Genomic DNA, 54,019 nt, shown 5'->3' with positions numbered 1-54,019 from the left:
CCTGTAAGCCAGGGTTCATCGCAGAACAGTGCGAACCAGTACCGTTTGAATGACCGGCTGAATGTTCGCTGTTCGTGGCGAATCAGGTCCCTCCTTCGCGCTCATCCGATGGATTCGCTCTGCGGCCGAGCCGGCTGAGGAGCAGGGTCTGCCGGTCGGCATCCGCGGGGACGGGTACAGCGGGTCCGCAGATACCGTCAATGTGCAGCGCGGCTCCGAAACTATCGGCACCTGCTTCGATGCGGTCCAACTCGGCCGGGGTGAGGACCTCGTCCCCGCCTGTGGCCCGGGCGATGTCCCAGCGGTGAACGAGCATGTCCCACACGTAGAACTGCTCCAGGGTTGCTCCGACGGTGGTGGGTCCGAAGAAGCCGTCATAGGCGGCACCAACCACCTCGTCGCTACTCATGAGGCTACGTACTCGTTCTGCGTGGTCTCGGAACCCGGTGGCAGGGTCGGTCAGGTCAGGGGCCGGCCCGAGGTCGTGCCCATGGTCCGTAAGCAGGCTCCGCTGAGTGTCGATCATGTGCGCGACAACATCACGCACGGTCCATTCCGTGCAGGGGGAAGGGGTGGCCCATGCTTCCGCCGGAACAGCGCTGAGAACAAGGGAAAGGGGACGGAGAGCGGACTCGTAGGCAGTTGAGGTGGTATTCATGTGCTCCATGCTGCCGGGTGCGGCATTCTTAGGTCTTGATGGAACCCGACACAGCTCCGCGTGCTCTGAACAAGATCGAACGAGCTCATCTCAAAGCGCCCGATGACGCGTCGCACGTGATGTACCGGTATCCGGCTCCGCCCGATTTGGCGGGCCTTGTGCAGCGGTTCTGGATACCGGTGTGGTCCGTTCCGGCCGGTGAGCAATCCATCCAGCGGGTCCTGCAGTATCCCGTGTCTCTGCTGGTGATCGCTTCAGACTACGCGCGTTTCTATGGTGTCACGACAGGGCTGTCGCAGACCGTACTGGCCGGGAACGGGTGGGCCGCCGGCGTCATGTGCACCCCCGCCGCCGGCTCGCTCATCGCGCAGGGCTCCATGGCTCCGTTCACCGACAGGCATGTTGACGTGTCCGATGTCCTCGGTCAGGCGGGCGCGGAGCTGACCGACCGGGTACGGGCAGCGATGCGTGATGACCCGCATCTGCCGAGTACTCACGAAACAGTAATGGACGCGTTCGCCGACGCCCTCCGGCCGCTGTTGCCCGTCGACCAGGAGGGTGAACTCGTCGACCGCGTGGTGGCTCTCGTCGAGGAACGCTCCGACCTGCTCACCGTCGCACAGCTGTGCGCCGAGACCGGGCTCTCCGAGCGCGCCCTGCAACGCCTGATCCACCGCCGACTCGGCTTGACCCCGAAGTGGCTCATCCAGCGGCGCCGCCTCCAGGAAGCCGCAGAGCGACTGCGCACCACGCTGGGAACCCTGGCCGGGACCGCCGCGATGCTGGGCTACGCCGATCAGGCCCACTTCACCCGCGACTTCTCCCGCGTCACCGGCACCACACCGAGCAAGTTCGCCGCCGAGTACCGAACGACGAGTACCGAACGACGAGTACCCGAATAACACTCTGATAGCCGAGGGCTTACGTACGCGCTTCGCTGGATCGGTGTGCTTGGTGCACCGTCTGTCGAGTGTGAGCTGTCATCTGTAGCGGACCCCGTCCCGAGCGGACAGAAGTGGAGCATAGATGGTGGCACTGACTATCGCTACAGAGATTCGGGCTCCACAAGCCACCAGTAGCGCTCAGCTGAGTCTGTGGCGGAAACGTTCATATTTGCCACTCTGGTCCGGGACGGTCAAGGTGTCCGAGACCGGCGAAGCCTGTTCCAGTCAGGTCATACGGGAATCGGCCTCGTCAGCGTCTATCTGAGCTGCCACTCCTCGCTCATGCCGGCGAAAGGTGTCCCAGCGGAGGACCGGCTGACGAACAGGCGACTTCGCCCTACCCGATACGATCCGAAGACGAACGGTGCAACCGACTTCGCCCCCGCCACCTTCCCCTCGTCAGGAGAACGCAATGTCCTCGTTCGGTGAGGTGCTCGCTCCGCGCCGGCTGGGCATCAGCTTCAGATGGCTGCTCGCGTCCACCTGGACGAGCAACATCGGCGACGGGATCGCCCTCTCGGCCGCTCCGCTGCTGATCGCGTCGGTGACGTCGTCGCCGCTCCTGGTCGCGTCCGGGGCCATGATGCAGATCCTGCCGTGGCTCCTGTTCGGACTCCTGGCGGGTTCGATCGCCGACCATCATGACCGGCGTCGACTCGTCATGCTGGCGAATGGGGTCCGGGCCGTCATCGTCCTCGGCCTCGTAACCGTTCTCGTGACGGGGCAAGTGAGCATCTGGGTGGTGCTCGTCTCGGCTTTCCTCTACGGAACGGCCGAGGTCTTCGCTGACACGGCCGGCAGCACGTTGCTTCCCATGACGGTGCCATCGGCCGATCTCGGAGTCGGCAATGCCCGCATGCAGGCTGGATACCTCGTGGCCAACCAACTCGTCGGCCCACCGCTGGGCGCTTTCCTTTTCGCTGTCGGCTCGTTCTGGCCGTTCACGGTGCAGATTCTCTGCGTGAGCCTCGCCGTCGTCCTCGTCTCGAGGATGGCGAGGACGCCTCCTCCGCAGCAGGACGTGACTGCCCTCGACGACGGCATCAGACCTCGGCCCATCCGGGAGGGTCTTTCCTGGCTGCGGGGCAACGCGCCCGTCCGGACGCTGATCCTCATCATCCTGATCTTCAACGTGACGTGGGCGGCCCCCTGGTACGTCCTCGTGCTCTACGCCACGGAGTACCTGGGTCTCAGCGCCGTTGGTTACGGCCTGCTCGCGACCTCCGCGGCTCTCGGCGGACTCGTGGGAATCAGCTGTTTCGGCTGGCTCGAACGAAGGTTCCGCCTGGCGACGATGATGCGGGTCTGCCTCAGCCTTGAGGTGGTAATGCACCTGAGCTTCGCTCTCACAACGTCGGCCGCGCTCGCCTTCGTCATCATGTTCGGGTTCGGTGTCTACGCCTTCATGTGGGGCACCATCTCGACAACGGTCCGGCAGCGCCTCGTTCCGCTGTCCCTGCAGGGGCGCATCGCGTCCGTCAACATGGTGGGCGTATTCGGTGGGCTCGTGATCGGGCAGCTACTCGGCGGGCTGATCGCCCAGGTGTGGGGGCTCACTGGGCCGTGGTGGTTTGCCTTCGCGGGCTCCGCCATCACCCTAGCCCTCCTGTGGAAGGCCATCTCAAACATCTCCGCAGCCCCGCCCGCCCTGGAGTCAGAGGCACCGGCCGGTTAGAGCCCGGGCTGCATTTCCAGCTTGTCGTTGTTGGGGATAGCACTCGAAGTCACCAACACCGATCAAGCCGTCGCTGTCTCACAGGAAGTCCGGCAACGAGGTCCTGGCGAACCCGACGGGAACCCGTTTCCGACCATGGATGCAAGGGTTCAAGGTCCCGCCGACTGGCAAGTCACGTTCTTCCAGGAGCTCGAAACGCTCGAGCAACGGACAGTCGGACGCCTTTTTCACCTACGACGAGCGTGCGCACGAAGGAATCACTCATCGGACCCGCTGACAGTGTCTTCGTCGCTCAGGCTACGAGGATACAGAACGGATGACCGGTTGGATCGGCGTAGATGTAGAAGGGCTCGTCCGGGTCGTCCATACGATCGAAGCGGAGCTCTGCTCCTGATGCCAGCGCCCTGGAGTGGTGATGCTCGAGTGTCGACCGGTCGGGAACGGTCAAATCGAGGTGCAGCTGCATCGGCACGTCAGGCGAGGGCCAGGTCGTTCCCTTCAGGTGATCGACCTGCTGAAAGGCGAGCTTGCGGTTGCCCTGTCCGTCAGTGAGAACGGGCCAGAAGGTGGCGAAGAGTTGGACGAACGACTCGCACCGCACGGGCGATGACCCGCACCTGTCCCACTTGTCGGAGAAAAAGATGTCCCGGCTCGTCACGGCCGATCTCTTCGTGAAGCATGAATCATGATGGCCTGTGACACCTGAAGCGACACTGATTAATCTCATCAGAATCCCCCGCGTCCGCGGGATCAGCTGCCGTCCATTACTCCAGTCGCGGGCGGTAAGGCTCAAGTAATCAGGCGGAGCGGACCCACTGGGCCGGGACTCGGAGACCTGGACGGAACCTACATAGGGAATGTCCGAGACGATCAGTCCGTAACATGCGGGATGGTCTCGACACTGTGGCGCTCCCCTGCGGTCGCCTGGCACTACCGGTGATCAGCGCTTCCTGAAAGCGTCCTTCACCTTCTCGACGGCCTGCCTCAGGTCGGCCCTGGCCTGGTCCCTTTTCCCTTCGGCCTTCAGCCGGTCGTCACCAATTGCCGTGCCCGTGGCTTCTTTGGCCTTGCCGGCCAGCTTTCTCGCCGCATTCCCCACCTTGTCACCGAAACCCATGGTGTTCCTCCTTCGAGGTGCAGGCCCGGCGGCTGCCGAGCATCCTCGTTCCATGCCAGGCAGCGTTCGGCGCGGGGACCAGCCTTCCCTTCCGTCCCGGTAGCCCGGACGTGGTCGTGGCCCGCCTTTGCGCATCAGGGTGTCGAGTCGACTCGGGTTTCCCCTTCCGTCTGCATTCCGAACATCGCACGGCGACATCGCCTTTGAGCTTCAGGAAGCGCTCCGCCTCGGTGCCCTCTGCGTATACGTAGTATCCGCGGCCTTCGCCTGGACCGCCGACAGCCCTATCGATGGAGACAATCACATCGGCACTGAGCCGGCCCGATGGTCTTGAACGTTGTATCCGCGCTCTTTCCTCGAGGCTGAAAGCCTGAATGCGTACTGGAATATCGACCATGGAGTCATCACTTTCATGGACTCGGGTCAAACAGGTTCGCCTCGCTACCAGGGGGTGCTGCGCTGGTTCAAAGGAAGTTCGGTGAGAACCTCTGGCGTTCAGGATGGACGTCAACTGGTGGACCATGTCACTCTCCGCCTCTCGCTAGGTGAGCGAGTCGATGGCGACGGTAATCGACAGAATGAGCGGGACGTCCTCACCCTGGGCGACGTTGATGCCATAGGAGTTACGCACGCGGAACCATTTTTTGGAGATCGTTGCAACTGTGCGGCCCTCGCGCTCGATCTGGTACTCGTGGGCGACGAAATTGCCGGATGCCCTCATGGAGACGCCGTCTCCCGCCTCGATGGAGAAACGAGCCCGAATTCCGATCAGCGCTTTGTACACCGTTGCGGCGGTATGGCCGTCGCGCTCGATAGTGACTTTGTCCCGGACCGAGAGCTTACGTTCCTGGATGCGCACGATCTCATGTCCAGAGGTGTCCTCCAGTACAAAGGTGTCCCGAACCCGGAGAGCCTTGCCATTGACCTTGTAGATCCGTTTACCCTGGTCGTCTTCGATCCAGTAATTATCCCCGATTGACGCCAGTTTCTCGCGCATTTGAAATCGCCTACCCACGAGTTCGTCAGGTCGGTTTCGTAATAGTCTCATTCCCTGACCGTAGGTCCGCTTCGCCGACCAGCACCTCACCTGAAACGGATGATCCCGGACAACGCCCCGACCAGGCAACCAGGCAAGCGGTATGGAAAGTGGTGGACTGATACAGCCTCCGATGACGCACGGGCTACCAGCGAGTCCTGGTCAACGGTGGGGAGGCCTGGATCGGGTACCAGCGTCTGGCATGCGGGTGACACGTACTCGCCAGTACACGACGAGGTCCCTACTATCAGGCATGGGTGTGGCTGGGGTCACATGGGTCAAGACCCATCCCGTTCCCGGGCCAACCGGACGCCGCGTGTGCTCCGGTCGCGATGACGAGCCCGAGCAGTTCTCCTGCCCGGGCGATTCCACAGGGGGTGGCCATGGCCGCGACGATCGAACTTTTCCATGACCGAGACAATGCATTCAGGTTCAGATTGAAGACACCGGACAGGACGGTCATCGCCGTCTCCAGACCGTTCCCGGACAAGGCGGCGGCCGTAGCGGGGATCCGTGCCCTCCGTGAATGCGCCGGAACCGGCCTGATCACGGACCTCTGCGTATCGAGGCCCCACACGGGCGGAACCTCGCGACGCCCCGGAAACCCCACCATCAGATAGCCCCTACCTGAGAGCGAGTACAACACGCACTACGTCTCGAAACCGTAGGTGTGCGAGCTGGTTGGAGGAGACACCTTCGATTGAGGCTCGCTTGGTTGCATGGTCAGGCCAAGGAGACTGGTAGGTCCTCGGAGTAGCGTGAGGCTATGGAATCGAAGGTTCGAGACCTCGGGCTCACGACCGGCATCAGGGTGCCTTGCCTGATTCAAGGCGATCCTGGCGCACGACCTGTGCTCCTGCTGCATGCATGGGGCGAGTCACGCGGATCCTTTGATCGGCTCCTGCCGCTCCTGACTGGCTTCAGGATCTTGGCCCCGGACCTTCGTGGGCAAGGCGGGGCCGACAAACCAACCTCCGGCTACTCCTTTTCAGACCAGACGCAGGATGTCGTCGCCATTCTCGACGCCTTGGGTATTGAGAAAGCATTCGTCGTGGGCTCATCCAGCGGCGGATATGTCGCCCAGCAAGTCGCAGTCACCACCCCCGACAGGGTTGCGGGTCTGGTGCTCGTCGGCGCGCCACTCAGTCTGCACGGGCGGGCACCCTTCGCCGATGACGTGGAACAGCTGTCCAACCCCATCGCTGAAAACTGGGTTCGGGACTTTCTATCCTGGTTCCCATTCCAGCGCGACGTTCCCACGTGGTTTATCGAGGACCGCATACGAGACGGCGTCACGATGTCGGTCCACGCTTGGAAGGGCATCATGCATGGGTACGGTGCGGCAATGCCGCCCACTGAAGCAGGACCTATCCGCTCTCCTACCCTGATCCTTTGGGGGGATCACGACCGTCTGCTGCCCTGGAAGGACCAACAGACGCTGGCGTCGCGGATCCGTGGTGCAGCTCTAAAGGTCTATCCCGACGTAGGGCACCTGGTTCTGTGGGAATGCCCGGAGCTTGTCGCCCGCGACGCCAAGGTGTTCTTCGATTCCCTTCCACTACCGGGCCACCCCGTTCTCTAAGCCGCTTAGCTGGCCCTCCACCTTGTATCTCTCGCAACCCATGGGTTACAAGACGACCAACTAAGACACCACTCCTCCCCCGCCACTGCTGCTCCTCGTATGTCTTGCTACCCCGTCTTCCAACTTCGGGCGCCAATAACCGACAGAAAGTCGGCTGCAAGACAGTTCGAGACCAGCCCGCATGAACAGATAGCTGTAGCGGATCCCTCAGGGAGATAGAGGCTTGCAGGGGCGCTGCCCTCCGTAAGCTCGAGGAAGACGCTAGGCAAGGGGGCAGCATGACTAGCGAGATTCAGAGTCGGCAGTGCGTCGACGGCGACTTGGCCGCTTTGGAAGCGACTGAACCGCCGGGAGCGAACATCAGCCGCAATCTGCTGGTACACCAAGCGGCCGGCACCCTTGTCTATGCAGCAGCTTGGCGCAAGCACCAGCCAGCCGGGACCGTCATGCTGGATCTGCTGGCCGATCACACTCCGGAGCTGAAGCACCTCTTTGTGCACGAGTCTGGTCAAGGCACCGGTATAGGGACAGCTCTTTGCATCTGGACCGAGGCTTACGCCGCAAAGGCCGGCTTCAACAAGCTACACCTCAGCGCTGGTATCGAGAATTGGGGTGCACGTCAGCTCTATGCGCGCTTGGGTGTCACTCCTACGGGACGAGCAACAACAACGATCTACCCATACGTCGATGACAACGGACAAGAGCAGTGGGCTACCGAGACCGACCACGTCTTTGAGAAGGCACTCATCGACTGAACTCCCTCGCGCCGCGCCGTGCCACGATGCTGTGCGGTCGAGGATCCCCTTGCGAGGTCACGCGTTGGGCCGGGTGTACTCCGCGCAACGGATCCAGTGATAAGTCAGATGTACCCATTGCATCTGTGCGGACCCCGTGCCACGCGCGTCGCCGCCGAGTCTTTTGTCGTAGCGGAAACCAACCCATGGTCTTGCCGTCATGGAAACCAATTCTCATGGCCCGTCCCGTGACGAAGCCCTGCATGCGCTGGCCGGTCCATCCGCAGACCGGGCCCGACTCGCCGAGGGCATCCGGGTCCCGTGGTCGCTTCTTGCGGGCTTCGGGGCGGTAGCTGCGTGGTGGGTCGGCGCGGCTGGTGGGACAGCCCCTGGTGAGGACTACGATCGGCCGGCGGTCGGTGGGCTCGCCCTGGCAGTCGCACTCGTCATCATCTATCTGATCCAGCGAGAGACCGGTGTCCGCTTCGCGAGCATGGGCTGGCAGGCCGGGATGGCTGTCACTGGGGTAGTGGCCGGCTGCCTGGTGCTGTTCAGCGTCTCTCTCGGCTTGGTGGCCTTCGGCCTGCATTGGGCTGTAATCGCCACAACTGTCCTGGCGTTCGGTCTCACGACGTGGCTGACCGGCGTGGCTTATCGTAGCGCCGCCCGAGATCTCCGTCATGCTTAAGGCGCACTTCGACGACGTCATTCACGCACCCCTGCGACTACGGATCTGCGGGCTGCTCCGCCCCGTGGACCGCCTCGACTTCGCAGTCCTCCGGACCGCCCTAGAAGTATCGGACGCGACCTTGTCCAAGCATTTGAGAACCCTGGCCGAAGCTGGCTATCTGGTCTCCGACAAGATGGCGTCAGCGGAGCGCGGTGATGCGCGACGCGTGATGTGGCTGTCCCTCTCCGGATCCGGCAGGGCGGCTTTGGACGGATACCTCCAGGCGCTTCGGGACATCGCCGGCACTCTCTGACCCACACGACCAGACGCTGTGCACCCATGGATCAGCACCGAGAACGTGCACACATCGATCACTGCACGGTTGGGCCGGCGATGATCGCTGCGTGCGGCCGTCGGCCGGTGGTCGTCCTGGTGTGGGTTTCAACGACCTCGAAGCCGGCCGAGGTCAGTTCTTCGCTGAGGTCACGTACCGGCCAGCGGTATGCCGGAGCCACGGCGTGAGCAAACTGCTCGATCACAGACCCCTCGAAGAACCCGATGAGGAGCGCGCCACCGGGATGCAGAGCACGGCTGAACTCCTGGAGGGCAATCCTGATCGTGGTTGGCTCGTGGTGGATGAGCGAGTACCAGGCCAGGATCCCGCCGACCGTTCCTGCTGCAACATCGAGGGTATTGAGACTGCCGACGTCGAACGGCACGCCTGGATAGGTGCGGCGTGCACGCTCGATGAACTCGGGCACAAGATCCACGCCGCGGGCATCAAGCCCCTGCTGGGCGAGGAGGTTCGTCCACTGGCCCGGACCGCAACCCGCGTCAATGACAGGGCCCTCGATACCCTCAGCCCAGGTGGAGACAAGCTGGCGGTCGGACGGGTGCACGGCGTCCATTGAGCCGAAACGCTCCCCGTATTCGCTCGCACGCCCCGAGTACGCGCCGCTGACCTCATCCATCATGTGAACGAGTCTAAGCAAGCACCGGATGGGCACCCGATGGCGAAGCGTTCACCGGGAGGATGCCAGGAGCGTTTCCGCCCAGTGCTCGTCGTGCCCCTCGGCGTACATCGAGCCCCACGGCTCACGGCCGAACCGGCGTGCCGACTCCGGGAAGCAATGCACGGCTTCGGCGCGCCGACCCAGTGCTGAGGACAGCGCTTCGCACAGACTCTCGTCGGCGTCCTACCCGTCGATGAACGCCGCGAGGTTCTGTGCTACTTCCAGCGGGACCTGCCGGGTGTCGGAGAGCGTGAACGCTTGAGCGGCGTTCGCCAGGTCCCAGAGCCGGGTGCTGGGCGCGGCTACATCCCAATCGATGAAGACCCAGCGATCACCGACGATGAAGTACTAGGGAGCGAGGCCGTCGTGGCAGCTGAGTTCCGCACCCGGTGCCGGGATAGCTGTCGTCCAACGCGCATCACCGGCTGGTGAATAGGTTTCGCTAGCATCGTGGACCCGCCGAACCATGGCCCCGACCCGGCGCAGTTCGTCGTACGTGAGGGGACCGGCGTCGAGGGCGAGTGGCCCCGGCACGAACTCGGCGACCTGCCGGCCCTGCTCGTCCGGGACGTCGACCCCGGCTCCCCGGATGGCAGCCATCAACTCAACGACGCTCGAGGTCGAGGACGTCCGTCCCTGAACAGACGAGACATGAAGCTGATCGACCACCCGCGCGGTCGCGAGGCGATGCCGAAGACCCTGCGGGTAGACAAAGCCCTGCCGTCTAGCGAGCCGATGCTGTGGAGTCCGGACCAGATGCTCGGCGCCATGGGCGACGATGAGGCTGACGACGACGACACGCGGCTGGACCTTTACAACGGCGCGGTGCATCGGATCGACATCGGGTTCTAGTCAGCGCGAAGGCCAGGCCCCCCTGATCACGGGGGGTCCTGGCCTCTACTTCTCGGCCCATCCAACAGAAGGGACGCTACCTCCCGCAATTATCACGACGAACAACCTGCACCCCCATGCGCCATGAAATCTTGTGTGGTTTCCGAACGACAGAATTTTCGGTGGTCAGATTTTCCGCATCGCAGCGCGGCAATATCGCGGAGTGGCAGAATCGTCGGCCCGCAGTGTGCCCCTACTGGCACCACAGTCGCGCTCACCACAAGGAACGCCTACACCGACTCCCGAAAGCTCCCGCCATTCCCTCGGAAACTGATCCACGTGCTGCAGCACGTGTGTTCCGGCCTGAGGAGCCCTTTCCAGGCATCAGTGGTGATGGGGTTACTGACAGCCTTTTAGGGCTTGTGGGTTGTCAGGCGGTGTTAGGCGGATCGGTCTGATGCGCAATGGGGGTTCGGTGGCGTGTTTCGGCTCGAAGTCCAAGGAAGGTACCGGTGATGATGAGGGCGGCCCCGATGATGCCAAGGAGTGCGAGGGTTTCCTGGCCGATGGTGATTCCGATGAGAACGGCCCAGATTGGTTCGGTTCCCATGAGGAGACTGGCCCGCGATGCTGATGTTTGTTGGATGGCCCAGGTCTGGACGAGGAAGGCGAAGACGCTGCACACCAGTCCGAGGTAGAGCACGCCGAGCCATTGACCAGTGTCGAAGCTCCGCACCGCCTGAAGAACGCCTCGGTAGTCGGCGAGGGTGTAGACGAGGGCACAGACCGCACTTTGGATCAGGGTCAGAGTCGGAGCACTGTAACCGCGCCCCCGGGTAAGTGCGGAGACCGCAGTGACGTGGACGGCGCGCATAACCGCTGCGGCGAGCACGAGCAGGTCTCCAAGCGTCGGTATGGCGAATCCATCACCGGAGACGAGCAGGCACACTCCTACGACCGCGATGACACCGGCGACGAACACAATGCGCGGCAGTCTTACCCGGAAGGCGATGCTCTCAGTGACGGGGGTGAAGACGATGACGAGGCTGATAATCAGTCCGGCGTTCGTGGCGCTGGTACCGGCGATCCCGTGGGTCTCAAGGATCAGGACCGCAGCCTGGGTGAAGCCTAGGACTACGCCGACCACAATCTCGCGACGGGTGGCCCGGCGACGGTTCCAGAGCAACCAGATCATCAGCAGCGCTAGCGTGGTGATCAGAAAACGCAGCGAGAGAATCACGGTGACGCCGACCGTATCGGTCAGTGTTTTCGCTGCCAGGTAGCTGCTGCCCCACACGAGAGCGACCAGAAGCAGGAGCAGATCCACCCTACGTGCAGCAAGAAGAGAGGCGAATGGACTTCGTCGCATACCGAGCGGGCGCGGTGCGGGAGTCAGCACTGGAAAAGACACCCCCTGAGTCTTACGGCTCCACACTGGTAAGACGAGAGGGTGCTTGGTGAACTATTGGTTTAGCATCTGCTTATGGATCTTCATCAGTTGCGGTTGCTTCGGGAGCTAGGCGAGCGAGGCAGCCTCGCCGCCGTCGCCCGTGCGCTCCATGTCTCTGCGTCAGCTGTGTCGCAGCAACTCACGGCGTTGCAGCGTCGGGTCGACGTTCCCCTGACAGAACGACGGGGACGGAACCTTGTCCTCACTGGCGCCGGTCAAGCCCTAGCTCGAGCTGCAGTGGATATCAGTGTCGCAATGAACTCCGCTGAGCAGGCCGTCAGCCGCTACCTCCAGGACCCCCATGCGACGGTGAGAATCGCCGCGTTCAACAGCGCCGGCCTGACCTACTTCGGACCCCTACTGCAAGCCCTGGCAGGTGAGGGATGCCCGCGGCTCATCTGCCACGACAGAGATGTGGGACAGGACGATTTCCCCGCCCTGACCGCCGACTACGACCTGGTCATCGCGCACCGCCTGGAGCATAGTTCGCCGTGGCCCGAGTCAGTCACCGCTTTGCCGCTAGTGCGCGAACCCCTGGACGTCGCCATGTCGGACCGACACCGGCTCGCCAACGCACCGAGCGTTGGTGTCACCGACCTCATCGAGGAACAATGGGTGTCTGTTCAAGACGGATTTCCGCTGGTGCCGGCTTTGCAGGCGATCGCGGTTCATGCCGGCCAATCCCTGAACGTCACCCACCGGATCAATGAGTTCTGCATCGCGGCTGCGATTGTATCCGCCGGCCCAGCCATCGCGCTGATGCCCCGCCATACCGCCTTCTCACCACCTGGCAGCGGAATCGTCCTCAAATCGATCGATGATCTACCGCTCGCCAGGCGCGTTGATATCCTCTGCCGACCAGAAGCCCTTCACCGAACAGCAGTCCAACACGTTGTCAGCACTCTCCAAGGAACTGTCATCCATACCGAGCCCCAGAGAAGGATCCTCTGCTGAGAGGCATTCGAACGGACCCTGGTTCGTTTCGGTGCTCGCTGACGGGGCGTCGACCGGGCATGCTCTCGGGCGGGTCATACGGGAATGGTGTCGGATAGACGCGAGTAGAATGAAGCGGCTTCTTCGAGCCTGGGCTTCCGTGTTCTGGTGAGGTACCGGCATACGGGCAGGATTGCGCAGAGATGTCGGCCATATGGCGACGCACGGAACCGAACCCTTTTCCCTCCGTCCGGGAAGGGCTCGTGCCGCGGTCGTGGTTGTCTACTCTCACTTGTATGGATGCTTTGTATCAACCGAGCGGGACGGGCTTCGATGCTCTGAACGAACTCGACCAGGTCGACTGGAGTCAACTGGAGCACGCCTACGGTAGGGGTCACGTTCCGCTGGGTAGCGCCTATGACGTGTCATTTGCCCTCACAGGCGACGTGCCACGATCATTGGCTGCGCTTCGGACCGATCCTTTCTTGGCACTCAGCGACGGGCTTTACTCGAACATTTGCCATCAGGGCACGGTGTACGAAGCAACAGTCCATGCAGTGCCGTTCATCGCCGCTGTTGCTGCCGGCGACGTTTCGCATGAGATCCGCATCCCTCTGCTAGCGCTTCTCGGCCATATTTCCGTTGGAGGGAGTTATATCACTCACCGCGGATCTCGCGGGGGCGCCCTCGGAGATCAGATAGGTGTCCTCGTCACTGAATCGATTGCCTCTTCAATGGCACGCCTCTCAACAATCCAGACGGCCAGACTTGTGGATCTGATTCAAGCGATACAGTCACTCCTCATTCATCCGACGGACGCGTGCCGGGATGCAGTCGAGTCCGCCGTCGACGTTGCAATCGCACCGCCGGCCACACCGCAGGGCAGACGTCCGTAATACTCGACATCGGTATGAGGTTTGCCGCGGCGGTCTAGTTTTTGGCGCCAGGGCATCAGGTCAGGACTTCGCCAGGGCGCGCACCGCGCGGTCGATGGCGGGACGTACATCGAGCTCGGGGTCAACGGTGAGTCGATGCAGGAGCAGTCCATCGCACAGTGCCATGAGCGCCCTCGTCGCCGGCACGGGGTCGGCGACACCGACGGCGATCACCATCCGCTCAGCCCACCGCTCGAACTCGCGCCGCTGCCGCCGCAACGGCTCACCAAGCTCGGGGTCCTGAGCGAGCTCGAGGAACAGGGCGTACCGCGCCCGGGTGCGCCCCGCATAGGGTCCGGTCTGCATTTCGGCCATCTCACATAAACCCTTGATCAGCCCGTCGACTTCGGAGATCACAGGCATCGCGGCCGGATCCAGATCGGCACGCTCACGCTCGGCGATCCAGTCCACCACTCCGGCAAGCAGAGCCCTGCGGGTACGGAACCAATTCGAGGTCGACCCCGACGGCAGGCCCGCCCGATCATCAACTCGCGCATGGCTCAACGCGCGCACCCCCTCTGCGCCAAGCAGTTCTACGGCCGCCTCGAGTGCACGCTCCCGGGTCACCGACGCCATGGACACCCCCTTCCACAGGGTCTACTATGAATATAGTATTTCACTGCACGAAAGAGGTCGTCATGGCCACGCCCGAGCCCAGCAGCACAGGTTCCATCGAAACTCCAACCTGGTCGCCGCCACTACCGGAGGCCCCCGGCTTCGAGCACCTCATCATTGAAACACCCGGCCTGCGGACCCACCTCGCCGCCATTGGCGAGGGCGAACCGGTCATGCTGTTGCACGGGTTTCCCCAGCACTGGTGGCAGTGGCACGCCATAGCTCCGGTCATCGCCGAACACGGCTACCGCGTCCTCTGCCCCGACCTGCGCGGGGCCGGCTGGACGATCGCCCAGAATCCGCGGGTCGAACGCAAGACCCGGCTCCGCGACCTACTCGCCATACTGGATGCCCTCCACATCGAGCGAACCCACCTCGTCGCCCACGACATGGGCGTCATCACGGCCTGGCAACTGACCTATGGCCACCCCGAGCGGGTGCGCACCGCCGTCCAGCTAGCCGTGCCGCCCGCCTTCATGAAGTTCAGCCCACGATCCCTCCCGGGCTTCCGGCACCTGCCCCAGTTCATCTGGCACCGCCCCGGTATCTCCCTGCGCGGGATCTTCTCCGAGGAGTACGTTGCCCACCCGATGCCAGAGCCGGTCATCGAAGCCCACCTCGCCCCGATGCGCCGCCCCGACATCGACGGCGCGGTGCGTCCACTCACCCGCCGCATGATCCTGCCCGAAGCCGCACGCCTCACCAGCGGTGTCTACAGCCGCCAGCGGCTCACGGTGCCGACCCTCGTCGTCTTCGGTCGCCGCGACCGACCCTGGACCGAGGAACTCATGGGACGTACCTGCCGCAATCCGCAGCGGTACGCAGACCGCGTCGAGTTCGCCTACGTCGACGACGCAGCGCATTTCATCACCGACGACGCCCCCGCCTCAGTCGCCGACCTCGCAATCGACTGGTTCGAACGAGCAGCCTGACACAGGACCCACCACTCACCTGTCAACCATTCTGAGAGAATGGGACGACTACCTACTGGCCGCCATAGCGCTCTTCCATGATCAGCCAAGGGATCCTTTGCTGAGAAGCGTCGCTGGGGGTGCCAGAGCACTTATGCAATCTCTGAACGCTTCGACCTTTTGGGAATCTACCCGCCTAGACTGATCCCAGCACGGGACAGGAGGCCCCGCATGGACGCCACCGAGGATATGGGTTGCGAGATACCGCCCATCCGCTTGGTCGCCGTGAACCCGGCCGGCAGTGAACCTGCTACCCGGATTCCGACGGATGGACCCCTCATGGACGTGCCTGATGAGGCGGGTATCGATACCAGTCCCTTCGTGGCCGATGAAACCGATGTGTCTGATTTCGAGAAGAACATCGTTGCGCTGCGGGCCGGAGATTCTGGGCAGACACTTACCGCAATGGCCGAACCCACCTGGAGCCCCGAAACCATCGGGGCTGCCGACGGTGACGGCGATTGACCGCAATCTGAGGCAGCGCCTGAGAAGGGCCGGGTAGTGGTTGATCTGAGGGTGTATCCCCATTCCTCGAGCTGGAACGGTTAATAGGCGCCCTGAGGGCCGGGGCGACGCCATCATTCCCGGCTGAGGTCCACCGCGTGCGCGGCCAGCACCATCGCCAGGACTGCCTTGTCGGGGTTCGTGGTCGGCTTCTCGCCCAGTGCCCGGTAGGTCCGGTCGCCCGTGCGACGGAACTGCCGTAGTTCACCAGCGTCGTGGCCGAGAACTGCGCCCATCCCGCTTCGGCGGGGTCTTCCGTTCCAGCAGAGCGGTCAGCCAGCCCTGCCGGACCTCGGTTGCTTCTTCGCACTTCGCACTAAGCAACCACAGACCTCCCACGCCGCTGCGCCACGACAGTGCGGCTGGCCGCTGCCGGTGAGGTGTCCGATTAGGTGCGACTGCTGTCAGCCGATTGCTGCTCGACAGACCGATCGCGATCGAACTTGGTTGCATCAATGTGGCGCATTACCAAAGCCGCTGAGACCAGAGCCGCCGAGAAGGGCAGACAAGCAAGGGGCGCCAGTAGGTAAATCTGCGTCAGCGTGATGAAGAACGCGTTCTCGCCGTTGAAGGTGGTCGCTCCGAAGTTTTGCAGAAACAGGTTCGAAAGCAGCATCACGGAAATGCCGACGCCCCCAACGATGATTCCTGCGCGCAGTGTCCGCCTAGACGTGCTCGATGGTTCTGTTCCGGCCACTTTTCCCCCAAGGATTGCAGTTGGCGCCTCTAGGGCTTCACCTAAACACGTAGCAGCTGCTGGAACAAGCCTGCGGACCGGGCCAACCTGCTCAAGAGCCACATGGCCTCAGTTCCTTTCATCGCCGTCAGCTAGCCGTACTGACCGGAGAGGTCGATCAAGGTACTCACTCGCCCCGACCGTGCACGGGCCTGGCATTTGCTGGGGGCTCGCCGACCTCGTGGACGGTATGGCCACCGCACACCGTCTTGGTTACGCTGGCTCGCTCGATGCGCGACACGGTGAACCATCGCATCGCGTTGCGCAATCGACACCACCCAACGAGGTACCACAAGCCGTTCCTGGACGCGAACAGCACGGGTTCGACGTCGCGGGTGGTCGTGGTCCCATCTTCCGATGTGTAGCGCATGCGGACCACTCGCTGCTCGGCCATCGCCTCCTCCAGCGCCGACCTGACGGTACGCGAAGAGGAGGGAATCGCGTTGACCCAGACGCGGTCGGCCAGTTCATCGGCTCGTGCCCGGGTTTTGGGATCGAGGACGTCCAGGATCTTTTGAATTCCGGCTGCCGCCAGATCGGCGTAGGGGGCATCGGGTGCAGCGGACACGGCCGCCATGAGCGCCACGGCTTGCGCTGGGGACAGGCTGACCGGCGGCAGGGACGCGCCTACGGCCAATCCGTAGCCACCGCCCGGACCTGGCCGCGACCAGACGGGCGCGCCACTGCTCTCGAGCGCGGCAAGGTCCCGCTTGACCGTGCGGACCGACACGCCGAACTCTCCGGCCAGCCGCTCCGCGGAGCAACCCCGTGATCCACTGCGGCGCAACATCTCGGACAGGGCATGGAGTCGCTCTGCTCGCTTCACCGTTCTGCCCTCATCAGATTCATGACACGAATAGTGACATGCTCCTGTCCACAGCACTTACGACGATAGTGACATGGCAACTACGACGAGCAGTCCGACCATCATTCTCATCGCCGGCCACTGGCTGGGCGCCTGGGCGTGGGATGAAGTCCTCGAACACCTGAAAACCGACCACTCGCGTACAGTCGCCATGACGCTGCCTGGTCTCGACGGGGGCGATCCCGAGCGTGCGGGGAAGACTCTCGATGATCAAGCCGCAGCGGTCATGGACGTCTTGGCTCGACTCGGGGTCTCCGAGGATCAGCCAGCGACTCTCGTCGCTCACAGTGGGGCGAACGCCCCAGTCAGCCTCGTCCTGGACCGGCACCCTGAGCTTGTTGATCGGGTGGTGTGGGTCGACTCCGGCCCCGTGGCGACGGGAAGCGTCTTCGCCCCCGACCTCCCGGAGGGATTGGAGGAGCTTCCGCTGCCATCCTTCGACGTCCTCGCACAGCAGGCCAGCCTCGAAGGCCTGAGCACGGAGGTCCTCGAGCGCTTCCGGGCCAGGGCCGTCCCTGAGCCCGGCCCCGTGCTTCGTCAGGCCGTCGAGCTCACCAACCTTGCCCGGCGCAAGGTCCGGACCACCCTGGTGTGCTGCTCGATCCCGAGCGCGCAGGTGCTGGAGCTGGCCCGCGCAGGTCACGCCGTGTTCGCCGAAGTCGCGAACATCGAGCACCTCGACGTCATCGACGTCCCGACAGGACACTGGCCTATGTGGAGCCGTCCTCTCGACCTCGCCCGAGCCATTCAGTCAACGGCTTCTCGAACCACCTGAAGTCCACGTACAGCCCTGAAGGGGTCAGTCTGATTACCGACAGCACGCCTTGCGCCCGAGTCGACGGCACACGGCTCATCGCCTCGAAACGCTGGCGATCAGAGCTGGATTCCGTAAGACGATCCCTCTACGTCCACGCCCCGCATCTTCTTGAGAATTGGATGCTCAGCAAGCATCCTCTATCGGGCCCGATCAATCAGCGGACTTGATGACCAACATCCGTCCCGGTTCACGAAACGGTCATCGGCTGAGAGCCGCGAACTCTGGTTCGGGCTGGAGACGTACCTGCTGGCGAACGCCGCCGACCACGGCCGGCGCCTGATCGTGTCCACCGGGACTGTCCTCTGTGACCACGATCCTGTGTATCGGGGCGTGGACATACCCTTGCGCTTCTTCAAAGGCGCCGTATTCCTCCACAAAGGGTCCCTCGCCGCCACCGGGTACGTCGTCGACCAGACGCCGCAGCTGGAGGAGTTGCCCGACGCACCAAAGCCGGGAGCGATTGGCGAGGGAGATTAGGAACGCTCCCCCACTGAGCCCGTTCCGCACCTTCCAGGTCCCCCTCCTCGCCATCGCTCAGCTCACCGGCCTGGACCTAACCCAACTGGCCGCCGTCGACAGGATCCCGATCGCCGCCGCGCTGTCCAGCGCACGGGTGACATCGGCCTGGCGGAAGCTGTCGAGCCCGGAGAGCCTGGAGCTGGACTTCGACCTTAAGAACCAGAGGCGCTATCGGTACCAGCACACCGAATCCGCAGGCGCAGTTTTACATACGCTTCCGACCGCTGATCTGGGCTTTTGGCCAGTCGCAGGACCAAGGGGTGGCTCAAGGAATGGTGGTCCCGACCGATGACCTCATCCAGAAGTAGCGACGAGGGAGAAAGTCCGGTGGTTACAACCCTAAGGATTACGAGCCGGTTCGGGGTGTCGGCGGGATTAGACCTTGGCAGTGCGGCGTCGCACTACGCACATGGCACCAGATGCTGCCATGAGGGCCAGGCCCCCACCAAGGGCGAGAGCATTCTTGTTGTGGGTGGTCGCTTGGGAGACCCCGGTATCCGCTCCGCCAACGGGCATTCGCGTCACCTGCGGGATTTCGACAGTCGGAGGCAGGGGTTGACCCACAGCATCGTCGGGCGTTGGTTCACCCATAACATCAGGGCGTCCCAGGGGTACGAGGCTGGCGTCGTAGGCTATATCGGCGTTCTCGCACCCGATACCGTTGCGGTCGGTGTCAAGGTTCGGACTATATATGTGCGAAACAATCGGGATGTTGTAAAGACCATATGACGCCGCTGCAGCGCAGTCCTGGAACCAGACGGGGGCCGTTGGGTCACGCACAACATCAGGGTATCCCAGGGGTACGAGGCTCTCGTCGTAAGCTATATCGGCGTTCTCGCACAGGATACCGTCGCCGTCGGTGTCAGGGTCCGGAACATAACCGCGCGAACCAACCGGGATGTTGTATAGACCATATAAAGCCGCTTCAGCGCAGTCTTGGAAGAAGACGGGGATTGTTGGGTCGCCCAAAAGATCAGTGTCTCCCGGGGGCACGAGCTTGACGTCGTAAGCTACGTTCGCGTTCTCGCATGCGATACCGTTTCCGTCGGTGTCAAGGTACGGAGCATAGCCCGGCGAACCAACAGGCATGTTGTAAACACCATATGAAGCCGCTGCAGCGCAGGTCTGAAAAAAGTAGGGGTAAGGAGCCGCTATGGCGGGGGCCACAGAGAGGATGGAGCACCCTCCTGCGGCTACCAGTGTCGCGCCTACGGCAATATTTTTCATTTCTCCTCATAACTCTTCTACGGGATGAGAAACGCCTGCGTGATGCACAACACCTGTGATCTAGCAAGATAAGCAGGAACGCGTTCGGCCTGTCCAGTCTTTTTCAACGTTCCTTCGCCTACCCCGTAGATCAGCAGCAGAAGCCGGCGGTACCCGGATGGAGGAGGTTTGGTGACCAGCACGAGCCCCGAACCGGCCAGGGCCACCGGTCCCTCGGAGCCACCGTCGCTCGCCGTGAATCAGTCCCGGTTCGGGCCCCCGCCTAGAGGGCCGGCGATAACCCGCATGACGATCCACTTACGGACGGCGTTCGATGATCTGTTCAACTCAGTACGCTTCTTATGCCCACGGCTGGGGGTGGCGACTCTAGTCGTGTTCAGGGTGCAGCGTCGCATCTGCATAGGTTTCAACCCACCGGGTGAAAGTGGTACGAGGTGTGCCTCCAGGCGTCACTGTTCTCGGCTGCTGTCACACGCAGAGCCCGCCCCTCAGCGACCGCACGCACGGGCGGGTTGCGCCACGTACCCCGGTCCCAGACATCATGGGCTTCTCCAGTTGCTGGTGTCACGTCACATCCCTAGGACGAGGAAGTCCAACCTGATTTCATGTGCGGACGCGCGGTGTGAGTGGCATGGCCAACTGTCGCAGGCGGAAGGCGGTTTGTTTCAACCGACAGCGTTAGTTCCCGGGTGGCCCTGCTTGCGGAGCTTGGCACCTGACGATGCACGGTGAGGATCAATCCGTTCCACCGGCGCGACGATGCGGCTGACAGCACAAGAGGATCGTGTCCGGTCGGGGATCCCTGACCGGGCACATGTCGGCATGGTCTCCTGCAAGCCCATATGCCCAGTCCACGCCTTGCACATGTGCAACAAGGCCGCCTGAATGGGAATGCTCCCGAACCTTCAGGCCGCCTCTCCATCGATGACGGGCGGCAGTGAGGGCAGCATCAGGACCGGGGCGGAGCGGCGCTCACGCAGGGCTACCTGGATCGGCAGGGGCGGCATCAGCCGGCCCCACTCGATGATCTCGAGGGTCCGCCGGGACTGCGGGACGGGCGTCTTCGAGTTTGCGTCGTGGTATTCGCCGGGGTGGGTGATCATGGCTTGCTTCTCTTGCTGGTGATGAGTCCTTCTGCAGGATATTCGTTGCCGGTGACACTTCGGCGAGGTGCCCCCGCGGTGAGCATCATCACCGCGGCAGCGATCACCGGCTGCTGGTGGATCCCCAGGCCGGCTCCGTGATGTCGATGATCATCCGGTGGAGGTCGGCGCCGTCGAAACCGCGGACGAGCCCGCCGCTGGGCTGGCCTGATGATTGTTACGGGAGTCATTCGAGGTACCGAGCTGGACCAGGTGAGCGCCGAGGGCGCGACTCCTGGGGACGCGAAAGCTCAGATGTTTTCGAGGATGCCCGAAGGGTTCGCCCTGATCGTAATTCACGCGGACCTGGAATCGTAGGACTTGGGCTTGTTCAGCAACTAGACGGGAAACAGCTCGAGTGAGGCAGTAGAGTTCCCGATCCATGTGCGAGCTCGAAGGTGAGAAGAGGGCGCCGTTCGCTCATCCCGCGTGAGAAGCGTCTATGGCCGTGGCTCGTGCATGACGTCCGTATACGAAAGGGCAAGGTCGAGCACCACGTCGATCTTGACCGAGTGTCGGTAGGCGGTCGCTACCCGGGTGATCTCCCTTCCACACGACGTGGAGCCGATGCGGTCGCTGAATGGGACCGCGTTCCGGGCAAGTGGGTCGACTACCCATACGACCACCGGCTTACGGACGGGGGAATCAGGTTGCCAAAGGGTCCAATCTGTCTTGCTTTCATCCTCTTGGCGTCTGTTTCAGTTGTGTCGGATCGGGGTCAGTGGAGGAGCGACGAGCATGGCACTTGAAGTTTCGATCGGAATCGGTCTTGCATGCTTGTTCGGATCGGTATTTTTCGCAGTCACCTACACCACACGGTTTGAAAGCATGAGCGCTCCGCGCGCCGGAAGAAGTGCGCTGTCGCGTGCCTACCATTCACAGCGGTCGGACTTCTTGCCTTTTTCTTCAGTACAGGCTTCCAGCCCTGACCAGCGCAAGCGTCAAGCGAATAGCGGCGCACGGTCGCGGATCCTTTGGTGAGACCGGCAGTGCTGGGGCGGACCGGCGACGTCTCACCAACTTGGGTCGTTGCCGAGGGCGGCTTGTCTTCGAGCACTTGAAGTTCCTATCGTTGACGGAGTGAGTACACCGACCATCCGAAAGACCTACACGATCAAGGAAGCGGCGGCCCTGACGGGTCTGCCAGCCAGCACGCTGCGCTATTACGAATCGATCGGCGTGATCACTCCGATCTCCCGCGGCGCGAGCAGCAAGCACCGGGTCTACACGCCGGAGGATCTGGATCTGTTGACCTGGGTGTCCTGCCTGAGCGCGACGGGCATGTCCGTGAGTGACATGCGTCGCTACATCGGGAACGGGGCGCTTGGGGCTGACGCTGCCCTGGAGCAGATCAAGCTGTTGAAGGCCCAGCAGGAACAGCTAGCCTTCGAAGCGAAATCCATCGCCCTGCGGAAACGGTACGTCGCACTGAAGATCGACTACTGGCAGGCCGTCCAGGCCGGAGATGAGTCCAGGGCTGCTCGGCTGTCGGACGAAGCACGCTCCATGGCCGACGACCTCAAGAAGACCAGGAAGCACTAGGGAATAGCGCGCCCCTCAGCGGATCGGACGGTCCGCGTGTCCGGAGCGCCCACACGAAGGAAGGCACCACCCCACGAGGAGCACTGGCACAGCGCTACCGCCGACCGTTTCATGGCCCACATCGCCATTCAGGAAGTGGACGCCCAGGGCCAGGTCGTGACGTGGGGCGGGCACATCACCGACCCGGACTACGGCCGGCCGGCCGGAACCAGCAACTGAACGCCCCTACAAGGAGAAAACACATGACCACCACAGTTCACGCCTACGCCTCACCCTCCGCCGACGGAGACCTCGCCCCGACCACCATTGAACGCCGCGACGTCGGCCCCCATGATGTCCTGATCGACATCAAGTACGCCGGCATCTGCCACTCCGACATCCACACCGTGCAAGGTGACTGGGGTCCGCAGCCCTACCCCCTGGTACCCGGACATGAGATCGCGGGCATCGTCGCTGAAGTCGGTGCCGAGGTGACCCGGCACGCCGTCGGCGACCGCGTCGGCGTCGGCTGCATGGTCAACTCCTGCGGGGAGTGCAAGAATTGCACCGCAGGCGACGAGCAGTACTGCGTCAACGGGATGGTCGGCACGTACGGTGCCACCGACCGTGACGGAACCATCACCCAGGGCGGCTACTCCACCCACGTCGTGGTCACCGAGGACTTCGTCCTGAGGATCCCCGAGGGCATCGAGCTCGACGCCGCCGCTCCCCTGCTCTGCGCCGGCATCACTACCTACTCACCCCTGCATCGCTGGGGCGCCGGGCCTGGCAAGAAGGTTGCCGTGATCGGCCTCGGCGGCCTCGGCCACATGGCCGTCAAGATCGCACACGCCATGGGCGCCGAAGTCACCGTCCTCTCACAATCCCTCAAGAAGCAGGAAGACGGCCTCCGCCTGGGCGCGGACCACTACTACGCCACCAGTGACGAAACCACGTTCACCGACCTGGCCAGCTCCTTCGATCTCATCATCAACACGGTCAGCGCCCGGATCGACATCAGCGCCTTCCTGGGACTCCTGACGGTCGACGGCGCTCTGGTCAACGTCGGCGCACCCGCCGAGCCACTGCCCGTGAACGCGATGGCGCTCATCGGCGGTCGCCGCTCATTCGCCGGCTCGATGATCGGCGGCATCGCCGAAACACAGGAAATGCTCGACTTCTGCGCCCAGAATGGTATTGGTGCTGAGATCGAGGTCATCCCTGCCGAGAAGATCAACGACGCCTACGAGCGGGTCCTCTCCTCGGACGTCCGCTACCGCTTCGTCATCGACGCCGCCACCTTCGCCTAGGCGACACAGCCCGGGACATGTCAAAACCCCTACCACCGCGACCACCCTGGATCGGAACGTGGTGGTAGGGGTGCCCCGGCTCTCCGGGCCCGACAGCACCGCCGTCCCGCTCCCAGGCAACGAGGCCGCCGCAAACCCCACCAACAAGCACCACCCTGCGTGAAGGAAGGACCGTAGACCTCGACGACCTCACCAGACTCACACCCACCGAGCGGTTGCACGATAAGGCAGCGTTGCATGAAATCTCGACCCGCGATCGCTTGGGTTGCAAAAGCCCCGATCGGACCCTGAAAACAACGCGATACGAGCCGTTCTGCGCTGTGGCGTCTGGGTGTACTTGTCGCAACCCCAGGTCTTGTCTTGGTTGTTCTTGCTAGCCAGCTGTTCAGTTGCGGGCGGGCACGACACGGACGCCTTCGGTCAAGAACCACAGGTCGTGCCTGCGTTCCATCGATTTTTCGAGGACTTCGTGGGCGTGATATCGGTCCTGGGGCCCCACCTCGGATGTCTCGTCGTCCAGTCCGCAGTGGGCTTGGAGGACCGCAACAGTGACGTCGCCCGCGCACTTGCAGCTATCGGCATGACGGAGTGCGTCTCTTCCAAGGCAAGCTCGAGTTCGGTATGCAAGATAGGCAGATCCCCGCAGGCACCGACACCCTCGCACACGCCATCACCACGATTTCCGAGGGACTGGCCCTCTGCGCGCATGATGGCGTCCCACCAGGCATGCTGCAACGACAGGCGACAGTGGACGCAGCATGATTCCGGAAGCCGAATCGGAAATCGAGGGGCCAGCGAGGGAGCGAGAGCCCCACCGAGCGGACTGATCCCGGGTCTGCGCAGGGCGTCCCTGAATCCTTCAGAGCGTCCGCCGCAGCCTGATCATGGGAGCTTGGGTGGAGACCACTTTCGCAGGGGGACTTCGACCCCAGGACGCATCTAGCGACTCCACTGGCATGTCGTCACCGCTGATGACTTTCATCTCGCGAATCATGTGGTGTCAGACGTGTCAGACGTGTCAGGCGGTCAGGCTGGACTGCCGATGGCGGAGTGCTGAATGGCGACTGGTAGTTGCGCCTCTAGCCCATTGATCGAATCCGGTGGGTTGAACGGGTGACGCTCCGGGGTCGCGCTGTACTCGAAGTGCCTCGTCGATTGCGGTGGACGGTGACCTCAAAGGGCTCCATCCGACGAGCCTAGGTCGAGGGTCTCCGCCCCTTTCGAAGGTTTGTCCCGGGGCGGAATTCGACTGCGGCATTGCTCCGTTGCGACTAGATCACGTTCTCTCGCACCATCGGCACGATGAACTCGTACATGTGGGTGTCGTCGTTCGCCGCGATCTGCCAGGTCCGGTAGTAGGGCACTTGTGGGTGCTCGGGTAGCCCCCAGAAGTTATTCACGCCCCAGGTCGCGACCTGTTCTTCGCTGAACTAGTCGCCAGTTCGTCCGGGTGCGACCAGGCGAGGCTGGATGTGAAGGAGCATCGGAAGGTCGGTGCCGGGTTCGAGGACCTGGGAGAACGCTTCGAGCGCGCTCTCATCAATGTGGTCGAGGCCGATGTTGCGCGTCGCCTGGACCTCGGGGAGGGAGAGCGTTTGGTTCGAGCCTTCGAGCCGCTTGAACAGGAATTGGCAGGTGCCGCACCAAGAGGACAATTCGAAGGCATCCCTGTCGTCACGTCGTAGGAACCTGCCTTCCCTCGTGTCGTCACTGAACCGAAGGACTGTGGTGTCGGCGTTACCTAGCCTCCGTGGTTCGCCTACTTCAATCAGCATGAGCGCAGTCCACGGAACGAAAGGACCGATCCCGCCCGGCCGGAAACGGTTCTCAGTAGCGCCCCTCCGTTCGAACACTGCAGCAGTGCGTAGGCCAATCCTTCAGCGGGAGGAACCTCCCTGAATCGGCTTGATCTAGGGCAGGATATGAGGTGTGGTCAAGAAAACGTCTGATGAGGCGAGCCCCCAGGTCCTGTCGAAGAAGGAGTACGAGAAGGAGCTGCTGCGGTTGCAGGAGGAGCTCGTCGCCTTGCAAGAGTGGGTGCGCAAGACGGGGACGCGGCTGGTTGTTCTTTTCGAAGGTCGCGACACAGCAGGTAAGGGCGGAACGATCCAACGCATCAGCGGTGCGCTGAACCCGCGCTCGTGCAGGGTTGTTGCACTCCCGGCGCCGACTGAACGCGAACGTTCGCAGTGGTACTTTCAGCGCTATATTTCCCATCTGCCAGCGGCCGGGGAAATGGTGCTGTTTGACCGGTCTTGGTACAACCGCGCCGGGGTGGAGCGGGTGATGGGGTTCTGCACTGATGAACAGTATGCCGACTTCGTCGACACTGTGCCCATGCTCGAGGAGGCATTAGTTTCCGACGGAATCGTCCTGGTGAAGTACTGGTTGAGTCTTTCCGACTCTGAGCAGCGCCGTCGATTCCAGGCCCGCATCGATAACCCGGCCAAGCGTTGGAAGCTGAGCCCAATGGACCTTGAGGCGCAGGCTCGGTGGGTTGACTACGCCGAGGCGAAGGACAAAATGTTTGAGTTCAGTGACACTGAGCACAGCCCGTGGTGGGTGGTGGATGCCGACAACAAGAAGGAAGCCCGGCTCAACCTGATAGCTCATCTGTTGTCCCTGTTCGCCTACGAGCAGCCGGAGTTGCCGGACATCGAGTTGCCCGAGCGCCAGAACCGGACCTATGAGCGGCCGCCGTTGGACCGCCAGCGGTTCGTGCCCCAGCGCTACGAGATCGGGACATCGGGAAAAGGGCCGAAGGCCAAGAAGGAATCTGCCTAGCCTAAGTCCCGCTGAGGGGGACCAATGGTCGATTACTACGACAAGGGCCCCGTCGTCGGATTCCGAATTCGCCTGCACTAGCCGTTGACTAGGCCCGTAGGCGGATCCCCGGTGGAAACGGTGAATGGCAGAGTCAGGGTTCTTCGTGCCGTTTGGTGTGTTCGCGCGCAGCGGCATGCACGGTGCGGAACTTGTCACCAGATTCGACTGCCGCAACGACGGCAGAGTCTGGATCATGGCGCAGGGCGTCGATGACGTGCTCGGGCAGATCGACCTCTCCTGCGAGGTACCACCGGGCAGTCGGCGATCCCGAGCCGACGATGCGGCCAGCACGATCCAGGTCCGCGGGTAGCCCTTCCGGTGGAGTGTCGAGCCGCCCGATCTGGAACTGCAGATGCGGCGGCGACCGGTGCCCTCCTGGCTGGTAGGCCGGCTGCACGTTCAACGAGATCCGGGCAGGACCCCCATCCCACATCACCCAGTCGGCTCCGAGCCCGGTCCACTCCCCCCAGCGCGGATCATCCCGTGGCCAGGCGGGCCACCCCGGATCGGACCCGTACCGCTCCAGACGCGCATCCTGATCGAGCCGCCGCGCGAGTTGCTGGCCCGTCGCGAAGATCGTCGCAGCGTCCTCGTCGGTCAGGAAGACCGCCAGGTTCGGTGCGTGGTCAGAGGACAGCAGTGACCAGGAGGGCTGGTCAGGGCAGTACCAGTGCCCGCCGTCGACAGCCCGGACCCACCCCGCAGCCTCTATTCCGGCTGCGAGGGAATCGGCGTCCGAGAGCAGGCCCCCGCTGACTGCGGCGTGCGTCACGAACAGGACCTTGTCCAGAACGGCGTTGCTGGTCATCGTGCTAGTCAGGCAGGCACCGTCGCACCTGTCAATATCACCTCACGAGGGATCCCTGACAGGGACGCCACAGACCTTGTTCCCTCGCGGACGAGCTGGCATCGCTCGAGAACCGCGACAGTCTCCTCTGTCACCGTGAATTCAGGGCTCTATCGGTAGGACCGCCTGTCGTCGCTTCATCAGAACCGCTCATGAGCCGTCCTCAGTGTTCTACGGTCAGGGCGCAAAGGCGAAGGAGTCGACGATCGGGCCTGCACCGGTGTGGTTGAGGTAGGTGGAGAGGTCGTGCTGGTCCAGTACGGCAGTGACTTCTATCGCGACGTTGCCTCCGTTCCAGTCGAGGAGGTAGAGGCGCATTTGCAGTGGCGCGCCCAGGACGTGGTGGAGGTCAGACACTCCACCCCCGATGAGAATCGGGACCGCGTGAATGGAACCTGCAAGGGGACACTCGCTCCTCCATTGATCGTCGACGGTCAAGTCAAGCGCGACTCCTGAGAGCCCGCCGGTGATCACGGGGGTGTCGTCCATGACCTGCAACCCTGGCGTGTTGCGGTACCACTCGGCGAGCTCGTCGGCGCTCGTGCCCACGCCGGGTTGCGCGACTTCCCCGCAAGGCGCGGCCGCGCGGATGTTCTGGTAGATCCCGATGTAGCTCCCACCCCAGATCCCTGCGCCCTGGTCCTCGGGCCTGCTCAGCAGGACGTTACCCGGAAGGTCCTCACCGTTCTGCCACCCTCTCGGAACCGTATAGGACAGTGCCGGTGCGAAGGCTGTCGTCGAGTAGGTCCCCGCATCAAGGACTCCCCGGCAAAGACCACCATGCGGGTTGGGGCACACGGATGCGGCGGATTGGTCCGGTTGATCAAGGCTGGCCCCCTCGGGCACGTCGTCCTGCGCGACTGCGCTTACCTCGTCGGCGCTGAGTGCCCGCGGCCATGTCCTCACGTCCGTGATCATGCCGGTGAAGAAATCCGATGGCTGCCCGTGGGCTTGGGCGCGCCCGAATAGGAGCGGGCCCTGGGCTGCGTAGACCGGGTCGGTTGCGACACCGTGCTCGCTCACCGGGTACCCGTTGAGGAAGAATGTGGCCCGCCCGGCTTCTGAGTCGTACACGCCCGTGAGGTGCACCCACGCGTCAGGTTGTACTTCTACCTGCGTCGCGCGATCCCGGTTTGTCACGAAGGCGTCTCCATTGCCGTCTTCAGGCTTGACCGAGAACGACCACATTCCCTCGGCCACGCCCAGGAAGAATGCACCCGCGAGATCGCCTGCCTGACTGAGTACGACCGCGTACTCCCCGAGCCGGCCGGTCGGACGAGCCCACGCGGTCACGGTGAAACTCGCGTCAGTAGCGATCGGGCCCGGCGTTTCGGTGGTGGCGTAACCCGTCCCGTTGACCGCCAGGCCCTCGTCGGTCCACTGCGCGCCATCCTCGACGGCGAGAACTGCGTCACCGCCCGAAGCATCGGGACTAGTCAATGACCAGGCATTGTCCGCACCGTCCTCGCCAGGCGTGGTGCAACCGCCGAGTGTCCCGATCAGCGCAGCCACGAGGATTACCGCGACGGCATACGACCGGATGCCAGGCGGCAGCGGTGAGATGGTGTGTGGTTCCGGCCCGGGGGTAGTCCGCCTGATGCCCATAGTGGTCTCGCGTCATCGGAGAAATTGGAACCCTCAATAGGGCCAGATCGAACGCGCACGACGAATCGGCACTCCTGCGAGACCATAACCGGCCACATCCACTCCTGGGGATGTAGGGCACAAGGGTACGCCCGGCACTGCAGCACCGGAAGCATGTCCCAGTCGCGACGGACTCCGATGTCAGCAAGTGAGAAATCGAGGACGGGGCTCGAGCGGACGATGGTTGAAGTCGATGAGGAGGCGGGATCGCCACCTGTGATGCCTGTGCGTCGAACGATGCGTATCGAGACACTGAGGCCATAGGACGCCCAAGTGGGTACGGAGAAGGAGTCAGGACCCGCGGGCGGGATCGCCTATCGCCTTGGTTGGTCACTTGTCGGACGTGAACACGATCGAGTCGAAGACGGCGCGTGCCTCCCTCGTCAGCTCCGGACTGGTCGATTCGTGGAACTGGACCACCCAGATGACAGCGCGCTGGCCGTCCAGGTCGACCACACGGAAGGTTTGGCGTTCCTCATTGGTCGAGTACCAGCTTGTGCATTCGTTCGAGAATTCTGAGCTGATGCAGAACTTGTCGCGGTCACAGGGGGTGATGTCCAGGTCGCCCTCGACAGAGTGGTCGAACTCGAAGCCGGAGTAATCGCCCACCATGACCTCGACCGGAGTGGTGCTCGCTGTCGACGTCTGTGCCGTCATGGCGTCGACGAAGGCCTCGGCCGACGGGCCGACCTCGACGAGGTTGCCTTGCCACGCGCAGGCGTCGGTCGGCACATAAGGGGTGGGCCAGAAAACCACGGCGACCGCCAATTCATCCGGGTGATCCGGGTCGTCCTTGAACAGCACTTCACCGCCATCGCTCAACCAGCCGCCCGGGACGGTGATCTCGAAAGGTTTCGTGAAGCTGCTGACAAGGTAGGTGCCGGCTTCGAGCTCGCCGCTGTCCGGCAGCGGGGGGACCGTACTAGAGTCGCCGCCGTCCGGCTGCGGTGGGACCGTGCCGGCCTCCGTCGTCGGAGTACTGGCCGACGGGAGGGAGGCGTCGTCGGGCGCGTACTCGCACCCGCCGAGACCTCCGACCAGTGCGATAGCCACCAGGAGCAAGAGATGGCGCGACCGTTGAGTGGCCTTTTCGAGGGGTGTCATGGAGCTCATCGATCCACCAGGCCGCTACAGGCTGCTGTGAGGCCCCGCAGCCGGATGGCCCCGCGGGCGGCACAGGATGGGATGCCGTCGCCTCAAGTCTCCTCCGGTCCAGAACCCGTGACAATGAAGAGGTGAGCGGAGATCAGTTTCGATTCATGCACTCCCCCGAACTGACAGGAGCGACTGAAGCAGTGTTGCGGTAACGCCACATGTGAGGCAGTTCTTCACCGCCCGGGCCCAACTATCCCGAGGGCTGGCGGTATCCTGCATCTCGCAACCGGTGGGTTGCAGGACATGGGGAAGCGATCGGATGAGTATGTCAGCTGCCGGTAAGCGGGTCGCCCGCTCGAACGATTGCCTGCAGCGTCTGGGCGTTCCGCACCGCGTTGCCGCCGCCGTCATTATTGAAGTACACATACGCGTCCCGGCCGGCGCCGTGCCACTCCAGGATCCGATCCGCCCACCAGCGCAGGTCCGCGTCCGAGTACGAGCCCGCGTAGAGATGCTCATGGTCCGGGCCGTGCAGCCGCACGTAGACGAACGGCGCCGTCGCCTTCAGGATGCACGGCAGCCCGGCGCCGCTCATCACGCAGTAGGCGGCTTGGTGTCGCCCGAGCAGACCGTAGACGGCGTCGTCGTCCCAACTCGGATGGCGGAACTCCACCGCCACTCGAATCCACCCCGGCACGCGGGACAGGAAGTAGTCGAGGCGGGCGTCGTCGCGCTCCATCGCCGGCGGTAGTTGGACGAGCAGGACAGCCCGACGGTCGCCCAGCTCATGCCAACAGCGGGCGATCCGCTCGATCCAGACCTCCGGCGCGTACAACTTCTTACCGTGCGTCAGCCCGCGCGGCGCCTTCACCGATAACGCGAAACCGGGGGGAAGGCGACGCTGCCACCCGGTGAAGGTCGTATCGCGTGGCCAGCGATAGAAACTGGCATTCAGCTCCACCGTGTCGAAGCGTGCCGTGTAATGGTCCAGTCGCTTCGCAGGCGCGGTTCCCTGCGGGTAGCAGACCCCGTTCCAATGGTCATAACTCCATCCGGAAGTGCCGATGCGGATCTCGCTCACGTTCGCCACACTACTGATACGCCCTTCGCTCCACCATCGCGACGTCGCAATGATTGACGTGAACCGTCAGTAATGGATCCGTCCCTGCCGGTTGTGGAACTGGCCGGTCGGCCCGTCGGCTGCAACGAGGGCGAGGGCCACCGTGGCATCTGTTCCCTCGGTCACCGTCTGGTGACCGCCGTGGCCGTTGAAGTCGGTGGCGGTATATCCGGGGTCGCTCGCGTTGATGCGGAACGTGGGCAGGTTCTTTGCGTACTGCACGGTCAGTGCGATGACGGCGGCTTTCGATGCCGCGTACGGGATGGCGGGTACGGTGAACTCGTCGTGCCCCTCAGTGCTGAGGAAGCGTGGCCACCCGACTCCGGAAGAGACATTGACGATCACCGGCTGACGGGACAGGCGAAGAAGGGGCAGCGCCGCTTGGGTGACTCGGACGATTCCAAGCACGTTGGTGTCGAGCACCTCCTGCAGGGCCTCGGGATTCAGGTCATCGACACCGAATGACGTGCCGAGGATGCCGGCGTTATTCACCAGTACGTCGAGTTCGGGCAAAGAGCCGAGGGCGGCATCCACGCTCGCCTGGTCCGTGACGTCGAGCTGCACGGGATGGGCGCCGAGTGCGCGGACCGCTGCACCGGTGGCGAGGTCACGCATGCCCGCGTAGACGGTATGGCCTGCCTCGATGAGGCGGCGGGTGGTTTCGAGACCGAGGCTCTTGTTGGCGCCGGTGATCATTGTTGTCGTCATGCCTTCATCGTGCGCCCGACATGCCGACTCATCCAGGCACCCGTCGACAGGGGGACTGCCAGTACCACCGTGATCATGCGGCCGAAGAGGACAATGAACACCATGAACGAATTCGCCAGCGTCCTCAGAGCATGGCGGGAGCGGGTCGGACCTGCGGATGTTGGCTTCCCGGCCGGTTCTGGTCGACGCACCGCCGGCCTCCGGCGCGAGGAGCTCGCCTCCCTGGCCGGGATCAGCGTCGACTACATCGTGCGCCTCGAACAGGGTCGCGCCCGACATCCTTCCCCTCAATTGCTCCGGGCCCTGGCGAACGCGCTGCGCCTCACGGACGACGAACGCGATCATCTCTACCGGTCCGCCGGAGCCGCGCCACCTGCAGCGGGAGTAGTTCCGCAACACATCGGTCCCGGAGTGCAGCGCATCATCGATCGCCTTTCCGACGTGCCGATGGCCGTCTTCACCGCTACCCACGACATCCTGCTGTGGAACCCGCTCTGGGCCGCGCTCAATGGTGACCCTTCCAGCTATGTCGGAATCGAGCGGAACCTGGTGTGGCGACACTTCACCTCAGGTCACCCAGGCACCGACTTCGACGAGCAGCATGAAGAGGACTTCGCCAGGGACCTCGCAGCAGACCTTCGCGCCGCTGTCGGCCGCTATCCACGCGATACAGCTCTCAACCACCTCGTGTCACGGCTCCGTACCGAGTCGCCCGAGTTCGAACGCCGCTGGGCGGAGGCGCGGATCGCCGATCACCGGTCAAGCCGCAAAACGGTGACGTCCACCCCGGTCGGGCCGATCACCATCGACTGCGACGTGCTGACCGTTCCCGGCAGCGACCTGCGCATCGTCGTCTACACGGCCGCGCCCGGAAGCGGGGACGAAGCCAAACTCGACCTCCTACGCGTGACCGGCCTCCAAACGCTCACACCAACGCCGGGATGACCGCGAAGGAACCCTGACAAGCGAAGCGCCTAGGCTCAGCAGCCGTGCACCAAGGCGTGGCTCAAGAACTCGACCCTCGATGCAACACACCGAGTGACCATCAGAGTGACTGCCGAAGTTCGCGGCGGTGATCGTGTCGATGGTGGGTGGCCGGGGAGGACGGAGATACCTGGCCCCACTTCATGACTCGCCGAGGCGCTACCACCGACCGAACGAACACCCCATGGATGAGCGCGGTGCGGTGAAAGATCCTCAGGCGGGACGGTTTATTGGCTCGAATCCAGACTCGTGGGATGAAGCCGTCCGAGGTCACTGTCGATGATGAGCTGTTCCGGATCAGTGAGAAGAAGCAGCCGGATGGAGTCCTCGGCTATGACGTCTCGTGGCTCAACGGCCCAGCATCGGGAACCTACGGATTCACCGTCGGTAAGTGCGCGGTCGGTCCGGCAAGCCACACGCCAGATGACATGGCGCGTATGACTGGAGCCGAACTGATCGATGAAGTACGAGAGTTCGTGAAGTCGTTCTACGAAGCTGGCGGGACAGGAGAAGACTTCCCCGACCACATCCCAGCAAGGATCCGCAGACAGCTCAGGCGGTAGAAGGTGATCTTCGCACCGTCGGGCACCTGATTCGCAGGAGGATTCACTTACAAGCTTGTCGGGCATCCCTGACCGAGGCTTACTGCGCGTCGACTCCATACCTGGTGAACTCCAGCACGCGCTCACCACCGCCTGCGGTGTCGACGGCTTCCTGCACATGTACAGCAAAGAGTCCGAGCTGTCCGATGATCGGCCTGCCATCATCCGGGTCGGACATGATGTCGGAGTCGAGCGCGGTGACTGCATCGAAGATGCCCGCGAGTGGCACCCTGAACAGGAACTCGCGGCCGTCAGGTGTGAGAAGCCATACCTGCTCCGTCGCCCCCTCCTGATCGACGCGAAGGGTGCCGCACCACGTGAGCGCTGCTCGCATGGCTCGTACGAACTCGGAGTAGTCCTGCATGTACTCAGCGTGCCGGACGTGTTGCAGAAGGACCAGAGGCAAGGGCAGACATGAGTCTCACTGCGCCAGCACGGCATCGAGCGATAGACGATCCACCCTCGTGCATTCTGTGTCCTGCCCGATGGGTCTATCTGTGGGAGCGCGTCGGCCTGTTGTCGAGGCGATCAACGCCGACGGGGTGCGCAACCTGACTCGACGTCGTGCTGCTTCGTCTTGTGGCCCTATGGAGGATCGACGCCAGCACCAGCAGAACGAGGGCGACGAATCCAAGCCCCATCGCAATCGAGCCGGCAAGCAGAATGGCCGCCGGCGGGCCGTCGATCGGCAGGCCCGCTGCCTCCGTCATCTTGTAGTCAACAGCTGATGCGATCGTCGCACCGATATACAGAACTAGCGACAATGCACCTAGACCGACGCCAGCGCTGCCTGCCCGCCGTGATGAACTCACCGTCTGTACTCCCGTGTCAGTTCGAGTCTCACACGGTACCCGCTCCGTGGGCTCTGATCACCGCTTTTCGGTCATGCACACCTCCGCCGGACAGACCCGTGCGTTTCGAGAGCGCCCGCGGAAGGACCGCCCAGGAGGACACTGTCATCGTCCTCGTCCAGAGCCTGTCCGCTCATCCGGATGAGGTGCCATGCCTTCTGCATCCTTGTTCTGCGTGGTGCACTGAACGATGGGGATATCACGTCCACGAACAGTCATCCTCCTGCTCGTCGGAGTCCTGGTGCTTACCGCCGTGGTCGTGGTGCCCAAAGCTCTGGGCTGTGGAGCGGTCCGGTTCGACGCCCCAGGTGAGTCCAGCGCGGTGATGAATAGTCGCTCGCCCGCCGAGGACAAGGTCGATGACGCTGAGTTCTGGTCTGAAGAGCGCATGAGGAGCGCCCGACCGGCTCCCATGCCGACTGCGTGGTGTGCGTTCTTCTACTGAGCAGTAGGAACAAGGCAGTGAGCGCATCTCCAGCTGACAAGCGCGGCCCATTGAGGATCCCTCTGAGGGCAGGTGGGATGAATCATCAGTTACGAACAGCGGCTACGGCTTCGATTTCCACGAGTTGGTTCTCGTAACCAAGGACTGTCACGCCCAACAGAGTGCTCGGGGCGTCGTGAACGCCGAACGCCTGGCGCACAACTTCCCAGGCACTGACGAGATCCTTCCGATCAGTTGATGCCACGAGTACGCGAGTGCAGACGATGTCCTCGATAGTGGCTCCAGCTTCGTGGAGAGCCGCGATCATGTTCTTGATGCACTGTTCCGCCTGACGTGCATAATTGCCTTCTCCCACCGTTGCACCGGCGATATCGAGAGGGCAGGACCCTGCGAAGAAGATGAGCCGTGCATCTGCCGGGACAGCGGCCGCGTAGGCATACTGCACGGTGTCAGAAAGAGCGGTGGATCGGATCAAGGTCACTGCCGAAACCATCGGAGCCCTGCTTTCCCTCGTGCCGACGAATTCCCAGCTTCCCACCTGTTGTCCCTCGGAGGGGGATCCGTTGCCGGGACACCCGGGTCCGCTAGGGACGACGTCGTCTTCCAGGTCCTTTCGCATAGGGTCGCTGGATGGGTGATGACCGTACGTCGATCGACTGGGCTGAAGCACGCGCGACCAACAGGGACAACTGGGAAGACAGGGTGCCGCTGCACGAACAGGCCTACGGGATCGCCGGATTCGACGACCCTGAATATGTGAGCTCAGTCGTTCAGACAGATCTGGCCGCTCTGGCGCCCTTCCTCCCACAGGGCACGGTTGCGGGGTTGGATGTCTGCCACCTCCAGTGCCACATCGGGACCGACACCCTGTCCCTGATTCGCGCAGGAGCCCGGGTCACGGGCGTTGACTTCTCCACGGGGGCACTGGCATCTGCAGCTGCCCTGGCGAAGCGGCTGGGTCTGGATGCGACCTGGATTGAAACTGATGTCCTCGATGCTCGCGCCGCTGTCACCGGTGATTTCGACCTCGTCTACACCAGTATCGGGACCATCAACTGGTTCCCGGACCTGAACCGTTGGGCGGCCCAGATAGCTGGACTATTACGGGCAGGCAGCACTTTCTACATCAGGGACGGGCATCCTGTCCTCTACGCACTCGACGAGAACGCCGACGGACTGAAGCTCCGGTACCCGTACTTCAGCACCGGTCAAGCCCAGGTATGGGACGAGAAATCCACGTACGCAGGAGACGGCACGGTTGCTCATTCTCGGACCTATCAGTGGTCGCATCCGTTGTCCGACATCATGAACGCGCTGATAGGGGCGGGCCTGCAGATTCTTCGCCTCGACGAGGCGACGACGCTTCCGTGGAAATTCTCGCCACGAATGGTGCAAGTGCCCGGAGGCTTCGCTTGGCCCGAATCCGAGCGGGACCTCAGCCCGTGCACCTACACGATTGTCGCCCGCAAACCCTGGGAAGTGCGTTGAAGCATCCTGAAACGCTCATGAAATAGGGGGCTACTATCCCTGCTCCCGTGACGTGCACCATCCGAGCCGCCGACTTCGAGGAGCCCGCCCTCGAGATCTTCTTGCGAGCCCATGTGGTGGATATGGCCCCGGAGTCTCCAAGAGAGAGCCAGCACGCGCTGGACATGACTGCGCTGCGACAGCCGCGCGTCCGGCTTTGGGTCGCTTGGCACGAACGGCGGATCGCGGGCACGTGCGCATTGGCTGTGCTAGCACCAGGGCATGAGGAGCTCAAGAGCATGCGGACGGAGCCCGAGTTGCGGGGCGTGGGATAGCGTCCCAGTTGCTGAATCACGTGCTCGCCGATGCCCGAGCGCGTCACGTCAGTCGTATCTCCCTGGAGACCGGAAGCATGGAGTTCTTCGCACCGGCCCGAGCACTCTATGCCGGGCACGGCTTCGTTCCGCGCCCACCCTTCGGCTCCTACATGGAGGATCCGCACAGTTCAGACATGACGCGCGCAGTAACGACCGCTGGACGATCCTTCCCCGGTACGCGGTGCATCGCTGGTTGCCGATTCCTTCGGGGTTGCCGGGACGGGCAGGATGAGCTGAACTGCCCTGCTGACGCTGCGCACACTTTTGCGTGCCGAGGCCGCTCGTTGGGGAAAGGATGTAATCGCTGTGCGAATACTCGTTGTAGGGGCCGGTGCCACAGGCGGTGCTTTCGGGACCCGGCTGCAGGAAGCAGGACGGGACGTCACCTGCCTCGTCCGCGAATGAAAAGCCGTCACGGTGCGGGGGGACGGATTACGGTTCGTATCCCCCTGACGCGCGCCGAAGCCCTGCAACAATCTACTCCGCTCCTCGACCTGACACTCATCACGTTCCCAGCAAACCTCTCGAACTGATCCATCACAGTTCTTGCTCGCACTGTTTCCCGTATCGACGCTCACCTGAGAAAGTAACGACATGACCCTCGATCTCGCGGCCTTCCGTGCGCACTTCCCCGCCCTGCTCACCGGCACCGCATATTTCGACGGCCCCGGCGGAACGCAGACCCCCGCCGTCGTGGGAGCCGCGATAGCCGATGCCATCACCGGGCCGCTCTCCAACCGCGGCTTCGGTATGAGCTCGGAGAGCAACGCCGAATCGGCGGTCGGCGGATTCCGGGCAGCAATGGCCGACCTGCTGGGGGCGCATCCTCGCGGTGTCGTCTACGGACGAAGCGCCACGCAGCTCACCTATGACTTCTCCCGCCACCTCGCCAAGACCTGGCAGCCAGGTGACGAGGTCGTCGTGTCACGCCTGGATCATGACTCCAACATCCGCCCCTGGCTGCAAGCAGCCGACGCGGTCGGCGCCACCGTGCGCTGGATCGATTTCACCCCGGAGACCACGGAGATCGACGCAGCGTCCGTCGCGGCCGCGATCACCGAGCGCACGAAACTGGTAGCGATCACCGCCGCGTCGAACCTGCTCGGCACCAAACCTCAGGTGCGCCGCATCGCCGACGCCGCGCTCACCGTCGGCGCACTGGTCTACGTGGACGGGGTGCACTACACCGCTCATGCGGCGGTCGACGTGAAGGCGTTGGGAGCCGACTTCTTCGCCTGCTCTCCCTACAAATTCCTCGGGCCTCACTGCGGTGTACTCGTGGCCGACCCGGACCTGTTGGAATCACTGCGGCCGGACAAGCTGCTGCCGTCCACGAACGCGGTGCCTGAGCGGTTCGAGTTCGGCACCCTCCCGTACGAGATCATGGCCGGAGCCACGGCCGCCGTGGATTTCCTCGCCGCGATCGCGCCCGGCGCCGCAACCGACCGCCGCGCCCGCCTTCTCGCATCCGCTCACGTGGTCGATGAGTACGAGCACGCATTGCGCTCCCGCATCGAGGCAGGCCTGGCCGACCTGGGCGACGCCATCACGCTGCACTCCAAAGCCCAGGATCGGACACCGACCCTGCTGGTGACATTCCCGGGCCGGTCCTCCACGAAGGCCTACCGGTTCCTTGCGGAACGGAACATTCTCGCGCCGGCCGGCTCCTTCTACACGTACGAAGCCTTCCGTCGCCTCAATCTCGAGGACAGCGCCGCCCTCAGGATCGGCTTGGCGCCGTACAACAACGACGACGACGTCGACCGCCTCCTGGCCGCGCTCGGCGACTTCGTCACTTCGTAGCGCGGAATAAGAGTCCTCGCGGTGCACGGGTTGTGCGCCGCTGCCAGCCGTGGCGGAATCGTACGAGCGTGAGGCCGGTCAGCGCAGCGATGCGGCAAGTCCCTGCGATGCCGACTGTCGAGGAAGCCCAGCACTGGCTGGCCCCTGTACCGCTCCCCCACGCCACCGGCAGCGCTCGACGCTCTCCTCGAGAAACCTGCACAGGGTGAACTGCGCCGGTGTGGAGCACCCACGCGGGAAGCCGTGGAACTGGTGATCCGGCTGGACCGTTCCTTTTACCCGTTGTCTCACGACGGGCCAGTGAATTCTTGGGGCCGAGCCGGTTCGCGTGGCAGGTGAGTACGATATGGTCCTGGTGAAGTATGCGGCGGCGGTTCAGAAGCGAGCCTGGTCGTTTCCCTGTTTTGTTCTGGTGATAGGCGCCTCATGCACACACGTCTTACCCCGTCCGAGCCCTTCCCCGAGGACCTCACAGCACTTGAGCTTCCCGAGGTTCAAGTCCTTCACAGTAAGCTCCAGCGCGAGCTCTCCTCCGGATACGTCGCGGAGGGGGAACCTGACCCGGAAACGTCGTTTCGCAACGAGGAACTGACCACGGAACTCGACCGCCGCGATGCGGTAGAAGCGGGCACACCAGCGGCTCCCCTGCTGCACGCCGTCCAACTTCCGGTTGACACCGCTCTTCCAGCCCGACTGCAGTGACGCAGCACCACTGCAGGCGAAGGCAGCGGGAGGAAGCCGTGCACCTCTGAGGTTGCAACCTCAAGGATGAAAGCCTCACTGCTGTCCTGGCATGGTGTCGGGATGTGATGTCTTTCCTGGCGGGTAACCGCTAGTCTCATCAAGACACCGGGGTCTAGACGCAGGCCAGGTCTCTGACGAACACAGGAACAGCCATGACCGAACTCTTGCACCCTGCCCAAGCCATTCCCGCCCACCCGGCTACGCCCCGAACCTCTCAAGCGGACCATCGCTTCACGGCGTCAACGGAGACGCCGAACGACACGCTGGCCTCCGAGGTACGGCCCGTGGCCCAGGACCCTGGAAGCGCCGTCTTTCTTGATGAACTCTCCGCCCAGGAGATACAGGGGTTGTCGACCAGGCACCTACGGGTTCTGGCAGACCGCGCCTACCAGTTGATGGACACCGACTACCCACCCGCCGGCGCAGTGAGCGGCTACCGGATGATCGTCGACGAACTCGATGGCCGAGCCCAACACGCAGCGCGCCGTGGTCCCGTCCACCAGCTCAGGGAGACATTCCACGACAACCAGCTATATGGTCGCTTCGAGCTGCTCATCGACGGCAGCCTCGCCGTCTACATCAAATACACGATGACCGGCTGCCAGGTCGTCCTCACCGACGGCGTTGAACACCCCGGATTCCGCGACCAAGGCATGGACGCCATCCTGATGCGTCACATCGTCCTCAACGCCCACAAGCGACGCCTGAGTCTCATACCGCAGTGTCCGATGGCCTTCTCCTTCCTCGCCGACCACCCCCAATACCAGACCCTCACCGCGCGTCCCGCCCTCTAGGACACCCGCAAGCGGCACGCACAAGGCCCTCCCAAGCACGAGCCGCGAGGTCAGGGGGCCGAAATTCGTCGGGCCCCCTGCCTTGGACGGCGTCGGATCGTCCCCTCATTCGGCCCGCTGGACGTTGCCGGTAAGCATCAGGAGGAATGCCCCGCCGATTCCTTCAGCTCCTGGCACAGGTCGACCACATCCCTGGTGGTGTCCTTCAGGACCTCGGTCGATTCTGGTTCGACAGCGGCCACATCCTCCGTGAGAACGGTCGTGATGATCACCTTGCCGTCCTCGAAGTAGCTCAGTTCGGGGAAGCCCGCTGCGGCCAGCGCCGCAGCATCGGTCTCACTGATCGGATAGACGATGGAGGGCCCCCAATCCTCTCCTCAATGGTCAACCCGTCCGCCGAGATGTACACGTTGCCCGGTCCGGAATTATCGACCTCGTCAAGAAAGCCTCCGTGCGGGAGATCACCGCCGGGTTCCGCGATCACATCCGTGGTCATGTCACCCCGGACCTTGATCACGGTGGTCCCGTCACGCTTCACCCGAACCTTCTCGTACAGGTCCTGAACGTCTCCGGCCCTCAGGGTGATCGTGGTGCCGCACGCCGGAAACACGACATCCTCGTAGTAGGTTGCGGGCGCTGGCTGGTACCCGTCGGTTTCCGCGGGCGGCCACGGTGCGGGAGTGTCCTCCTCGGAGGCCGTGGCGGCCGACGCCGATCCGACGACAAGGGACAGCGTGGAAAGAAGGGAAAAGCACAGCTTGTTCCGATTGTTCATTTCAGGCTTCTGAGTTCGGCAGGAGTACGGTTGCCGCGGATCCTGCCCGAATAAGCGTTGGATGCCGTGAAGGCGACGGGTCCGCTGACAGGACCGGCATCGCCGTGTCCGTCAGCTCGGGCGCACATCGCGAAAACCTACGCCCGCTCTTTTGGGCTGTCAATAGAAGGCAACGCCGGGATGGCTACCACACACAAGGGGGTCGCCCGCCCGCAGAAGCTGGAACAACGGCCTTGAGGGTCGTTACCGCGGCCCCTGAACAGCAGGAACCATGCCTGACCGGGACGACGCGGTCATAGGTTCCTGACAGTATCTGGCAGTTCTGGTGCGTAGGCGCGGAGGGATCGCTTGTCACCATCGAGCGTCGGTATGAGGGCCAGCAGCGCGGTTCTCGACGCCTCTCCGTACCCTCCTTCGTCACGCAGTGCTATAGCGAGGAATGCTTGGCGGGCCTCATAGAAACGATCGATCTTCGGCTGCCACGCTATGTCTGCATTCCATCAGCTTGGCATGTCACCGTCATCCGTCCATGCTGAGCGGCAGATACTGAATTGCACGTAGTAGCTCTCCCTGCCCAGGAACTCGCCAGGCCCGCCCCTCCCCGTTTCCTCCATCCCGATGGCGCGCAGGATCCGAACCGATGCAGTGTTGGCGGCCAGCGCTTCCGCCCAGATGCGCTCCACCCCCAGTGCCTCGAACCCGTACGCAAGACCGGCTTCGGCCGCGCACCGCCCCAACCCCTGCCCCCAGCGGTGCGAGGGACCGATCACGAACCCGAGCTCCTTCTCGCCCAGGTCCGAGCCGTGCAGATCCACGTACCCGACCAGCTCACCGACAGTGGGGTCTTCGACTGCCATCCGGACCAGCCCAGCAGGTGGATCCTCGACCTGCTGCAACCAAAAGCCGTACAGGGCGGCCGAAGACGTGACAGTCCACCCGGTGTGCTGGCGGAAAGAACGATCTCCACCCCACCCGCTGAAGACAGGTGCGTCCTCGCATCGCAGAGGCCGTAGACGCAATGAAGTCCGGTTCACATCCTCAACCTATCGGCCGGCCGAAGCCCTCGAGCCCCAGCTTCGAACGGGTCGCACAGCAATCTTGCGTCAATGCTGGGGTAGAAGGAGTGCAAGACGCTGGTCCGGAGTCCATACGTAGTCGTCATCGCAGCAATAGCCTCGTAACCAGATCTGCCCGTCCACGACACGAAGGTAGAACCCTTTGGGGTAGTCGACGTCCTCGCTCACGGGCTCGGACGCGATGTGAATCGCTCCCCTCGGAGCCCGACCTGCGGACAGAACCGAGTCCGGCGCAACGGCCTGGCTCATCAACGCCAACCGCAGAAAGGGACCAGTCACCAGGGGGCAGAGATCGAAGCCCTGGCTCCTTGCAGCCGCGAAGACCTGCGCTTGGACAGCACCCTCCTCGAACCCGAGTTCAACCACCGTGCGCTCCACGATCCGGAGCGTCTGACCCTCTGGACCATCGAATGCGGGATGAGCAAGCAGTGTCCGAGCATGAACATTCAATTGCACGCCGGCATCGCGCAAAGCCTCGACGATCGCGCTTCGCGGCTGCCCGCCCACCTGAACTACGAGACCCTCGATATCGGCTGTACCCATCATCAGGCCATCCTCCCTTACCGTGCTGCCCCGAACACCTCGCCAGCCTTTGAAGGGAGACTCGGGAGGATGGCTGCATCAAAAGACACATGGCTATTTTTGTTGACATCTCACTCATGAAAGGACAAGTCTGACCTTGTTGCCCCAGACCCCGGCACACAGCCGTTAGCACCGTGCCACGAGGGAGTGCCATGAGGCAGACACATCAGAACCCCGCCGCTTCGACGCTTCGTCGCGACGCCCTCCCGCCACCAGACCAGGCCCCCTCTCCCCATCCGCAGGACACATCGGACAGTCCGGCCCTGGGGGACCTGAGTGATCGTCAGGCGGTGATTGCCGTGATGGCCGGAGGTGGCCTCGCCAACAAAGACATCGCCCTCGTGCTGTCCCTCCCGCTACGCACGGTCGAAGAGGATCTGCAGCGGGCGATGAAGATCCTCGGTCTGACGCACACACACGACCTTTCCGACGTCGTCGTTGCGGCGCATTACAACCGCACCTCACCCACCTCCAAAACCCAATCCGCCCATCGGGCAGAGGACACTCCCTATCAAAGAAAGGATGCGCTCGACGGTCATGCTTCCTCGCCCCTCGGAGTGAGGCATACGTCCCGGAGCATCGCCCCTGAAGTTGCCAGCATCGTCCCCTCCAGCAGCATCACTGCCAAGCCTCCTGGCGTCTCCGTGAACGCGTTGGTGCTCCTCGACGCAGCCGAGGCCGCGCGCGAGCACACCTATCCCCGATTCGAAACGGTCTGCTTCCTGCGTCCCTCCAACGCCAGTTACCTCGAAGCTACGGACATGCTCCGCAGCGCCCAGCACGAAGTGGAGTCGGAGCACCTCCACGGCGCCGAGTACGTCCTTGGAGTGGAGGTGTGGGGGGATGAAACACACGGGATTCATGAGTACCGCGGACAACGCGTGGACCTCGTCGGCGGTAAGGACACCATCTACTGGTACCGAGTGACCATAGCCAACCACCCACCAACCGAGGATCCACCGACCAAAACCACCTCACATAGGTAGCCCAGGGGGCGCCGAGTTCTTCGGCCAATTCCATGCAGCGCAGGCGGGCCGGGGAGATGTCGTAGGGCATTCTTCCGACGGCCTCTAGGGGGCTCGTGGACCTCTGTCCCCCACGGGGGCCCGGGCCGGCTACGTCCTTGCCTTCGTCAGCGGTCACGGGGCGAATGACCCCCGAGGGGTCGAAGAGCGATGACTGCTAATGGGATCCTTGAACGAGACAGCGTCTGAGCCGCGCCGAGCGACCAGATCCCCGCATGTCCTGCGTTGCGGCTGGCACACTGGCCGCATGGCCTTCGAACGATTTCCGATCCGAAGACTGACAGAGCATCCCTCGAACGTCCTGGACCGACGGATCTGGCCGGCGACGCTGGCGCCCGTAGCGACGATTCTTGATCATTCCTCGAACTCGTGGTCGATCGGTTTCGTGGATCGGGATTGTGGGTCCTCGACGAGCCAGAATCAGCATTGTCCTTCTCGGGTTGCCTGGCGTTGCTCGGCGTACTGAAAGAACTCGTGGCGTCAGGGAGATCCCAGGTGATCCTCTCGACGCACTCACCCCTCCTGGCCGCCCTGCCGAATGCTCAGATCTTCGAAGTAGGCAGCTGGGGCCTACGTACTCGACAGTGGGAGGATCTCGACCTCGTCACGAGCTGGCAGGCCTTCCTCACCTCGCCCGAGCGCTACCTCAGACATCTCTAGTCAACCCACCGACGACGCAACGATTGCCCGCAGGCTTCCCGGAGGGGCGCGTCCACCAGTCCTGATCGGGCGTTCAGAACTCGTCGGTACCGCCGAGCCGGCGAAGGGGCGTTGCCCTCAGAAGGTGATGAATGCGCTACGAACCATATCCGTGTAGTCATCCGTGACCTCGAGGCTGGGGAAGTGTCCCCCTGCTTCGCGGGTTTCCCAGCTGTACAGATTTCGGTACCGTTCCCGGACCCAGGAGGCGGGAAGCTTCTCGATGTCGTGCGGGAAGACGGAGACAGCCGTGGGTACCAGAACCGGTCGGAGGTCGCGGGATCGCTGATATGACTCCCAGTAGAGTCGGGCTGCAGAGGCTCCAGAGGCACTGAACCAGTACAGGCAGAGGTTATCGAGCAACCGGTCACGGGACATCGGAGCAAGCGCTGGGTCGCGCCATGATTCGAACTTGTCCAGGATCCACGCCGCGAGGCCGACGGGTGAGTCGACCAGCGCGTAGCCGATTGTCTGTGGGCGGGTTGCCTGTTGATGGGCATAGGCAGAGCCGGCGCTCGCGAATCGCCTTGAGTCCTCAAGCCATTGCTTCTCTTGAGATGAGAGTCTCTGCTCCTCCTCGGCGTTCCACCACTGTGGTTCGCGAACTTGCGGGAGCGTCGTGTGGAGGGCGACCAGCTGTGTCGGGTGCTGGACTGCGAGCTCGGTGAGGATGACCGCACCCCAGTCTCCGCCCTGGGCGAAGTAACGTTCGTATCCGAGGCCGGTCATCAGGGCTGCCAGGAGATCCGCGATTCGCTCGACTCCCATGCCCGCATCGGTGGGTTTGCTGCTGAAGCCGTATCCCGGCAACGAAGGTATGACGAGATGGAACGCGGGCTGGTGATCGTCGGCCGGTTCGGCAAGGTCCCGAGCTACGTCGAGGAACTCCACGATACTTCCGGGCCAGCCGTGGCATAGCAGCAGGGCCTTCGCGTCAGGCCGTGGGGAGCGCACGTGCAGGAAGTGGAGGGTCACTCCGTCCACGACCGCCGTGTATTGGCCGAGGTTCTCCAGCTCACGCTCGAGGCGGGACCACTCGTAATCGGTGCGCCAATAATGGATGAGATCCCGCATCACGTCGACTGGGACACCTTGCCCCCAGACGTCCGACCCTGAACGTTCGGACGGAGATGGTTCGGGAAGGCGCGCCTCCTCGAGCCTCTTGAGAAGGGCTATGACGTCCTGTGGTGTTACCGGCAAACTGAACGGTCGGATTGAGCCCGACTCGACAGACAAGGCTTGTTCGTGTGATTCGATCGTCAATGGGATTCTTCGCGTTTCTTGGGGATCGGGCTTGCGTCATGGGCAGCAAGGAACTCGAAGCTCTGCTGGGGTGATTGTCCAAGCAGTCACCGTGAGCAGAAACCACGAGCAGTACCCAAGCCTACGTCGGCCGAGATTCCGGGGACTTCTCCTCGCCCCGCTCGGCACCTATGACGCCGCGACCTCGCTCGCATCCTCGGCCAGGTCAGCGCACACCTCCGAGCAGCCCCGTCGACGATGCACGCAAGGACTGGCGCGAGGAAGCGATCGGCGATTCCGACGCCGAAGGCAAATTCGTCGACATCGCCCTGCGGGCCGAAGGGTATAAGGGTAGAACATACCTATGACACCAACTCCCCTGGTCCTTGGCCCCATCCTTCGGTACGTCGACGAAACCTCGGCGAGTATCTGGGTGGAGGTCGGCACCTCGGCACGCGTCGCCGTCCGGGCCGCCCAGCGATCCTGGGAAGCACGCACTTTCGCGGTCCACGGGCACCATTACGCGCTCGTCGAGGTGGACGGACTCGAGCCGGGAAGCGTCACCTCCTACACGGTGGAGATCGACGGACACCAGGCCTGGCCCGACCCGGGATCGGTTCCCGAATTCCCGCCGTCGAGCATTGCGACACGCACCCCGGGGAAGCCACTGCGACTGGCCTTCGGGTCCTGCCGCACAAGCGTCCCTCACACCAAGGAGGGCAATCGGACCCACGGCATCGATGCCATGCGTGCGTATGCGCTCAACCGGACGAAGGACGACAGCTCACCGCGGCCGGACCTCCTTCTTTTCCTCGGCGACCAGGTCTACGCCGATTCCACCAGTGAGGAGATGCAGCAGTTCATCCGCGGGCGGAGGGACATCGAGGACGAGCCCGGCGCAGAGCTGAAGGACTACGAGGAGTACGCCCACCTGTACAACCTGGCCTGGTCCGACAGTGCCAACCGCTGGTTGCTGTCCACCCTTCCCAGTGCCATGATCTTCGACGACCACGACATCCGCGACGATTGGAACGCCTCCACCTCCTGGAAGCAGGAAATGGAGGCCACCTCCTGGTGGCAGGACCGGATCGTCGCGGGCCTGGCCTCTTACTGGGTGTACCAGCACCTCGGCAACATGTCGCCGGACCAGCGCGCCGAGGACCGCATCTGGCAACGGATCGTCAACCATCACGACGCCGTCGAGCTCGACCTGAGCGAGGAGCTCGACGACTTCGCCGACCGGGCGGACAAGGATCCGGCCAGCTACCGCTGGAGCTACTGCCGCGACTTCGATGACACGCGCCTGATCGTCGTCGACTCCCGCGTGTCCCGCGTGCTGACACCCGACGCGCGCGCCCTGCTCAGCGAGGAGGAGACGGCATGGCTGGATTCCAGGATGGTGGGCGGCTTCCGGCACCTGCTGGTGGGAACCTCGCTGCCGTTCCTCCTGCCGCTGGGGCTGCATCACATCGAGTCGTGGGACGAGGCCCTCGCCCAGGGTGCCTGGGGCGCGCGGGGCGCGCGACTGGGTGAGAAGCTGCGGCAGGGCATGGATCTGGAACACTGGGCCGCCTTCCAGAACAGCTTCCGTGCCGTGGCCCTCATGGCGACGGACGTGGCGGACGGTAACCGGGGTCCGGCACCGGAGACGGTGACCTTCCTGTCGGGAGACGTCCACTTCTCGTACGTCGCGGAAGTGGACAGGACGTCGGGAAGCCGTATCCTCCAGGTGGTCTGCTCCCCGATCCGCAATCCGCTGCCGCGGCTCCTGCGCTCCTCCACAGCCATCCTCTCCTACGCCGTAGCGGCACCTCTCGGGGCCCTCGTGGCGCGCTCCGTGAAGGTTCCCAACCCTCCGTTCCGTTGGCGGAACATCAGGGGACCGTGGTTCGACAACAACCTCGCGTCGCTCGAGGACACCGCGGACGGGCTCACGCTGTCGTGGCAATCAGGGACGGTGGACGGCGACGACCATCTCCACCCCCGGCTCAGGGAGGTTGCGGCCATGACAGTGCCGCGGCGTGGGTCCGGGAAGGTGCCGGGAGGGGATGCTGTGCCCGAGGCAGCGCTCTCGACCTCCAAGGGCGCTCGGGCACGGAGAGGACGGCGACAGTAGGCGATGCCTTCAGCGCCGTGTCCGGACGGTTCCAATGGCGTCGGCGATGACGGAGTCGACTGGGCCTCTTCCAGCGCCCGGCCTCGGCCTGCATCCAGGCGCCTGACCCGCCGAACTCCCCAAAGGAGCAGCCGAAGAAGTCAGCCACGAACGTATGCATACCGGTCGGGTCCGCGGCCCCCACGAGGCCAGCCCACTGGGCGGACGAGTGTCGTGACGAAAATTCTGCACCGGGACAGCGAGGCTTGCTGGTCGACGGCTCGATGGACGTACGGCGACAGAGCCTCTGTCATGGTGGCGGCCAGGATCGCATGACCCTCATCCTTGTGGTGTAGCCGGCAGTCGTCGGCGTCCAGGTATGGCAGGCCATCCTCTCCTAGAATGCGCATTCACCGTGGAGGCCGAAGAGGTTCCGGCCCTTCGGTGGGGCATCTGGGGTGGGTTCTCGGTTCGGTCTGAACCTGCGGCGTTCCGCCGGTCCGCCCCTTCCTCGAGTGCTCACTCGAGACGGACCTCCCGGGTCATGGTCCCTGCCCCAGGCACTCCACCACGGTGCACACGGATGCTCGGCTTCGAGGCACTGGCGCCGACGTATTCTGGCGCGTCCTTCAGCCCGTCGCGCTGAAGGACGCTTTGCTGCCACAGCGTAGGCCTGCTGAACGGTCGTCGCGCTCCTCTCCGGCCGGCCGGCCGCGTTCCTCGCTGCACGAGCAAGCATCCCCGGGGTGGAGCTCCATAGTTCCAACGGTCTCGAACATCCGACCGGAAACGGCATCGAGGTCGTGCCGGAAGCCCGGGAATGGATGAGGGCTGTTGCATATGGGCTGCGCCACGAGCCCGGGAAATTCGTGGAGGAGCTTCGGATGCCTTTGGAACAGGACAAGGGCACCGCTCTTCGGCGGATCATCAGCACGAGGAACCTTCAAACTGTCGCGTATGCAGGTGATGGCCGAGGAGATCTGCCGGCCTTCGAAGCGGCGACCGCAAGAGGTGGGTACTCGCTCGTCATCGATGGGCCCGACACTGCCCCGGAGGTCAGCAGGATCATCGGCGCCCACTTCAACGGTCCCGAAGACTTCCAGTCCTGGTTGCGCCAGCTCGACAACGCCCTGCCCCAGCACCCGACGTCCGCGAAGGCATCGTCTGGTGGGCAGCGAAGGAGTTGATTAGCGGGGTAGCGAGTCTGGGTTGCGCGTGATGATCACCGGGGAGCCACCGCGGGGCCCTGACGAGGCCGAGCGCGAACGGGAGAAGAACCGGGCTCGGTGGGTATGGGATGAAGGACTGTCGGCAGTGTCCCGCCGCTGAGTGCGCCCAATAAGATGCCGGTGCTGAAGGCGGAGTTGACGACGGCGGGACCAATAGATGCCCCGCCTTGCCCAACTCGCCCCTGCAGCACCGTCGAGGACGCCAAGCACACGCTGACCCTCACGCTCACGCAGCGATGGGGATCAGCCGATCAGTCGAGGTTCCGGGGCGCTACGCAACCCTGACGACGCGCTGGACTAGCGGCGGGTGCGCAGCCGGGCATATCTCCCCATGAGGTCGTTGAGGGCAAGCGTCGTGACGATGATCGACACCGCGACGCCTGCGAGCATCACGTACAGCCCCACCAGTAGTGTCATAGGGGAACTGGTGTCGGCGAGGAAGCGGATACCGCCGACAGCTCCAACAGCCCAGAACACGGCCACAGCGACCAGCGCCAGCATCGATGGCAGAGCCGCCCTATCGTGAGTCAACCGCCGCATGTCACGTCCCCCAATAACCCCATCAGCACCATGCTTCAAGTGTCCGACCTATCAGGCACGGGAGTCGACGGGGACATGTCTCGACTGGGTCACAATCTGATCGCGCAAGCCAGGTCAGACAGGGCTGGGGACGACGCGTGCTGAGAGTAGTCCGGAGTCGATGCGGACAACCTGCGGATAAATTGTCGGTGCTCGGGGTGAAGGAGAGCCCTGCCGTTCCGTAGGCTTTGTAGCTCCGGGCCATCAGTACCGGATGAGATGAGTCTCGATGAGGCACGCTCTCAGCGAAGAAGGACCAGGGGTGTGAGTCCGGTTTTGATTCCGTGCGGTAGTCGGTGCAGGTGAAGGTTCCTGCGGCCGACGGCAAGGCGACCCTCAACCTGCTCGGTCCTCGCCTGCTTCGTTTGACCTGGACTCCCGGGACAGAGGTACAGGAAGCCGATGCGAGGGATGTCCTCGAGAAAAGCCTCCTGCTGGTCCACCATGTCCCCTACGCCATTCTGGTGGACATGCGCGAGATCAGGATCATTACCGTCGGCGCCCGGGCAGCCTACGGGTCCGAGGAGATGGTCCTGGCTGCCGCGATGCTCGGGCACACGCCTGTCGACCGGGTGATAGCCGCCTCCGTGCAGCACTCCGTCCACAAGGTCCAGTTCTTCACTGACGAGTCAGCCGCCCTGGACTGGCTGACGCGTTACCTTCCCGCCTCACAACTGCACCCCGTGTAGCTTTCCGGCAGAGGGACGTGGCCGCGCTGTTCGTCCGCATCCAGAAAACGGTCACTTCGATCAAGGGGACGGTGACGATGAGCAGCAAGGGACCGCGGCCCACCCTCGAAGCGTTCACCGCAGCATCGCATGACGGGGTGCTGCGGATCGAATGGCACGGGTGACACCGACACCGACGCCGTCCCGCTCGTCGAACGAGCCGATGCCATCAGCGAGGACGTTGGCTCGCCGATATTGGCCGAGCTCGACGGAATGGTGACGCTGACCCGGACGGATCTTCACTGGTTCGCGGAGAACCTGAACCGCTGGCCCCTGACGTTCCAGCGCTTTGAACGCAACACCGACGCACCGCGTATACCCCTCCGAGTCGACCGATCTTCGGCGACCGTCAATTCCGAGGAGAACACGATGAACAGGACCTTCAAGCTGGCGGTCGCGGCTATCGCCGTGACCGGGGTCATGGCCGTAGCACCTGCCGTGACCACTGCCGTGACCGTGGCGCCCGCCGTGGCCGACGGTGGATCCAACGGCAAATCCAACGGCGGTGACCGGTCACGCGCCGCCAAGCTGCGGGTCATCGGCCTGGCCGACGCCGGCACCAAGCTCGTGCAGTTCGACGCCAACAAGCCCGGCAAAGTGCGCAGCAGCATCGGTGTAGGCGGCCTGACGGGCGGCGACACCCGCCTCATCGGCATCGACTACCGGGTCCAGGACGGCAACCTCTACGGCGTCGGCAACAACACGGCGAGCGCCGGGGTCTACCTGATCAACCCGGACACGGGGGTGGCCACCCAAGTCACCCGGTTGACCGTTCCACTGAGCGGCACGACGTTCGGGGTGGACTTCAACCCTGCAGCCAACGCGCTGCGAGTCGTCAGCGACAGCGGCCAGAACCTGCGCCAGCCGTTCGCCTCCGCAGGCGCGGCAACCGTCGCCGATGGCACGCTGAGCTATGCACCGCCGGCGATCGCTACCGGCGTCAACGGGGCGGCCTACACCAACAACGACCTCGACCCGAACACGGCGACCACCCTCTACGACCTGGACACCGCCCTCGACCAGATTGCCCTTCAGTCGCCGGCCAATGCGGGCTCGCTGGCAGCCACCGGCAAGCTCGCCGTCGACGCGACCGGCGACACAGGCTTCGACATCTACTCCACCATCCGCGACGGAAGCACCGTCGAGGTGATGGGCTTCGCGACCATCAACGGATCGCTGTACGAGATCGCCCTGTTCAACGGCAAGGCCACCTCACTCGGAACCATCGGCGTCCCGGTCACAGACCTCGCCATTCCGCTGAATCAACTCTGACCGGCAGCTTCGGCACCCCCGGTCGGAGCAACAGCCGGCCGACGTACCTACGACGCGTCGGCCGGCTCGGTCTTGTCGCCAGGAGGACTCAGCCCACATTCCAGCATCTGTCCCATTGTGGAATCGTTGAACGGATACCTGCGGTTGTGCCCTCAGGGCCACACGGCGATGGTCAGTACGCCGAGACCCAGGAGCATGAGGGTCACGGCCGCAGGAACGGAGCGTTTGGCGGTGCCGGCGGCGAAGCGATCGTAGACCTTCTGCAGGCGCAGGCGGACCCGGTCGCCGTGAGCGACACCCAGGGCGAGCAGGATCAGGCACGGAATGCAGTAGATGACCGCGTATCCGATCAGGGCGAGTAGTCCGGTTCCGGGTGTGATGTTCGCATCGATCATGCGTTCGATGGCGATGAAGTACGGGAAGGCGTTGGGCAGGTCCGCTCCCGTGACGAGGACGCCGAGGGGAAGGGCGGTCCCTACGCCGAACCATGCGGGCAGGCCGATGCCCTTTCTCTCGCGATCCTTCAAGCGATGGACGGCGGCCTTGAAAAGAGTGATGGCGGCGATCAGGAATACGATGCGCCGCAGCCAGACGAGTCCACCACTGACCGTTTCTGCTGCAGCCCCGGCGCCCAGGAAGATGCCGGCACCCAGGACGAAGACGGTACTGAACGCCCCGAGGACGAAGGACATGGCCGAAGCGACCCGATGTCGGGGCACGGTGAGGAGGATGAGGGTGATCGTCACGATCGTCGCAGGGTTCAGGCTGTCGGCCAGTGCGAGCCCGAGGATCGCCCCCAGCAGACCGGCGCTCATCGCGTGTGCTGCTTCGCGTCCAGCCATCCGAGGACGGCCTCGAGCGAGGGGAGGGCGTCCCCGGTCAGAGTATTCATGACGAGACCGTCCCCCAGGAGCCGGACGACCGACCCGGCGACGGGATCACCCAATTCCTCGGCCAGCAGGCGTTCCCACCTGGTGGATGCCTCGGCCGACCGGCGGAGGAGCTCGGAGGTGTCCGCCCCTCCCTCGTTGAGGGACATCAGCAGGGCCCGATACAGATCCGCCTCCTCCCGTGACATGGAGACCTCCAACCAGGTCCGGACGACGCCGCCGGTGGCCACGGCCGCATCGAGGGCTTGATCCATGGACTCGATGGCCTGTTCTGCGAGACCGGCAAGAAGCGCCGCCCTCGTTCCGAAATGGTGAGTGAAGCCCCCCTTGGAAACTCCGGCCGCCGAGGCGATCACGTCCATCGAGGGCACGGACCCCGTGTCGATGGCGAGCCGGCGGGCTGTATCGAGGATGCGTGCTCTAGCAGTCATGTAGAAACGATAGCAGAGAACAGACCGACTAGTCGGTCTGTGACGAGGGACTGGAAGTCAGCAGACATCGCCTGCTGAAATGCCAGGGTCCGGCCTTGAGCGAGATATCTCCTGATCCGGTCGCGTCGGCCCCTCCCCGTGGGACCTGCCCGAGATGCTCCCCGTAACAGGACGACCGCACCACGGCCTGCATCCCGCAACCGTCGGGTTGCACCACAGCGTGTGGACGCCCGGCGATGGATGACCACCCGCTTCGGTTCCGCCCATTCCTACGACTCGGAGCGATCTGTGCCGCCGCCGGGACCCGGGCCAGATCCGCCGGGCTTGCCCTGGACCGACGCGCTGAGCGGCGGGGTGACGACTGGCTTCGTTCGGCGACGTTGGGGCCGAGTGCCCTGTCCTATGTGGTGCTACGAGCGGTCAGGACTTCGCCTCTCTTGACCTTGAGGAAGAGCATCTCCTCGGGGGACAACCGGTGCTCACCGTGCTCGTTGAGACTGAGGGTTCGACCCGTGCCGGTCTGCGCCTGGTTGACATATGTCCGGGGCAGGAACGTAGTCCCGGGATTGTGCAGAAGCCACTGCTGGATGTCGGTGTCGAGCGTGGTCCACAAAGCGCTGATGCTGGTCATGATGGGTGTCCTCCGAGTCGGGGTTGTGCTGGCGGCCACGCCGTACGGCGTGGACCTCAGGTCCCGCTTCATGCAACCCTGTGCCGGCCCGGGGCAGTAGAGCACAACGTCCCGACGGTGCCGATAGCAAATGGTCAGGGCCTGTCGTCCGGGCAGCCGGGGTTCATTCGCACCGCTATCGGTCGGCACACGACGAGGACGTTCCCCCTAACCGTGGTGCAGCACGGCGTCGACCGTCGGTGTGGCCAGGCAGGAGGTCCAGGGCACGCTCGATGACGCGGTCGCTCCCGGGGAATCCGTCGACCGCCACCAGGACGTCGCCCCGGCGGGCCGATCGTCGCGGATGACCGCGATGGGGCACGACGCGGTGGCGGCCAGATGCAGGCTGGCCGCCCCTCGTCCGATCATCTCCGGACGCGGAATGAGCGGGATCCCTCCTCGGCCCGTGATGGGAAGGGGACATTGGGCCCTGCCGTGAGGGAGAGGGACCGGTCATGCTGATGGTTGGCGTCGACAGTCGCCAGGTCTCGGTGGACAAGGGAAAGTGCGGGGTCGCCAGCGATGTGGATCAGCAGCTGAAGGACGTCACGGTGTTCATCCTCGATGACCACGAACTGGTCCGGCGGGGCTTACGGGAACTGCTGGAGGCCGAA

Annotated in this window: 66 protein-coding genes and 2 pseudogenes (1 of these 68 cut by a window edge); 35 read left to right on the top strand and 33 right to left on the bottom strand. The window is 63.6% G+C overall.

Going from position 1 to position 54,019, the window contains the following annotated elements:
• Window positions 1–7, top strand: the 3' end of a protein-coding gene (locus tag CXQ97_RS15905; RefSeq protein ID WP_104181858.1) for a GNAT family N-acetyltransferase. Its footprint begins 497 nt before the window's first position; only the last 7 of its 504 coding nucleotides appear in the window; the start codon falls outside the window, past its left edge; its stop codon occupies window positions 5–7.
• Between the two features lie 75 nt (window positions 8–82).
• Here CXQ97_RS15905 and CXQ97_RS15900 read toward each other — a convergent pair whose 3' ends face one another.
• Complete coding sequence (locus CXQ97_RS15900; RefSeq protein ID WP_104181857.1) at window positions 83–658, bottom strand: TIGR03086 family metal-binding protein; 576 nt, start codon at window positions 656–658, stop codon at window positions 83–85.
• Between the two features lie 38 nt (window positions 659–696).
• Between CXQ97_RS15900 and CXQ97_RS15895 the strand changes: the two genes are divergently transcribed.
• Both CXQ97_RS15895 and CXQ97_RS15890 read left to right on the top strand, forming a co-directional pair.
• On the top strand, window positions 697–1,560 hold the full coding sequence (locus CXQ97_RS15895; RefSeq protein ID WP_104181856.1) for a helix-turn-helix transcriptional regulator: 864 nt from the start codon (window positions 697–699) through the stop codon (window positions 1,558–1,560).
• Between the two features lie 454 nt (window positions 1,561–2,014).
• Window positions 2,015–3,277 (top strand): MFS transporter, encoded by a 1,263-nt coding sequence (locus tag CXQ97_RS15890; RefSeq protein WP_104181855.1) that lies wholly within the window; start codon window positions 2,015–2,017, stop codon window positions 3,275–3,277.
• 292 nt (window positions 3,278–3,569) lie between these two features.
• Here the strand turns inward: CXQ97_RS15890 and CXQ97_RS19965 are convergent, their stop codons facing one another.
• The 3 genes from CXQ97_RS19965 to CXQ97_RS15875 all read right to left on the bottom strand — a co-directional run bounded on the left by CXQ97_RS19965 (window position 3,570) and on the right by CXQ97_RS15875 (window position 5,391).
• Window positions 3,570–3,935, bottom strand: coding sequence for a VOC family protein (locus tag CXQ97_RS19965; protein WP_258062664.1), 366 nt, complete (start codon window positions 3,933–3,935; stop codon window positions 3,570–3,572).
• Between the two features lie 282 nt (window positions 3,936–4,217).
• Window positions 4,218–4,394, bottom strand: a complete 177-nt coding sequence (locus CXQ97_RS15880; protein ID WP_104181854.1) for a CsbD family protein — start codon at window positions 4,392–4,394, stop codon at window positions 4,218–4,220.
• Window positions 4,395–4,935: 541 nt separating this feature from the next.
• Complete coding sequence (locus CXQ97_RS15875; RefSeq protein WP_258062663.1) at window positions 4,936–5,391, bottom strand: LURP-one-related/scramblase family protein; 456 nt, start codon at window positions 5,389–5,391, stop codon at window positions 4,936–4,938.
• Between the two features lie 371 nt (window positions 5,392–5,762).
• Here CXQ97_RS15875 and CXQ97_RS20600 point away from each other — a divergent pair, with 371 nt between their 5' ends.
• The 5 genes from CXQ97_RS20600 to CXQ97_RS15850 all read left to right on the top strand — a co-directional run bounded on the left by CXQ97_RS20600 (window position 5,763) and on the right by CXQ97_RS15850 (window position 8,729).
• Window positions 5,763–6,050, top strand: coding sequence for a YegP family protein (locus CXQ97_RS20600; RefSeq protein ID WP_306740116.1), 288 nt, complete (start codon window positions 5,763–5,765; stop codon window positions 6,048–6,050).
• Window positions 6,051–6,196: 146 nt separating this feature from the next.
• Window positions 6,197–7,012 carry an alpha/beta fold hydrolase gene (locus CXQ97_RS15865; RefSeq protein WP_104181852.1) on the top strand — a complete coding sequence of 272 codons (816 nt, stop codon included), beginning with the start codon at window positions 6,197–6,199 and terminating at the stop codon, window positions 7,010–7,012.
• Window positions 7,013–7,290: 278 nt separating this feature from the next.
• Window positions 7,291–7,767 (top strand): GNAT family N-acetyltransferase, encoded by a 477-nt coding sequence (locus CXQ97_RS15860; RefSeq protein ID WP_104181851.1) that lies wholly within the window; start codon window positions 7,291–7,293, stop codon window positions 7,765–7,767.
• Between the two features lie 199 nt (window positions 7,768–7,966).
• Window positions 7,967–8,434, top strand: a complete 468-nt coding sequence (locus CXQ97_RS15855; RefSeq protein WP_104181850.1) for a hypothetical protein — start codon at window positions 7,967–7,969, stop codon at window positions 8,432–8,434.
• On the top strand, window positions 8,427–8,729 hold the full coding sequence (locus CXQ97_RS15850) for a transcriptional regulator (protein WP_104181849.1): 303 nt from the start codon (window positions 8,427–8,429) through the stop codon (window positions 8,727–8,729). Before CXQ97_RS15855 ends, CXQ97_RS15850 begins: the two co-directional genes overlap by 8 nt.
• A 58-nt stretch (window positions 8,730–8,787) precedes the next feature.
• Here the strand turns inward: CXQ97_RS15850 and CXQ97_RS15845 are convergent, their stop codons facing one another.
• Window positions 8,788–9,390 (bottom strand): trans-aconitate 2-methyltransferase, encoded by a 603-nt coding sequence (locus CXQ97_RS15845; RefSeq protein ID WP_104181883.1) that lies wholly within the window; start codon window positions 9,388–9,390, stop codon window positions 8,788–8,790.
• Window positions 9,391–9,777: 387 nt separating this feature from the next.
• Window positions 9,778–10,029 (bottom strand): hypothetical protein, encoded by a 252-nt coding sequence (locus CXQ97_RS20125; RefSeq protein WP_104181848.1) that lies wholly within the window; start codon window positions 10,027–10,029, stop codon window positions 9,778–9,780.
• A gap of 51 nt (window positions 10,030–10,080) precedes the next feature.
• On the opposite strand from CXQ97_RS20125, the gene CXQ97_RS20120 reads away from it, so the two are divergent.
• Window positions 10,081–10,281, top strand: coding sequence for a hypothetical protein (locus tag CXQ97_RS20120; protein WP_104181847.1), 201 nt, complete (start codon window positions 10,081–10,083; stop codon window positions 10,279–10,281).
• A gap of 409 nt (window positions 10,282–10,690) precedes the next feature.
• Here the strand turns inward: CXQ97_RS20120 and CXQ97_RS15830 are convergent, their stop codons facing one another.
• Window positions 10,691–11,587 carry a DMT family transporter gene (locus CXQ97_RS15830; protein WP_258062661.1) on the bottom strand — a complete coding sequence of 299 codons (897 nt, stop codon included), beginning with the start codon at window positions 11,585–11,587 and terminating at the stop codon, window positions 10,691–10,693.
• Window positions 11,588–11,743: 156 nt separating this feature from the next.
• Here CXQ97_RS15830 and CXQ97_RS20410 point away from each other — a divergent pair.
• The 3 genes and pseudogenes from CXQ97_RS20410 to CXQ97_RS19615 all read left to right on the top strand — a co-directional run.
• A pseudogene (locus tag CXQ97_RS20410) lies at window positions 11,744–11,917 on the top strand (LysR family transcriptional regulator); the annotation flags it as partial.
• A 48-nt stretch (window positions 11,918–11,965) separates the two neighbouring features.
• Window positions 11,966–12,664 (top strand): LysR substrate-binding domain-containing protein, encoded by a 699-nt coding sequence (locus CXQ97_RS15825; protein ID WP_258062669.1) that lies wholly within the window; start codon window positions 11,966–11,968, stop codon window positions 12,662–12,664.
• Window positions 12,665–12,939: 275 nt separating this feature from the next.
• Window positions 12,940–13,539: a hypothetical protein gene (locus CXQ97_RS19615; RefSeq protein WP_146069685.1), complete on the top strand. Its 600-nt coding sequence runs from the start codon at window positions 12,940–12,942 to the stop codon at window positions 13,537–13,539.
• Window positions 13,540–13,599: 60 nt separating this feature from the next.
• On the opposite strand, the gene CXQ97_RS15820 is transcribed toward CXQ97_RS19615, so the two are convergent.
• A complete protein-coding gene (locus tag CXQ97_RS15820; protein WP_104181881.1) occupies window positions 13,600–14,154 on the bottom strand; it encodes a TetR/AcrR family transcriptional regulator in 555 nt (184 codons plus the stop codon).
• Between the two features lie 62 nt (window positions 14,155–14,216).
• Here CXQ97_RS15820 and CXQ97_RS15815 point away from each other — a divergent pair, with 62 nt between their 5' ends.
• Together CXQ97_RS15815 and CXQ97_RS15810 are read left to right on the top strand one after the other, a co-directional pair.
• Window positions 14,217–15,125: an alpha/beta fold hydrolase gene (locus CXQ97_RS15815; RefSeq protein WP_104181845.1), complete on the top strand. Its 909-nt coding sequence runs from the start codon at window positions 14,217–14,219 to the stop codon at window positions 15,123–15,125.
• 210 nt (window positions 15,126–15,335) lie between these two features.
• Complete coding sequence (locus CXQ97_RS15810; RefSeq protein ID WP_104181844.1) at window positions 15,336–15,629, top strand: hypothetical protein; 294 nt, start codon at window positions 15,336–15,338, stop codon at window positions 15,627–15,629.
• Between the two features lie 113 nt (window positions 15,630–15,742).
• Here the strand turns inward: CXQ97_RS15810 and CXQ97_RS19955 are convergent, their stop codons facing one another.
• From CXQ97_RS19955 to CXQ97_RS15800, 3 genes are all read right to left on the bottom strand, one after another.
• Window positions 15,743–15,904, bottom strand: a complete 162-nt coding sequence (locus CXQ97_RS19955) for a hypothetical protein (protein ID WP_181035113.1) — start codon at window positions 15,902–15,904, stop codon at window positions 15,743–15,745.
• Between the two features lie 152 nt (window positions 15,905–16,056).
• A complete protein-coding gene (locus CXQ97_RS19610; protein WP_146069684.1) occupies window positions 16,057–16,467 on the bottom strand; it encodes a hypothetical protein in 411 nt (136 codons plus the stop codon).
• Window positions 16,468–16,531: 64 nt separating this feature from the next.
• Window positions 16,532–17,230: a YafY family protein gene (locus CXQ97_RS15800; RefSeq protein WP_104181842.1), complete on the bottom strand. Its 699-nt coding sequence runs from the start codon at window positions 17,228–17,230 to the stop codon at window positions 16,532–16,534.
• A gap of 73 nt (window positions 17,231–17,303) precedes the next feature.
• On the opposite strand from CXQ97_RS15800, the gene CXQ97_RS15795 reads away from it, so the two are divergent.
• Window positions 17,304–18,044, top strand: a complete 741-nt coding sequence (locus tag CXQ97_RS15795) for an alpha/beta fold hydrolase (RefSeq protein WP_104181841.1) — start codon at window positions 17,304–17,306, stop codon at window positions 18,042–18,044.
• A 324-nt stretch (window positions 18,045–18,368) separates the two neighbouring features.
• Window positions 18,369–18,563 (top strand): hypothetical protein, encoded by a 195-nt coding sequence (locus tag CXQ97_RS20670; RefSeq protein ID WP_368784512.1) that lies wholly within the window; start codon window positions 18,369–18,371, stop codon window positions 18,561–18,563.
• Window positions 18,564–18,980: 417 nt separating this feature from the next.
• Here the strand turns inward: CXQ97_RS20670 and CXQ97_RS15790 are convergent, their stop codons facing one another.
• Window positions 18,981–19,832, bottom strand: coding sequence for an excalibur calcium-binding domain-containing protein (locus tag CXQ97_RS15790; RefSeq protein ID WP_104181840.1), 852 nt, complete (start codon window positions 19,830–19,832; stop codon window positions 18,981–18,983).
• A 905-nt stretch (window positions 19,833–20,737) separates the two neighbouring features.
• Window positions 20,738–20,935 carry a hypothetical protein gene (locus CXQ97_RS15785; protein ID WP_104181839.1) on the bottom strand — a complete coding sequence of 66 codons (198 nt, stop codon included), beginning with the start codon at window positions 20,933–20,935 and terminating at the stop codon, window positions 20,738–20,740.
• Between the two features lie 1,119 nt (window positions 20,936–22,054).
• Here CXQ97_RS15785 and CXQ97_RS15780 point away from each other — a divergent pair.
• The 3 genes from CXQ97_RS15780 to CXQ97_RS15770 are packed head-to-tail and all read left to right on the top strand — an operon-like array spanning window position 22,055 to window position 23,805.
• Complete coding sequence (locus tag CXQ97_RS15780) at window positions 22,055–22,516, top strand: MerR family transcriptional regulator (RefSeq protein WP_104181838.1); 462 nt, start codon at window positions 22,055–22,057, stop codon at window positions 22,514–22,516.
• A gap of 36 nt (window positions 22,517–22,552) precedes the next feature.
• The gene (locus tag CXQ97_RS15775; RefSeq protein WP_104181837.1) at window positions 22,553–22,735 is read left to right on the top strand and encodes a hypothetical protein; all 183 of its coding nucleotides are present in this window, start codon (window positions 22,553–22,555) and stop codon (window positions 22,733–22,735) included.
• Window positions 22,736–22,758: 23 nt separating this feature from the next.
• Complete coding sequence (locus CXQ97_RS15770) at window positions 22,759–23,805, top strand: NAD(P)-dependent alcohol dehydrogenase (RefSeq protein ID WP_104181835.1); 1,047 nt, start codon at window positions 22,759–22,761, stop codon at window positions 23,803–23,805.
• 1,271 nt (window positions 23,806–25,076) lie between these two features.
• On the opposite strand, the gene CXQ97_RS20405 is transcribed toward CXQ97_RS15770, so the two are convergent.
• Window positions 25,077–25,205 carry a hypothetical protein gene (locus tag CXQ97_RS20405; protein WP_258062659.1) on the bottom strand — a complete coding sequence of 43 codons (129 nt, stop codon included), beginning with the start codon at window positions 25,203–25,205 and terminating at the stop codon, window positions 25,077–25,079.
• Window positions 25,206–25,235: 30 nt separating this feature from the next.
• On the bottom strand, window positions 25,236–25,580 hold the full coding sequence (locus CXQ97_RS15765; RefSeq protein ID WP_146069683.1) for a hypothetical protein: 345 nt from the start codon (window positions 25,578–25,580) through the stop codon (window positions 25,236–25,238).
• A gap of 154 nt (window positions 25,581–25,734) precedes the next feature.
• On the opposite strand from CXQ97_RS15765, the gene ppk2 reads away from it, so the two are divergent.
• The gene (gene ppk2, locus CXQ97_RS15760; RefSeq protein ID WP_104181833.1) at window positions 25,735–26,589 is read left to right on the top strand and encodes a polyphosphate kinase 2; all 855 of its coding nucleotides are present in this window, start codon (window positions 25,735–25,737) and stop codon (window positions 26,587–26,589) included.
• Between the two features lie 133 nt (window positions 26,590–26,722).
• Here ppk2 and CXQ97_RS15755 read toward each other — a convergent pair whose 3' ends face one another.
• The 5 genes from CXQ97_RS15755 to CXQ97_RS15735 all read right to left on the bottom strand — a co-directional run bounded on the left by CXQ97_RS15755 (window position 26,723) and on the right by CXQ97_RS15735 (window position 32,045).
• Window positions 26,723–27,439 (bottom strand): hypothetical protein, encoded by a 717-nt coding sequence (locus tag CXQ97_RS15755; protein WP_104181831.1) that lies wholly within the window; start codon window positions 27,437–27,439, stop codon window positions 26,723–26,725.
• A gap of 216 nt (window positions 27,440–27,655) precedes the next feature.
• Window positions 27,656–28,990 carry a LamG domain-containing protein gene (locus CXQ97_RS15750; protein ID WP_181035111.1) on the bottom strand — a complete coding sequence of 445 codons (1,335 nt, stop codon included), beginning with the start codon at window positions 28,988–28,990 and terminating at the stop codon, window positions 27,656–27,658.
• Window positions 28,991–29,452: 462 nt separating this feature from the next.
• Entirely contained in the window at window positions 29,453–30,235 is a 783-nt protein-coding gene (locus CXQ97_RS15745) for a hypothetical protein (RefSeq protein ID WP_104181828.1), read from the bottom strand.
• 310 nt (window positions 30,236–30,545) lie between these two features.
• Window positions 30,546–31,298, bottom strand: a complete 753-nt coding sequence (locus CXQ97_RS15740; RefSeq protein ID WP_258062658.1) for a DUF72 domain-containing protein — start codon at window positions 31,296–31,298, stop codon at window positions 30,546–30,548.
• 66 nt (window positions 31,299–31,364) lie between these two features.
• Complete coding sequence (locus CXQ97_RS15735; RefSeq protein ID WP_104181827.1) at window positions 31,365–32,045, bottom strand: SDR family NAD(P)-dependent oxidoreductase; 681 nt, start codon at window positions 32,043–32,045, stop codon at window positions 31,365–31,367.
• A 102-nt stretch (window positions 32,046–32,147) separates the two neighbouring features.
• Between CXQ97_RS15735 and CXQ97_RS15730 the strand changes: the two genes are divergently transcribed.
• Both CXQ97_RS15730 and CXQ97_RS15725 read left to right on the top strand, forming a co-directional pair.
• Window positions 32,148–32,990: a helix-turn-helix transcriptional regulator gene (locus CXQ97_RS15730; protein WP_104181825.1), complete on the top strand. Its 843-nt coding sequence runs from the start codon at window positions 32,148–32,150 to the stop codon at window positions 32,988–32,990.
• Between the two features lie 293 nt (window positions 32,991–33,283).
• Entirely contained in the window at window positions 33,284–33,592 is a 309-nt protein-coding gene (locus CXQ97_RS15725; RefSeq protein ID WP_104181824.1) for a hypothetical protein, read from the top strand.
• A 79-nt stretch (window positions 33,593–33,671) separates the two neighbouring features.
• Here CXQ97_RS15725 and CXQ97_RS15720 read toward each other — a convergent pair whose 3' ends face one another.
• The gene (locus CXQ97_RS15720) at window positions 33,672–33,995 is read right to left on the bottom strand and encodes a hypothetical protein (RefSeq protein WP_146069682.1); all 324 of its coding nucleotides are present in this window, start codon (window positions 33,993–33,995) and stop codon (window positions 33,672–33,674) included.
• A 1,017-nt stretch (window positions 33,996–35,012) separates the two neighbouring features.
• A complete protein-coding gene (locus CXQ97_RS15710) occupies window positions 35,013–35,420 on the bottom strand; it encodes a RidA family protein (protein WP_104181820.1) in 408 nt (135 codons plus the stop codon).
• Window positions 35,421–35,557: 137 nt separating this feature from the next.
• On the opposite strand from CXQ97_RS15710, the gene CXQ97_RS15705 reads away from it, so the two are divergent.
• The 4 genes and pseudogenes from CXQ97_RS15705 (at window position 35,558) to CXQ97_RS15690 (ending at window position 38,574) form a co-directional block, all read left to right on the top strand.
• Window positions 35,558–36,415, top strand: a complete 858-nt coding sequence (locus CXQ97_RS15705) for a bifunctional 2-polyprenyl-6-hydroxyphenol methylase/3-demethylubiquinol 3-O-methyltransferase UbiG (RefSeq protein WP_104181819.1) — start codon at window positions 35,558–35,560, stop codon at window positions 36,413–36,415.
• Between the two features lie 334 nt (window positions 36,416–36,749).
• Window positions 36,750–36,794: pseudogene (locus CXQ97_RS20665) on the top strand (hypothetical protein); the annotation flags it as partial.
• Window positions 36,795–37,077: 283 nt separating this feature from the next.
• On the top strand, window positions 37,078–37,176 hold the full coding sequence (locus CXQ97_RS20660; protein ID WP_368784507.1) for a 2-dehydropantoate 2-reductase N-terminal domain-containing protein: 99 nt from the start codon (window positions 37,078–37,080) through the stop codon (window positions 37,174–37,176).
• A 189-nt stretch (window positions 37,177–37,365) separates the two neighbouring features.
• Window positions 37,366–38,574 (top strand): cysteine desulfurase-like protein, encoded by a 1,209-nt coding sequence (locus CXQ97_RS15690; protein WP_104181818.1) that lies wholly within the window; start codon window positions 37,366–37,368, stop codon window positions 38,572–38,574.
• Between the two features lie 375 nt (window positions 38,575–38,949).
• Here the strand turns inward: CXQ97_RS15690 and CXQ97_RS19950 are convergent, their stop codons facing one another.
• Window positions 38,950–39,228, bottom strand: a complete 279-nt coding sequence (locus CXQ97_RS19950; protein ID WP_181035110.1) for a hypothetical protein — start codon at window positions 39,226–39,228, stop codon at window positions 38,950–38,952.
• 242 nt (window positions 39,229–39,470) lie between these two features.
• Here CXQ97_RS19950 and CXQ97_RS15680 point away from each other — a divergent pair, with 242 nt between their 5' ends.
• On the top strand, window positions 39,471–40,112 hold the full coding sequence (locus CXQ97_RS15680; protein ID WP_104181817.1) for a GNAT family N-acetyltransferase: 642 nt from the start codon (window positions 39,471–39,473) through the stop codon (window positions 40,110–40,112).
• Window positions 40,113–40,249: 137 nt separating this feature from the next.
• Here the strand turns inward: CXQ97_RS15680 and CXQ97_RS20395 are convergent, their stop codons facing one another.
• The 4 genes from CXQ97_RS20395 to CXQ97_RS15665 form a co-directional block, all read right to left on the bottom strand.
• Complete coding sequence (locus tag CXQ97_RS20395) at window positions 40,250–40,384, bottom strand: hypothetical protein (protein WP_258062656.1); 135 nt, start codon at window positions 40,382–40,384, stop codon at window positions 40,250–40,252.
• Window positions 40,385–40,404: 20 nt separating this feature from the next.
• Window positions 40,405–40,887 (bottom strand): hypothetical protein, encoded by a 483-nt coding sequence (locus tag CXQ97_RS15675; RefSeq protein ID WP_104181816.1) that lies wholly within the window; start codon window positions 40,885–40,887, stop codon window positions 40,405–40,407.
• Window positions 40,888–41,180: 293 nt separating this feature from the next.
• Window positions 41,181–41,357 carry a tetratricopeptide repeat protein gene (locus CXQ97_RS20655; protein WP_368784511.1) on the bottom strand — a complete coding sequence of 59 codons (177 nt, stop codon included), beginning with the start codon at window positions 41,355–41,357 and terminating at the stop codon, window positions 41,181–41,183.
• 30 nt (window positions 41,358–41,387) lie between these two features.
• A complete protein-coding gene (locus CXQ97_RS15665; protein ID WP_104181815.1) occupies window positions 41,388–41,921 on the bottom strand; it encodes a GNAT family N-acetyltransferase in 534 nt (177 codons plus the stop codon).
• 372 nt (window positions 41,922–42,293) lie between these two features.
• Here CXQ97_RS15665 and CXQ97_RS19600 point away from each other — a divergent pair, with 372 nt between their 5' ends.
• The 3 genes from CXQ97_RS19600 to CXQ97_RS20590 all read left to right on the top strand — a co-directional run bounded on the left by CXQ97_RS19600 (window position 42,294) and on the right by CXQ97_RS20590 (window position 44,230).
• A complete protein-coding gene (locus CXQ97_RS19600) occupies window positions 42,294–42,626 on the top strand; it encodes a hypothetical protein (protein WP_146069681.1) in 333 nt (110 codons plus the stop codon).
• A gap of 209 nt (window positions 42,627–42,835) precedes the next feature.
• Window positions 42,836–43,531 (top strand): hypothetical protein, encoded by a 696-nt coding sequence (locus CXQ97_RS19945; RefSeq protein ID WP_219815444.1) that lies wholly within the window; start codon window positions 42,836–42,838, stop codon window positions 43,529–43,531.
• A gap of 534 nt (window positions 43,532–44,065) precedes the next feature.
• On the top strand, window positions 44,066–44,230 hold the full coding sequence (locus tag CXQ97_RS20590) for a hypothetical protein (RefSeq protein ID WP_306740122.1): 165 nt from the start codon (window positions 44,066–44,068) through the stop codon (window positions 44,228–44,230).
• Between the two features lie 117 nt (window positions 44,231–44,347).
• On the opposite strand, the gene CXQ97_RS15645 is transcribed toward CXQ97_RS20590, so the two are convergent.
• Entirely contained in the window at window positions 44,348–45,532 is a 1,185-nt protein-coding gene (locus CXQ97_RS15645; RefSeq protein ID WP_181035108.1) for an epoxide hydrolase family protein, read from the bottom strand.
• Window positions 45,533–45,875: 343 nt separating this feature from the next.
• Here CXQ97_RS15645 and CXQ97_RS15640 point away from each other — a divergent pair, with 343 nt between their 5' ends.
• Both CXQ97_RS15640 and CXQ97_RS15635 read left to right on the top strand, forming a co-directional pair.
• The gene (locus tag CXQ97_RS15640) at window positions 45,876–47,627 is read left to right on the top strand and encodes an alkaline phosphatase D family protein (protein ID WP_104181810.1); all 1,752 of its coding nucleotides are present in this window, start codon (window positions 45,876–45,878) and stop codon (window positions 47,625–47,627) included.
• Window positions 47,628–48,490: 863 nt separating this feature from the next.
• The gene (locus tag CXQ97_RS15635; protein ID WP_146069680.1) at window positions 48,491–48,793 is read left to right on the top strand and encodes a hypothetical protein; all 303 of its coding nucleotides are present in this window, start codon (window positions 48,491–48,493) and stop codon (window positions 48,791–48,793) included.
• A gap of 339 nt (window positions 48,794–49,132) precedes the next feature.
• Here the strand turns inward: CXQ97_RS15635 and CXQ97_RS15630 are convergent, their stop codons facing one another.
• Complete coding sequence (locus CXQ97_RS15630) at window positions 49,133–49,366, bottom strand: hypothetical protein (RefSeq protein ID WP_146069679.1); 234 nt, start codon at window positions 49,364–49,366, stop codon at window positions 49,133–49,135.
• Window positions 49,367–49,716: 350 nt separating this feature from the next.
• Between CXQ97_RS15630 and CXQ97_RS15625 the strand changes: the two genes are divergently transcribed.
• The 3 genes from CXQ97_RS15625 (at window position 49,717) to CXQ97_RS15620 (ending at window position 51,414) form a co-directional block, all read left to right on the top strand.
• A complete protein-coding gene (locus CXQ97_RS15625) occupies window positions 49,717–50,103 on the top strand; it encodes an STAS/SEC14 domain-containing protein (RefSeq protein WP_146069678.1) in 387 nt (128 codons plus the stop codon).
• A 17-nt stretch (window positions 50,104–50,120) separates the two neighbouring features.
• Window positions 50,121–50,267 carry a hypothetical protein gene (locus tag CXQ97_RS19940; protein WP_181035107.1) on the top strand — a complete coding sequence of 49 codons (147 nt, stop codon included), beginning with the start codon at window positions 50,121–50,123 and terminating at the stop codon, window positions 50,265–50,267.
• A gap of 244 nt (window positions 50,268–50,511) precedes the next feature.
• Entirely contained in the window at window positions 50,512–51,414 is a 903-nt protein-coding gene (locus tag CXQ97_RS15620; RefSeq protein WP_219815442.1) for a DUF4394 domain-containing protein, read from the top strand.
• Window positions 51,415–51,566: 152 nt separating this feature from the next.
• Here CXQ97_RS15620 and CXQ97_RS15615 read toward each other — a convergent pair whose 3' ends face one another.
• The 4 genes from CXQ97_RS15615 to CXQ97_RS15600 form a co-directional block, all read right to left on the bottom strand.
• Window positions 51,567–52,229 carry a GAP family protein gene (locus tag CXQ97_RS15615; protein WP_219815441.1) on the bottom strand — a complete coding sequence of 221 codons (663 nt, stop codon included), beginning with the start codon at window positions 52,227–52,229 and terminating at the stop codon, window positions 51,567–51,569.
• Entirely contained in the window at window positions 52,226–52,735 is a 510-nt protein-coding gene (locus CXQ97_RS15610; RefSeq protein WP_104181803.1) for a TetR/AcrR family transcriptional regulator, read from the bottom strand. The genes CXQ97_RS15615 and CXQ97_RS15610 overlap by 4 nt, the downstream gene beginning before the upstream one ends.
• 400 nt (window positions 52,736–53,135) lie before the next feature.
• Entirely contained in the window at window positions 53,136–53,366 is a 231-nt protein-coding gene (locus CXQ97_RS15605) for a hypothetical protein (protein ID WP_104181802.1), read from the bottom strand.
• A gap of 207 nt (window positions 53,367–53,573) precedes the next feature.
• Window positions 53,574–53,774 carry a hypothetical protein gene (locus CXQ97_RS15600; RefSeq protein WP_104181801.1) on the bottom strand — a complete coding sequence of 67 codons (201 nt, stop codon included), beginning with the start codon at window positions 53,772–53,774 and terminating at the stop codon, window positions 53,574–53,576.
• Window positions 53,775–54,019 lie beyond the last annotated feature (245 nt).

The sequence above is a fragment of the Arthrobacter sp. B0490 genome (genome assembly GCF_002929355.1).
In the GTDB taxonomy this organism is placed as follows: domain Bacteria; phylum Actinomycetota; class Actinomycetes; order Actinomycetales; family Micrococcaceae; genus Arthrobacter_D.
The sequence above is the reverse complement of the archived record's forward strand: the minus strand, read 5'-3'. Positions and strand labels throughout refer to the sequence as shown.

Bases quoted from the DNA above. Each gene is read 5' to 3' on its own strand.
- CXQ97_RS15900 (WP_104181857.1), bottom strand. From the start codon at position 658: ATGAATACCACCTCAACTGCCTACGAGTCCGCTCTCCGTCCCCTTTCC.
- CXQ97_RS15895 (WP_104181856.1), top strand. From the start codon at position 697: ATGGAACCCGACACAGCTCCGCGTGCTCTGAACAAGATCGAACGAGCT.
- CXQ97_RS15890 (WP_104181855.1), top strand. From the start codon at position 2,015: ATGTCCTCGTTCGGTGAGGTGCTCGCTCCGCGCCGGCTGGGCATCAGC.
- CXQ97_RS15880 (WP_104181854.1), bottom strand. From the start codon at position 4,394: ATGGGTTTCGGTGACAAGGTGGGGAATGCGGCGAGAAAGCTGGCCGGC.
- CXQ97_RS15875 (WP_258062663.1), bottom strand. From the start codon at position 5,391: ATGCGCGAGAAACTGGCGTCAATCGGGGATAATTACTGGATCGAAGAC.
- CXQ97_RS20600 (WP_306740116.1), top strand. From the start codon at position 5,763: ATGACGAGCCCGAGCAGTTCTCCTGCCCGGGCGATTCCACAGGGGGTG.
- CXQ97_RS15865 (WP_104181852.1), top strand. From the start codon at position 6,197: ATGGAATCGAAGGTTCGAGACCTCGGGCTCACGACCGGCATCAGGGTG.
- CXQ97_RS15860 (WP_104181851.1), top strand. From the start codon at position 7,291: ATGACTAGCGAGATTCAGAGTCGGCAGTGCGTCGACGGCGACTTGGCC.
- CXQ97_RS15855 (WP_104181850.1), top strand. From the start codon at position 7,967: ATGGAAACCAATTCTCATGGCCCGTCCCGTGACGAAGCCCTGCATGCG.
- CXQ97_RS15850 (WP_104181849.1), top strand. From the start codon at position 8,427: ATGCTTAAGGCGCACTTCGACGACGTCATTCACGCACCCCTGCGACTA.
- CXQ97_RS15845 (WP_104181883.1), bottom strand. From the start codon at position 9,390: ATGATGGATGAGGTCAGCGGCGCGTACTCGGGGCGTGCGAGCGAATAC.
- CXQ97_RS20125 (WP_104181848.1), bottom strand. From the start codon at position 10,029: ATGGCTGCCATCCGGGGAGCCGGGGTCGACGTCCCGGACGAGCAGGGC.
- CXQ97_RS20120 (WP_104181847.1), top strand. From the start codon at position 10,081: ATGAAGCTGATCGACCACCCGCGCGGTCGCGAGGCGATGCCGAAGACC.
- CXQ97_RS15825 (WP_258062669.1), top strand. From the start codon at position 11,966: ATGAACTCCGCTGAGCAGGCCGTCAGCCGCTACCTCCAGGACCCCCAT.
- CXQ97_RS19615 (WP_146069685.1), top strand. From the start codon at position 12,940: ATGGATGCTTTGTATCAACCGAGCGGGACGGGCTTCGATGCTCTGAAC.
- CXQ97_RS15820 (WP_104181881.1), bottom strand. From the start codon at position 14,154: ATGGCGTCGGTGACCCGGGAGCGTGCACTCGAGGCGGCCGTAGAACTG.
- CXQ97_RS15815 (WP_104181845.1), top strand. From the start codon at position 14,217: ATGGCCACGCCCGAGCCCAGCAGCACAGGTTCCATCGAAACTCCAACC.
- CXQ97_RS15810 (WP_104181844.1), top strand. From the start codon at position 15,336: ATGGACGCCACCGAGGATATGGGTTGCGAGATACCGCCCATCCGCTTG.
- CXQ97_RS19955 (WP_181035113.1), bottom strand. From the start codon at position 15,904: ATGGGCGCAGTTCTCGGCCACGACGCTGGTGAACTACGGCAGTTCCGT.
- CXQ97_RS15795 (WP_104181841.1), top strand. From the start codon at position 17,304: ATGGCAACTACGACGAGCAGTCCGACCATCATTCTCATCGCCGGCCAC.
- CXQ97_RS15790 (WP_104181840.1), bottom strand. From the start codon at position 19,832: ATGAAAAATATTGCCGTAGGCGCGACACTGGTAGCCGCAGGAGGGTGC.
- CXQ97_RS15785 (WP_104181839.1), bottom strand. From the start codon at position 20,935: ATGATCACCCACCCCGGCGAATACCACGACGCAAACTCGAAGACGCCC.
- CXQ97_RS15770 (WP_104181835.1), top strand. From the start codon at position 22,759: ATGACCACCACAGTTCACGCCTACGCCTCACCCTCCGCCGACGGAGAC.
- CXQ97_RS15765 (WP_146069683.1), bottom strand. From the start codon at position 25,580: ATGCTGATTGAAGTAGGCGAACCACGGAGGCTAGGTAACGCCGACACC.
- CXQ97_RS15755 (WP_104181831.1), bottom strand. From the start codon at position 27,439: ATGACCAGCAACGCCGTTCTGGACAAGGTCCTGTTCGTGACGCACGCC.
- CXQ97_RS15745 (WP_104181828.1), bottom strand. From the start codon at position 30,235: ATGAGCTCCATGACACCCCTCGAAAAGGCCACTCAACGGTCGCGCCAT.
- CXQ97_RS15735 (WP_104181827.1), bottom strand. From the start codon at position 32,045: ATGACGACAACAATGATCACCGGCGCCAACAAGAGCCTCGGTCTCGAA.
- CXQ97_RS15730 (WP_104181825.1), top strand. From the start codon at position 32,148: ATGAACGAATTCGCCAGCGTCCTCAGAGCATGGCGGGAGCGGGTCGGA.
- CXQ97_RS15725 (WP_104181824.1), top strand. From the start codon at position 33,284: ATGAAGCCGTCCGAGGTCACTGTCGATGATGAGCTGTTCCGGATCAGT.
- CXQ97_RS15720 (WP_146069682.1), bottom strand. From the start codon at position 33,995: ATGCAGGACTACTCCGAGTTCGTACGAGCCATGCGAGCAGCGCTCACG.
- CXQ97_RS15710 (WP_104181820.1), bottom strand. From the start codon at position 35,420: ATGGTTTCGGCAGTGACCTTGATCCGATCCACCGCTCTTTCTGACACC.
- CXQ97_RS15705 (WP_104181819.1), top strand. From the start codon at position 35,558: ATGGGTGATGACCGTACGTCGATCGACTGGGCTGAAGCACGCGCGACC.
- CXQ97_RS15690 (WP_104181818.1), top strand. From the start codon at position 37,366: ATGACCCTCGATCTCGCGGCCTTCCGTGCGCACTTCCCCGCCCTGCTC.
- CXQ97_RS15680 (WP_104181817.1), top strand. From the start codon at position 39,471: ATGACCGAACTCTTGCACCCTGCCCAAGCCATTCCCGCCCACCCGGCT.
- CXQ97_RS15675 (WP_104181816.1), bottom strand. From the start codon at position 40,887: ATGAACAATCGGAACAAGCTGTGCTTTTCCCTTCTTTCCACGCTGTCC.
- CXQ97_RS15640 (WP_104181810.1), top strand. From the start codon at position 45,876: ATGACACCAACTCCCCTGGTCCTTGGCCCCATCCTTCGGTACGTCGAC.
- CXQ97_RS15635 (WP_146069680.1), top strand. From the start codon at position 48,491: ATGCCTTTGGAACAGGACAAGGGCACCGCTCTTCGGCGGATCATCAGC.
- CXQ97_RS15620 (WP_219815442.1), top strand. From the start codon at position 50,512: ATGAACAGGACCTTCAAGCTGGCGGTCGCGGCTATCGCCGTGACCGGG.
- CXQ97_RS15615 (WP_219815441.1), bottom strand. From the start codon at position 52,229: ATGAGCGCCGGTCTGCTGGGGGCGATCCTCGGGCTCGCACTGGCCGAC.
- CXQ97_RS15610 (WP_104181803.1), bottom strand. From the start codon at position 52,735: ATGACTGCTAGAGCACGCATCCTCGATACAGCCCGCCGGCTCGCCATC.
- CXQ97_RS15605 (WP_104181802.1), bottom strand. From the start codon at position 53,366: ATGACCAGCATCAGCGCTTTGTGGACCACGCTCGACACCGACATCCAG.
- CXQ97_RS15600 (WP_104181801.1), bottom strand. From the start codon at position 53,774: ATGATCGGACGAGGGGCGGCCAGCCTGCATCTGGCCGCCACCGCGTCG.